Source organism: Halovenus anhuiensis (genome assembly GCF_037080055.1).
GTDB lineage: Archaea > Halobacteriota > Halobacteria > Halobacteriales > Haloarculaceae > Halovenus.
The window spans coordinates 443457-501127 of sequence record NZ_JBAOJI010000002.1; the positions used below are offsets into that span (position 1 = coordinate 443457).

Sequence of the window (57671 nt, forward strand, 5' to 3'; positions counted from 1 at the left end):
GAGATCCGAGGAGTTCTCGATCAGCGCTTGGTATCGCTTTTGCACCGAGCGCCGGTCGGTGACATCCCGGATCAACAAGAGCCGCCCGATCAGGTGGTCGTCGTCGTACAGCGACGAGACAGTCGCGACGAAAAACCGGCGCTGCCCGTCGATGTCGAGTTCGAGTTCTGACTCGGTCTGTGTCCCGTGGTCGTGGTCCGCGACGAGGTCGGCACACGCTGGCAGAGCGCCCTCGATTTTCGTTCCGATGGCCTTCTGGTCGGGTGACAGCGCCTGGTGTGCTGCGCTGTTGAGATCGACAATCCGGTTCTCCTCGTCGAGGACGATATAGCCCTCTCGCATGCTCTCGATGACGGTGTCTCGGGCGACCGGGACGAGATCGAGCATCTGATACCGGAAGATGGCGTAGCCGTAACAGAGTGCAGTCACGGTGAATCCCACCGGCGTGAGATCGACGAAGTCCGGAATTCCGGGAGTCACTCGTACTACGTACGCAATTCCCAAGACGACGGGCGTTACCGACCCAACGACGAACGCGAGGGTCTGTCGCCAGTAGATCTTTGGCGACCCGACTGCCGTCCGGACCAGCGCCACGATCCCGCTGAACAGAAACCCGAGTACGTAGAGCAAATACAGATAAAAGAGCAGCTGAAACTCTCGATCGAGGACGTGCAGACCAGCGATGGTACTGAACTCCCCAGTCCACAACAGCGTGTGGTAGCCAGCCGCGTTGGTCGTCGCCAGCCCAAACGCTGCTGTTGCGGGTGCGACAACCAGTGCGATCCGCTGCCAGGAAAGCCACGTTTTCCGACCGGTAAACGCCATCGCGAAAAAGAACACTGAAAGCGTCGTTCCGCCGTACCCGACGTACAGAAGTGACTGCCACAGAAGAGTCAGCAGTTCGTCGGTGAACAGCCACTGCAAGGTGCGCGTGACGGTCCAGATCAGTGCCGAGACGACCAGCGCCACGAACGCTGCCGTCGTTCTGTTGAAACTCCGTTGCAACTGCAAGAGGCCGTAGCCGAGCACCGCGAGTAGCAACGACGCCGAGATAATAAACGGGATCATCAACGGTGCAAACTGAAACATTAGTTCCCCCCGTCTCGTGGTAATATCCGATACTCAACCTGTATGAATAATTATACCGGACGATTATTATATTTGATACGGACGGCGGACAGAAAGACGCGATGGACTGACACCTGTCGAATACGAACGTCTCCGATCTGTCAGTGACGAACCTGTCCCATCACTTAGCTCCGCATCGATCCGCCATCGACCGGGAGTGCAGTCCCGGTGACGTAACTGGCCCGCTCGCTGGAGAGGAAGGCGACGACGTCGCCGAGTTCGCCCGGTTCGCCGATCCGATCCAGCGGCACGTCGGCCGCCCAGTCCTCGTAGCCCACCTCGTAGCTGTCGAACTCGCCGCGCTCGACGGCCGCGTCGATCAGGTTCTCGATTCGGCTGGTTTCGTGGGCGCCCGGCAGGACGGCGTTGACCCGAACCTCGGGCGCGAACTCCCGCGAGAGGGTCTTGACGAGGCCGATCACCGCCCGCCGAACGGAGTTCGAGAGTACGAGGTCGTCGATCACTTCACGGACTGAGCGGGAGGTGATTGCGACGGCTGTCCCTGCCTCGCTCTCTTCCAAGTAGGGTCGACTCTCCCGAAGCGTCCAGACGGCGCTCATCACGAGCAGGTCGTAGGCGTCGTACCAGTCCGAATCCCCGATGTCGGCGAAGGGGCCGCTCGGCGGACCGCCGGCGCTGGTGACGACGTGGTCGATGCCCCCGAGTTCGTCGGCAGTCTCTTCGACCAGGGCGCTGACGTGATCGGGGTCGGTGATGTCTGCCTCGACTGTGAGTACGTCGCCGTCGCCCGCTGCCTGTATCTGCTCTTTGGCTTCGTCGAGGTGAGCGGTCGTCCGACCGCAGATCGCAACGTCTGCCCCCTCGCTCGCCAGTGCCGTTGCGCTCGCGAGGCCGAGTCCGCTACTTGCTGCTGTACACAGTGCCGTGTTGCCGTCGATCCCGAGATCCATACACGGACTGTCGGCCGACACCCACTAAGAACTGTCTGTCCCGCCGGTTCTGCCGGCCCGCAGAAAGAATTTTACCCCTGGCGACTACCAGCAAGGGACGCATTGTCGGCCAGCGCCGACAGGCTGTGATATCATGGCAGCGACACCACTCAACGGCGATATCGAACAGCAGGGGGAACTGATACTGTCCAGTCCGGAGTTCGACGACAGCGAGGGCATGCCCGACTTTGTCGGCTACGTCAACGACGACGAGAATCCGGAACTCCACATCGAGAGCGTTCCCGAGGAAGCAGAATCGCTCGTCCTGATCGTCGACGACCCAGATGCCGAACCGGCCGCCGGCCACGTCTGGAACCACTGGGCCGTCTGGGATATCGATCCGGACATCGGGATGATTCCGCGTGGCTGGGACGGCGACGCCATCGAGGGGTACAACGACTTCGTCGAACAGGGCTACAGCGGGCCGTCGCCGCCGGACGGCGCGCACGGCTACCGGTTCAAACTACTCGCGCTGGATAGCGAACTCGACATGCCGCCAGAGACCCGAAAGAGTCGGCTGGGATCGGCGATCACGCTGAACGCAGAGGTGCTGGCCGCGACACAGATTGTCGGCGAGTACCATCCCGACCAGGGGACGGCCTTCTGACGAGGATAAGCGCTTGTTTCGGTAGCCGTAGCAAAGGATTACCTGGGCTTTTGGCTAGCCGAAAAGAAAGAGATATACGCGCTGGGTTAGCACCGTTCGAGTATGGAAGCAGTCGTGCTTGCCGGCGGGTACGCGACGCGATTGTGGCCGATCACCCGACACCGGCCAAAGATGTTGCTCCCTGTTGGCGAGCAGACAGTAATCGATCGGATCCTCGCCGAACTGGAGGGAGACGACCGTATCGACGGTGTCTATCTCAGTACAAACGAGCGGTTCGCGGACACCTTCGCCGAGCATCTCGACGGATCGCCGTTCGAGAAACCCCAACTCAGCGTCGAGGAAACCATCGACGAAGACGAGAAGTTCGGCGTAATCGGTGCGCTCGCACAACTCGTCGAGCGTGAGGGAATCGAGGGCGAGGATCTGCTCGTCATCGCGGGTGACAATCTCATCAGCTTCGATATCTCCGCGTTTCTGGACTTCTACGAAGAAGAGCAAACGTCGACGCTCGCCGCCTACGATGTCGGCGCGCCGGCCGACGCCAGCGCCTACGGTGTCATCGACGTCGACGGTGACCGAGTCCAGTCCTTCGAGGAGAAACCTGACGATCCGCCGAGTTCACTCGTCTCGATTGCCTGTTATGCCTTCCCGGGGGAAGACGTGCGCTTCGACGAGTATCTCGCGGGGGACAACAACCCCGACGAACCCGGCTGGTTCATCCAGTGGCTCCAGGACCACCGCCCGGTCCGGGCGTTTACCTTCGACGGCGCGTGGTACGACATCGGCACGCCAGAGGGGTATCTCGACGCCGTCGCGTGGGCGCTGGACGGCGAGAATGTCATCGAACCCGGTGCTACCGTCGAGAACACTGATCTCGGGACGAACGTCCACATCATGGACGGCGCGCAGGTCACGGATTCGACGCTGGATCGGACACTCGTCTTCAAGGATGCGATCATCTCGGAGTCGACGTTTCGGGAGTCGATCATCGACTGTGAATCGGAGGTTCACGGACTGGATCTCGCCGGGGCGCTCATCGGCGCTCACAGTGAACTCTCGTAGCGGCGGAAACACAGTGTTTTAGCCAGCGTAGACGAACACACCGCATGGATCTCAATCAGGATATCTTCGTCCGCCTGCTGATCGGCGCCTTCGCGCTCACGCTCGTCGCCTTCGTGATCCGCGGGCTGAGCCTCGCCTTCTTCGGCTCGAACACCGCCGCGACGCTTTCGACGCCGGTGTTCATTCTCGCGATTCTCTGTGCCTTTGCTGGCTTCGTGCTCGCGGTCATCATCAAAGTCCAGTCGCTTCTCGGCGACGGCACTCACTCCTCGACCAGATAATCGTCCTGTACGTCGAGCACGTCGGCCGAATCCGCACAGTCGGCGTACCGCCGGAGCGGTTCGGCGTTGAGATCCAGAAAGGTTTGACCCCACCGGAATTTCGAGAGGATCTGCTCGGCCTGGTCGGCCTCGCCGAGGATCCACAGCGCGCCCGCGAACGCCTCGACGGTGTTCAACTGGAACGGTGTCCCGTAGTTGACCGGATTTCCGGCGACGAGAAAGGGCAGCGAGCGCTGCCGGCCCGCAAGATCGAACGCCTCTTCTTTTGCTGTCTCCCAGGAGCAATCCAGCGCGACCAGTCGGTCTGCGTCCGCATCGGCCGGTGAGAGTGCCTGTTCGGCGAAGGGGTTGAGGACGATTCCCGGCGGCGTCGCCCGCGTCGAGTGATGTAGCTCCGCGAGATCGAATCGTGCGAGCTTTCGGGCCGTACATTTCTCCGGGTCGTCGTTGCCCTCGTAGCGGACGTGTAACTCCACACCGCTTCTACCGACTGGCTGGACAAAAACTGACCGCTCGACAGCCCACAGCGGCTCCTGACATCAGATGTCTGACTCGACCCGGCCGAGCAGATACAGGTCGACGAGACACAGCAGCATGATCGAGCCGGGGACGGCGACGTTCATCGGCGAGAGTTCGCCGCTGATGACACTCACCACGAACAGCTCCGAGAAGCTGAGCGGGTACGTGGACAGAAGCAGCGTACAGACGAACAGCAGCCCCCACACCAGCCCCCGACGGAACCGCCGCCTGTACAGATGCCCAAGGCCGGCGAACAGGACTGTCAGCCCGAGGCCAACCACCGTGTGTAGCTCGGCGATCGGTAGCCCCGTCTCTCTTTGTGTTTCCATAGGTACGAAACCTGTATGCAGTGTGTACTCTCTTGGTATTTAAAACTTTGTATGACAGCGTGTTCGTGGCCGCTATCACCGCGTCTCACTAGCGATGTCCGCCGCTCTGAGGCTACTTTTTGATTAGGACACTCGGGGTTGAAATATGGCGTTCGGTCGTCGTAATTCGCATCTCTCGCTCAGTCGGTGTACGTCTCGATCCGGTCGATCCGACCATCTGCAAGCGTAAAGAGATCGACGAAGCCAGTGATCGTCTCTCCGTCGGCGACGAGTCGTCCCTTCGCCGCCAGCTCCGTCTCCTCTCCCGCCCGATAGATCGTTTCGATGGGGTGGCTGGTGTCAGTTCTCGGTCGCTCGTCTCGCATGAACCTCACGAACTCTTGGCGGCCGGAGAGAGTCATCTCCGGTCGCTCGTGGACGAACGCCGCTGTGAGGTGCTCTTCGAGGCGGTCGTACGCGCCCTCGTCGAGGCTCTCGTAGTACGCTCGGACGACGTTCTCGCCGTCGGCTCTTCTTTCTCCGCTCATAGTGAATCCGGAACCCCATGATCGCCGGTCTCGTCGTCGATTGGTTTCTCGTCGTCGAGGGACTCGTCGTCCTCGTCTTCTCCCTCGGTTGGATCCGTCAGTTCGAGTTCGACCTCTTCGTCCGTCTCGGTTTCTTCTTCGTCGGCGTCGTCCCGGGTAATCCCGGGTTCGTCGGGGATGCCGTCGTCGTCTGGCTCCGGATCGGACAGTTCCGCCGCCTCGGTTTGCTCTTCGAGTTCGGCCGTGATCTCTTCGAGTTCTTCGTCGTCGATCTCCGTCGCTGTTTCAGTGTCGGCACTGTCCTCAGAGTCATTCTCGGAACCGGGGTCCGCTTGCTCTGTGGCGGCATCTCCGGCGTCAGGCTGACCGGCAGCGTCTGCCACTTGCTGGTCTGTTTGGTCGTTCGTTGGCGCTTCGGCCGTCTGCTCTGTGGCTTCGGTCACGGACTCCTCGTCTACTCGGGAGTCGTCCAATTCGTCGTCGATATCGGCATCGAGGGTGGGCGCTGGCTCGTCCTCGTCGGCCAGCGGGTGGATCGGTTCGTCTTCGTCGTCTTGTTCGGCAGGATCCTCCTCGGGCGGGAATCCGTCGGGCTCGGGCGGTTCGTGTAGCTCTCGGGCGGTCTCTAAGGGTGATTCTGCGTCCCTGCGAAGGGAGTCCCCTTTGGCGCCCTCGCCGCTGGCGAAGGCACTGGCAGATTCGGCCAGCCAGTCGGCCGCCCGCCACAGCGACTCGGACTTTTGCTCGGCCCGCTCGAAATACGTCCGGGTCTCCTCACGCTCGGCGAACCTGACCGCGGTGTTGAACTCCTCGCCGGCCTCGTCGAACTCCTCGCCAGCCTGTGTGAAATCCGTCTGGGCCATCATCCACTCCTGGCTCTCGTAGGCTTTCATCGCGCTCGTGAAGGCCCGCCGCCCCTCCATATAGTGGGCGTAACCCACGCGATACCGCGACTCTGCGGTCTCGTCGTCGCCGATTCCTTCGACGGCACTCCGAATTTCCTCGGCCCTCGGAACCCGTCCCGGGTTCTCGCTCGCCCACGTGTACTGGACGGTTTCAGTGTGATCGACGACGATCACCGCTCGCTTCGCGAGGTGACCTGCCTGCTCGTCGTCGACGGCTACCCCGTAGGCCGCTGCGACCGTCCCGTCGGTATCGGACAACAGCGGCATGTGCAGATCGTACTGGTCGGCGAAGGCCTGGTGACTGTAGACGCTATCGCCCGAAATCGCCAGCACCTGTACGTCTTTTTGCATGGTGAACAGATCGAGTTCGTCGAGACCGGTCTCCGTCCCCGAACAGGCGGGGTTGAAATCGCCAGGATAGAAGGCCAGAATGACGACCTCACTGCCGAGAAACGAATTGAGGTCGAGAGTCTCAATCTCGCCGTCCCGCACCGCAGGTAACGTAAATGACGGCGCGTCCTCTCCCGATTCAATCATTACCACCTCTTTCGAGCAATCGTACTTAATACTGTGGCCGCGGCTACTGACTGTGAAAACGGAAAGGAAAGCGCCCGCGCCAAAAACGCGCAGGCGCTTGCCGCCCTGAATTGGTCCCCGCTGACGCTTCGGCCCTCCAGACGAAGCGTCATGTGGAACAATTAGAGGCAGAGGCTTAAATGTAATGGCCGCGGTCGACTCTTCTTCGCCAGGTTACATGTGCTCTTCTTCGAGCACCCAGCCAATCGCCCGCTTGTAGTACGTGAACATTTGTCTCACGCCTTCGTGATCCATATCCTCGGATTCGAGTTCTTCGGTGAGAAATTCGTACTGCTCGCGGATTTCCTCTTCATCTCGCATACTCCTGTGTACGACTGAATACATCAAAACGTTTCGTTCAGCGGCACGATTCGTTGACCGGTCGTGGACGACCGGATATGTCAACCGCCTCAGGGTCAAGTGGCTCGAGACGCCAAGTCATCTCGTCATCACGAGAGAGTAAAGCTCTCTCGTACGACCCCGTGGCTTGTTAGTGGACTCCCACTCTATCCGAGCAACTCGGAAGGCCGGAATTGGCCGTTCGCGTTCACAGCCCCTGACTTGAGGGCCAGTTGACTGGTGGCCCGTCCAGCACCAGACTTGAGCCAGTGCTGGACAAGACGCCACCCGATGTTCCGAGCGGCGTTATAATCGGCGTGCAGTTCCTTCCCGCAGTTCAGACACTCAAACTCATCCCCGTCACGGTTGTCCTCGTGGGTGAATCCGCACTCGCCGTGACTGCACCGCTGTGACGTGTAGGCAGGTGCAACATCGTCCACGTTGATGCCGTACTCTTCTGCCTTGTATTCGACGTGGCGTTGCAGTTCACGGAACGCCCACTGCTGGAACTTACTGGCGTTCGAGATGCGCTTGCGGATGTGCGTCAGGTTCTCGAATGCAATCGCTGTGCAGTCGTTCTCCACGGCCTCCTGAACGATTTTCTTCGACACGCGATGGAGGTAGTCCGCGCTCCACCGAGCGAACCGTGACCCGATGCTCTTGATGGTGAGATGGGCGGAACGAGTGCCCGTCTGTTGCAGGTTGCCGCGCCGACGCTCGTACTCGTCGCGTTTGTGGTTGAGGTAGTCTGCATTACCGAGGAACGCTCCCGTACTGGTAACAGCGAGGTATCCGTCCACGTTCAGGTCAACGCCGAGAACCACTCCGTTCTCGGTCTGCCCATCGCTAAAATCAGCAGGGCCGACTTCTTTCTTCACGGCGACGTGGAGGTAGTACGTGCTGTCCCGCTTGTGGAGCGTGGCTTCCTTACGTTCCCAGTCATCCGTCCAATACTCTGCGAACGGAGTGCCGTCTTCGTCGTTGGGTGTGACGAACTCGGCTGTCACGCGGTCCTCCACGGTGGCAAGGGTAACGTGGTCGTCGTTGTACGTGATGGTTCGACCGTTGTACACGACAACGTTCCCGCGAAACTCGGGCTTGCTGGCTTTCTTGCCGTCGTCGAGGATGCGGTCTTTGCAGTTGGCGAGTGCGTCTGCGGCGAGGTTGCGGGCAGACTGGACGAGGCTGGCTTGCAGACTGGTCTGCTCCCGAACAGTAGTGTAGGTCTGTTCATGGAGCGTGTTCTTCGTGTCCTCGATTTCCGTGGGGTCGTCATTCCATCCAGCGTCAGCGACGTGTTGGGCCGCTTGGCGGAATTGCTCGAACGTTGCATCGAGAACGCTGTGAGCGTCCTTGGGAACGTCGAGCTTCAGCTGGATGTTCCTGACGACCTCCATACTTCATTAGTATAGTTAAAAATACTTGAAATTATTTATTTAGGTGTGGGGGAGTCGGCCCTACCATCGCGTGTGGTTTGTGTCATCGAGTGTCGACTTCCTCCCCGACCTCAAGGGTCGGGTATCCGCCTCGCAATCTCTATGAATCCGGGCCGGCAACTACTGGTATGGATATCCGCGGCAACCGAAAATGTACGGCCTGTGGGGCCCGGTGGTCGTACTACGAGACTGGCGAAATCGCCTGCCCGGAGTGTGGGTCGCTGAAAAGCGTCGGCGTCGACGAGCGCAAGCCCCACACGGCCGGGACGGCCGAACTGGACCTGACTGGGGTGATGGCCGACATCGAAACGGCTCCGACACGGGAACTCGCCGAGCGCGCGGCCGAGGAGGCGGCGAGTTACATCCGAACCGTCGGATTCATCGACGCCGGTTCGCTCCAACCACTCTCTGAGACGTACGTCGGAGCCTGCGAACTCCGCCGAGTCGGGCGGACGCTCGGTCGTCTGCTGGAGATCAGCACCGACGAGGAACTGTACTTCCTCTCGCTGCTCCGCGGGGTCGCCGAGGGTGAACGGCCTCCTGCCGCGGAGGTGCCCGATGCCTTCCGTCCCGAACGGGGGCTGGCTGCGACGGCCGCTGTCGACGCCTATCTGACCGACCTCCGGCGGAGCTACGACGAGCGCGAACAGGCCGTCGACGAAGTACTCTCGTGGATCACCACACAGCGAAAGCGCATCGATGCCCTCGACGGCGACGTGGATCCGGTCGAGGCCGACCGACTCGTACGCACCGTCCAGGATCTGGGGACTTACCTCCGCACGGATGACGAATCCGCGCTCGCTCGGGCGATGGACAGCATCGACGCCGAGGTCCGGTGAGCGGCGACGACACACGTCGTGGCTGACCCAATCATTATACTTCCCGACAAAAGACGTACACTGAAACGCCTGCTTTGCTGACAGCCAGTGATCGCTGGCGACTGTCGAATGGGGGGAGATTGATATGACAACCGAACAGCCGCGAACCGAGGCGTTGTACGAGATTTCGCTCGCCATCCGCCAGCGTGAGCGTCTCGCTGATACTGCCCGGGAAGCACTGTTGGCGTACGTCGAGCAACTCGAGTGTTCGGTGGCCGCAGTGTTTGCACAGTCGACTCGCGAGGGCGACTCGTTCACCCTGACCGCAGCAGTTCCCACCGACGCGAGCGAGCAGTCAGTCTCCGAACACGCCCGTGAGCATCTCCAGGACAGACAGCGCCGTCCGGCCGGGGAGCGGGACTCGTTTCCTCTCTCGGGCCAGGCCGAGGATGGTACCGACTACTGGCTGTTGGAGTTACCCGAGTTCGGTGTCTTACTGCTCGCCGGCGGTCTCGATAGACAGACGGCGCTTGCACTCGAGGCGGTCAACGAACAACTCGCGGCCGCCTGCCGGAACGCCCGTGAGTCGGATCGCCTCCGGGCGGAACGCGACCGGTTCGAGGCCATCTTCGACGCGATTCAGGAACCGATTGTTACCGCCGTCTACGACCAGGGGGAACCGATCGTTCGCCGGGTCAACGACACCTTTCTGGAGGTGTTCGGGTTCGAGGAGGCCGAGGTGGTCGGTGCGAGTGTCAACGATCTCATCGTTCCCGACAGCGACATCCAGCGAACAGAGGCCGGGGGAATCGACGCACAACTCGCCCACGGTGTGCCGGTGGTCCGGGAGATTACCCGGGAGGCGGCGGACGGCACGCGCGATTTCCTGTTGCGGGCCGTCCCCGTCAACACCGACGCCTCGAACGAATACGTCGGGATCTTCGTCGACATTACCGACAACAAGGCCCGGCAGCGACGGTTCGAGTGGCTCTACGACGAGAGCCGAGCCATCCTCGGAAGCACAGATACCGAGACGATCTGTGACCACGCGCTCGACGCCGGCCGTGAACTCCTCGACTTTTCGCGAGCGGCCGTCTACCGCTACGACCGAGCGACAGAAGCGCTCGTTCCCACCGTGACCGTTGATTCCGGGACTGACACCTCCGGCAACTGGGAGCAATACACAGAAGAGGGTAGCGTCGCGTGGGAAGTGTTCCGATCTGGCCCGCGCTGGTTCGAGGATCTCGCGAACTGCGAACTGAGCGTTCCCTGCGGAGAGAAACACGGCAGCGCGCTCTTCTTGCCGCTGGGTGAACACGGCGTGATGATGATGGCGACCGAACAGCCGGGTGCATTCGACGAGACGGATTTTCAGGTCGCCAAACTGCTGTCGGTCGTCGTCGAGGTGGCTCTAGACCGAGCACTGCGTGAGCGGGGCCTCGCTGAGATTCAGTCGATCACTCGTCGCGTCCTCGATGCCGACGATCACGAGGAGGCTGCTCGGGCCGTCCTCGACCAACTGCCGGCGGCGCTGGATATGCCGATGTCGGCGATCTGGCGGTACGACGCGGCGAGCGATGCGCTCGATCCCATTGCGACGACCGAGGCGGCGCTCGATCTGGTCGAGGAGATCCCCACGTTCTCCGGCGACGATAGCATCGCCTGGCGAGCGTTCGATCAGGGTGAGACGAAACTCGTCGGGGATGTCTCGGCTCACGAGAACGTATACAACGAGGGCACACCATTCAAGTCAGAGATCCTTATGCCACTGGGGGATTTCGGGGTCCTCGCGACTGCCTCGACACGCCAGGGGAGTTTCACCGAGTCCGAGCGCCGCCTGCTCGAAACGCTGGCGGCGAACGTCGAGACGGCGATGCGGTTGGTCAGCCACCGCCACGAGCGGGATCTGCTCGATCAGGTGATCGCTAGAGTGCTCCGGCACAACCTGCGCAACGATCTCAACGTCATCCAGGGGCACGCGGTGGCGCTGACCGACTATCCCGAGGTCACCGAGCACGCCGAGGCGATTATCGAACACTGCGAGGATCTCCAGAATACGGCACAGAACGCCCGCAAGATGCGCGAAATAGTCGATTCGAGCGGCGAGACGACGACGCTCTCGCTCCCTGCGGTCGTCGACCACGCGCTCGGCCGGATCACCGAGAAATTCCCCGACACCGAGATCACCGTCGAGGTTGACTCCGTGCCTCACGTTATCGCCCATCCTGCCCTTCCGACGGCTATCGAACAACTGCTCGAAAACAGTATCGAACACGCCGAGATCCCTGCCAGTGCGGTCTCGGTCGCGCTCACCATCTCCAAGACAGAGGGAGCGGCCGTCGTCGAAATCGCCGACAACGGGCCGGGGGTGCCGCAGGAAGAACTCGAAATTCTCGATCAACACGGCGAGTCCGCGCTCGAACACGGCAGCGGGGCGGGGCTGTGGATGGTCGACCGTGTCGTCGAGTACTCGAACGCCACAATCGAGTTCAACACCGACGACGGCACGACTGTGCAGCTCCGATTCGATCCCGCCTGACCCCCGCCGTTCATTACAGATACTCACACAGATACAGTGTGACGGCTACCGCTGAATTCACACTGCCGCCGACGGGGTTCCCGCTCGGGCGGATCTTCGAGGAGTATCCGACCGTCCGGTTGCGACTCGACTGTGTCGTTCCGACACACGATATGATGTTGCCGTACTTCTGGCTGGACGCGCCCAACGGGAAGGTGGCCGACATTCTGCGTTCGTTCGAGACGTACGAGGAGATTCAGTCCGTCGAGTTACTCGACAACGCCGACGGGCGGGCGCTCTTTCAGACCGAGTGGGATCCGAACTACTTCGGACTCATGGAAGTTCTCGCTCGGACTGAGGTGACGGTTCTGTCCGCGAGCGGTTCGACGCACGGCTGGCTGTTCGAGCTCCGGGCGACCGACCGCTCTGCGTTTACCTCGTTCCAGCAGAAATGCCAGCGCCGGGACATTCCCGTCTCGCTGGCGCAGATCTCCTCACTCTCAGAACTGAGCGTCGGCACGGTTCACTGTCTGACTCCCGAACAGCGCGCCGCGCTTGAACTCGCCTATCTCGAAGGCTACTACGACGACCCTCGTGAGACGAATCTCGAATCGCTCGCCGAACAGATCGATATCTCCCGACAGGCGCTGGCCGCTCGACTCCGCCGGGGCTACCGCGCGCTCATCGAACAGAGCATCCTCTATCACGACAGTAAACACAGCTGACCCGACTTAATAGGGTTTCCTATGCAACACGTGAATTGAGTGTAATGACTCGTGTAACTACATAGGATGTCAGAGGACGATTTGAGCGGACAATCTGTATCGGTCTATGAACTTGCTACCGATGAGTCTCCAAGCCAACAAGTCATCGAACTGGTCGGCGAGAAATCTGAGACGGCGCTCGTTCCCGACGCCAATACCGGTCCAGAGCAGACACTCCCACCACTACATTCTGTCGTCGATCCGGATGCCCTCGATGCGCTCGTCGGGTCGGGTGCAGACAGTCCGACGGGGACACGCGTCGAATTCTTCTATCACGGCTACACCGTGACAGTCTGTACCGACCGGCCGACGCCGATCATCCGGCTGCAACCACAGTCCCGGCCGACGGAGCCCTGTCGGTCAGCCAGTGCCAGCGACTAGGGCAGTTCGACGTCGATAGCTTCCTGTAGACTCGTCGCCTTGACCGTGTTGTACAGAAGCATCGCTCGGGTCATCGGACCGACACCGCCCGGCACGGGGGTGATCGCACTCGCTTTCTCTTTGGCGCTCTCGAAGTCCACGTCACCGACGAGTTCGTACCCCTTCTCGGTGTCCGCGTCGACGCGGTTGATCCCGACATCGATCACGACGACACCGTCGGAGAGCATCGACCCGTCGATAAACTCCGCGATGCCCGTCGCGGCGACGAGGATGTCCGCTCCGCGGGTCTTCTCGGCCAGGTCCTCGGTCCGGGAGTGACAGACTGTCGTCGTCGCGTTCCCGCCAGGGGCTTTCTGGATGAAGAGATTCGCCATCGGCTTGCCGACGATTCGCGACCGTCCGACGACGACTGCGTCTTTCCCCTCGGTATCGACGCCCTCGGCCTCCAACAGTTTCTGGATGCCGTGTGGGGTACAGGGTTTGTATCGCGGATAGCCGGCGACGAGGCGGCCGACGTTCTCGGGGTGGAAGCCGTCGACGTCTTTCATCGGATCGATCCGTTCGAGTACCTCGCGGTAATCGACGTGCTCTGGCACGGGCGACTGGACGAGAATCCCGTCGACATCGTCGTCGGCGTTCAGGTCGTCGATGACGTCGAACAGTTCCGAGGCGGGTTCGTCGATATCGAGTTCGATATCGCGGGCGTTGATCCCGAGTTCCTCGCAGTCGTTCTGTTTCATCGAGACGTACGTCTCGCTCGCTGGATCCGGACTCATCAACACCGTCGCGAGAGTCGGCCGGTGGCCGCTGTCGGCCAGCGTGTCGACAGCCGACTGTAACTCCTCGCGGATGTCTGCGGCGATTGCCTCACCGTCGATTAGTTCGGTCATGTCGAATACAGGGCGGCCGCGAGTCTTGAACGTCCCGGATTCCATCTCGTGGTGATAATTACAACTTTATGTAGCTGCGGGGCATAGTGATATCCCAGTAACAAGGTTCACCAGCGGGTGAACGGAAGGGGTGTCCACCGAATGCACGCATCGACGGAGGCGGCGACAGTTGTTTATGTTACAGCGACGCAACCGGAGGCCGAACTCGATCTGGACACGACGACGGTTTCACTGCCGGCAGAACCCGACCAACTTCCCGAGCGACTCTCGGACGAAGTCTCGTGCGTTCTCATCGGAGCGGGTGTTCCCGACGAGCAGACGCTCGCGACGATTCGAGCGATCAGGCGTGCTCGCTCGACACTCCCGGTAATCGCCTTTTCCGGCGGGCGCGACAGCCAGTTCGCCGACCGTCTCTTTCAGGCCGGCGCGACGGATGTGCTCCAGTCGACGGGCGAGGAGACACCGACGACGCTGCTCCGACGACGGATCGAGGCGGCGACCGATGGCGAGGCTTTCGCCCAGCAGCGGCAGTCGTTGCTCGAACGGTACGAAACCTTGCTCGATACCGCCGGCGATGCGATCTATCAGGTCGATCTGGACGGCTACATGGTCGAAGCAAACGAGGCCTCCGCCGAACTGCTCGGCTACGACCGCGAGGAGATCATCGGGACACACATCTCCGAGTTCCTCGACGAGGAGTCGCTGCGGCGGGGCGAACAGCTCGGCCGCCAGCAACTGGCCGGCGAGGTCGAGGACGTGACGACGATCGACCTCCAGTTCGACCCCCGCGAGGGGCCGACGATTCCGTGCCGAGCGCGGATCTCTACGATCCGTGAGAACGACACCGTTGTTGGCTGGGTCGGCGTCTCCCGGGACGTTCGGGACCGCCGCGAGCGCGAGGCCGAACTCGAGCGCACGCGGGAACTGCTCACGAACGCCGAACGGCTCGGGGATGTCGGCGTCTGGGAGACCGATCCCGACGCGGACACGCTGTTCTGGTCCGACGGTGCGCGGCGGATCCGCGGCGCGAGCGAGGACCTCGAACCGACCCGGGAGAACGTCCTCGAATTCTATCACTCCGACGACCGCGAGCGCATCTCGGAACTCGTCAACAAGTGTGAGGAGACCGGCGAACCGTTCAGCACGGAGGCACGGGTCATCACCGCTGGCGGGGAGGAACGCTGGGTTCACCTGCAGGCAGAGGCCATCGACACCGGCGGCGACTCCTACAACGTCCGCGGATACATTCAGGACATCACCGAACGGGTCGAGCGCGAACAGGCTCTGCAATCCGAACGTGATCTCATCGAGCAGATTCTCGAAATCAGTCCCGTCGGCATCGTCTCGATTAACACCGACGGCCACATCGTCCGGGCCAACGAGCAGGCCTCGCGGATCTTCGGCGCACCCGAGCCCTCCCTCGAAGGCGCCCACTTCACCCGTGAAGAGATCCGCCTGTTCACGCCCGACGGAACGGAACTCGACCCCGAGGAGTATCCGATCACCCGGATTCTCGAAGACGGCGAGGAAGTACTCGACGAGCGGCTGGTCATCGAACGACCTGACGGCGAACGCCGGACCATCGCGCTGGACGGCGTCCCCCTCTGTGAAGACGGCGAGGTCAGACAGGCGATTCTCACCTTCGACGACGTGACCGAAGACGTCGAGCGGGAGACGCGCCTGACCGAGCAGCGCAACGAACTCGCTCAACTCGATCACATCAACCGGATCATCCGCGGCGTCGATCAGGCACTGCTCGGTGCCGAGAGTCGCGACGAGATCGTGGAGGCGGTCTGTGAACACCTCTCCTCCTCGAACCGGTATCGCTTCGCCATCGCCGTCGATCTGATCGACGGCCGGCTGGAGCCGGAGGCGTGGGCTGGCCCCGCCGACGAGTACGTCGAGACAATCACGCCGACCGACGCCGAAACTGTCGAGACCTGTCCGGCGACCAGCGCAATCGAGGATCGATCTGTCTATGCGATGCAACACATCGCCGATCCCGGCGAGTTCGGCGAGGCAGCGTGGCAAAAGGCCGCGCTCGAAAGCGGCGTTCGCTCGACCGTCGCGATTCCGATCGTCTACGAGGACCAATCCTACGGCGCGATCACCGTCTACGCGCCCTTCGAGAACGCCTTCACCGACCGGGAACTCGACGTTCTGGAGGAGCTCGGCGAGACGGTTGGCTACGCCATCGCTGCGGTCAAACGCCGCGAGCGCGAGGAAATTCTCACCTCGCTGTACGAGACGACACAGGATCTGCTCGCCGCCGAGACCGAACAGGAAGTCACGGACGCCGTCGTCGACGCCGCCAGCGAGGTGCTCGAACCGCCAGGGATCGGGATCTTCCTGTTCGACGACGACCGCAACATCCTCGCGCCCGCCTCGACGACCGACGAACTACTGAGTTACTACGGCGAGGTGACGGAATTCGGGCCGGGCCAGCCCGACGCGACCACCTGGCAGGCCTACGCGACCGGCGAAACGCAGTTCTATCACGATATCCGGGAATCCGAGCACATCGCCTATCCGGAGACGGATGCCCGGAGTACGCTGTTGATCCCGCTTGGCGAACACGGCGTCTTTATCGTTTCCTCGCCGGAGCGGGGCGTCTTTGGCGAGGAGAAACGCCGGTTGATCGGCCTGCTCGCGACGACGACCGAGGCGGCGCTGGATCGGGTCGCGGGCCGGGCGGGCATCCGCGAACGTGACCGCGAACTGGCCGCTCGCGCCGAGCGGGTCGACCAACTCGAACACTCGCTTTCGTTGCTCCGCGGCACGGTCGGTCTGCTCGGTGAGGCGAGTACGCGGGCCGAACTCGAACGGCGGGCCTGCGAACAGATCGCTGGTGCCGACGGGACCGTCTTCGCGTGGATCGGTCGCGTCCCGCCGGACGACGCCGTCGTCGAACCGTCGACGTGGGCTGGCGATATCGACGGCTATCTCGATGCGGTCGCACTGGAGTTCGGCAACGGCGACCCGGCGGTGGTGGCGGCACGGACCGGCGATATCGTCACCGTCGAAGACGTGACCGACCGTCTCCAGGCCTACGACTGGGCGCGACAGGCCGCCGACCGGGGCGTCCAGTCGGCCGCCGCGGTGCCGCTGGTCCACGGTGAGACGACTTACGGCGTCCTCGCGGTCTACGCCAGTGAACCGGGGGCCTTCGAGGAGCCAGTCCAGTCGGTGCTCGAACAGCTCGCACGCACCGTCGCTTATGCCATCAACGCCGTCGAGACGAGCCAAGGCGTGCTGGCCGAACAGCTCACCGAACTGGAACTGGCTATCGAGACGCCCGGCACTTTCCTGAACGCCGTCGCGACGGTTGCTGGCCAGCCGGTCACGTACCGCGAGATCACGCCTGAACCCGGCGGTAGCGCCCGCGTCCTCTTTGCGCTGGACGATCCGCCCGTCGAGGAGATCATGGCGCTTGAGACGGACTTCGTCACTGTCGAATCGCTGACCCACATCGAGCGCGGCGGCGAACAACTGTTCCGCGCGACGCTGTCCGGCCAGACTGTCGCCGCGACACTGCTCGACTGTGGTGCGATCCCCAGAAACGTCGTCGCCGAGGCCGGCGAGACCCGCGCGCTCGTTCGCCTCTCCCGTGAAATCGACGTGCGGGTGTTTCTCGACCGCGTCCGCCAGCAGTACCCCGAAACTGAACTGCTCTCCCGGAAGGATGTCGAGCGCACGCAGGCCGAGGGGGCCGCGATGGCGACTGCGCTGGAGGAACGACTCACCGACCGCCAGCGCGAGGTGCTGCTGACGGCCTACGAGAGTGGCTTTTTCGAGTCACCGCGGGAGACGACCGGCGAGCAACTCGCCGACCTGCTGGATCTCTCCCAGCCGACCGTCACTCACCACCTGCGAGAGGCACAGCGAAGGCTCTACGCAGCGATGCTCGACGAAGACTGAGCCGGTGTGCCTGACGCGGCTGATCCGCCCTTTCTAGATGTTTAGCCCCCTTCGGCGACTGGCTCTTACATCTTAGCGAACATTTCTATAGTTGATACCCGCATACGATATGATGGCGGTGGTGGTGACGGCCGATCAGTATCCAACCCCCCGGATCACGGCCAAACCAACTCAGAGGTGCACACCGGCTCCCGTGTGGCGGGTCAACTCATGTGGACATCCCCCCCTTCCCCCCACACTCTTTCCGCCTGCGGGAGCTGTCCGGCGCGGGCATCACTCCCCCCCGGTGCCTGCCCGGAACAGTATCACCTTGCCCCACCGTTAACGGATCCCCACCCCCCTCTCTTTCCCCCTCTTAATTTCCCCCTTTCCCCCACTTTCACTGACTCCAGAGAGCCACCGCCCGGTGTGGGCGTCCGACTGTCTCCGAGGCCACGTTGCTGAACGAGAAACCTGTCTGGCGTATTTATTCCTCAGTTGTACGTGTCTGCAAACACAGAGCACTGATCGAGATCATCATGTCTGCCACAGCCGTGATCGTTCGCCTGCGTCAGGCTGCCGTCGGCCTGTATCTCTGCTGGCTCGTAGCGGTCGTTCTCTCGATGCTCGGCCGGTTTACTCCGTTTCCGACGCTCAGGCCGGCACGGCTGGGAATGATCGTCGGTACCGCCATCTTCGCCGTGATCGGCGCGGGAATGGTGCTCCGGGACCTCGGCGACCGTTTCAAAAAGGGACCGTGAATCAGTCGTACAGCGTGAACTCGTCGGTGAGTTCGTCGACGCGGTCGCTGACCTCACTCTTGACATCCTCGTCGTCGTAGTCGTCGACGACGCGGGCGATCAGATCCGCGACCTCGCGGCAGGCTTCTTCGTCGAAGCCACGGGTCGTGAGCGCGGGCGTGCCCGCACGGATGCCCGAGGGATTGAATGCAGAGCGCGTCTCGCCCGGCACCGTGTTCGCGTTCAGGACGATACCGACTTCTTCGAGGGCCTCTTCGGCCTCTTTTCCTGTGGTATCGGGGTGGGAGTCACGCAGATCCACCAGGACGAGGTGGTTGTCCGTGCCGCCGGAGACCAGCGAGAAGCCGTGTTCCTGCAGTTGGTCGCCCAGCGCTTTCGCGTTGTCGACGACCTGTTCGGCGTACTCCTGGAACTCGGGTTCGAGTGCCTCCTTGAAGCCGACGGCCTTGCCGGCGACGTTGTGCATCAGCGGGCCGCCCTGTCCGCCGGGGAACACCGCGGGGTCGATGTCGTCGGCGAATTCCTCGGTGGTCATGATGATGCCACCGCGGCCCGAGCGGATCGTCTTGTGCGTGCTGCCGGTGACGAAGTCGGCGACGCCCACTGGTGAGGAGTGGACGCCCGCCGCCACGAGCCCGGTCGTGTGAGCGATGTCGGCGAGGTGGTAGGCGTCGACGTTGTCGGCGACGCGCTGGATCTCCTCGAACTCGATATCTCGCGGGTATGCGGAGTAGCCCGAGACGATGATGTCGGGATCGAACTCCTCGGCAGTCTCCTCCAGTCCCTCGTAGTCGATGTAGCCCGTCTCGGCGTCGACCTGGTACTGTTCGACTTCGTAGGTCTGGCCGGTGAAATTCGCCGGATGACCGTGTGAAAGGTGACCGCCGTGTTCGAGTTCCATCGAGAGAATCTTGTCGCCAGGGTCGAGGACGGCGAGATAGACGCCCATGTTCGCCTGCGTCCCCGAATGCGGCTGGACGTTGACGTGCTCTGCGCCCCACAGTTCCTTGGCGCGTTCGATGGCCAACTCTTCGACGGTGTCGGCGTGCTCACAGCCCGCGTAGTAGCGTTCGCCCGGATAGCCCTCGGCGTACTTGTTGGTGAGTTCCGAACTCTGGGCCTCCATCACCGCCTCGCTGACGTGATTCTCGCTCGCGATCATCGCCAGCGTGTCGTTCTGGCGCTCGCGCTCTGCGGTCAGTGCATCGGCAACGGCCGGGTCCACGTCCCGTACCGTATCGTAGCTCATACGTCTAGTCAGGAACCGGAGGGTAATAATCTACCTTTTCCGCGGGGGTGTGGTATCTAGGTACATACGTATACAGGCCACAAGACATACCCCTCGGAACTCCTCAGCCTGTTGCGTGAGGAAGAAACTGCTCGTCCTCGGCGTTGTCGCCCTGATCGCCCTCGCTGGCTGTTCCGGCCTTGGCGGCGACCAACCCGACGTGGAAGAGAACAGTGACGATCAACCCGAAGAGAGCGACGAACCCGATCCCTCCTCGACTGCTGACGAAGGCGTCGATACCGATAACAGCACGACTGCCGCCGAGAACGTCTCCTACGCGGTCGGAATCGAAGTCAACGAGTCGGTCGCGGGTCAGGAACTCGACGCAATCGGCGCGACCTATCCCCGCGAGAACTTCACCGTCGAAGCGGCCCAGCACGACGAGATTCTCCTCGGTATCGACACCGACGACGACGGGGAAATCGACCGCGGCTTCGAGGAAGGCGTGGTCAGCGGCGTCAACAACAACGCCTACTCCTTCGACGTGACGATGGATGCCAACTACACCCTCCAGACCGGCGACGTGGTCATGATCGAATATCCCGACGTGAACAACCCGGACGAACCCGGCGAGTACACCGTCGAAACGCGATTGAACGATCAGCAGATGGCTGATGCCACTGTGCTGATCGAGTAGTAAAAATCGGTCCCCGACCGACAGGCAGTCCGTTACTCCTTTTCTCCTGCACCGACAGCGGCCTCGCCGACTGGATCGTGGCCTTCGATGACCTCCTGGCCGCCCATATACGGCTGCAATGGCTCGGGAATCGTCACAGTGCCGTCGTCGTTCTGGTAGTATTCGAGTAGCGCGACCATCACGCGGGGCAGGGCCAGTCCCGACGCGTTCAGGGTGTGCAGATACTCCGCCGACTCGTGTCGCTCCGGTCGGTAGCGCAGGCCGATGCGGCGGGCCTGGAACTCCTCGAAATTCGAGGCACTTGAGACTTCCAGCCAGCGGCCGCCGCGGTCGGGGCCGTGGTCCATGTCGTCGGCCGGGGCCCACACCTCGATATCGTAGGTGCGCGCAGAGGCGAAGGTCAGATCGCCGCCACAGAGCAGGACGACGCGGTAGGGTAGTCCGAGTCGTTTCAGCACTTCCTCGGCCTCGGTGACAAGGTCGTCCAGTCGCTCGTCGCTCTCTTCCGGTTCGACGAAGTTGACGAGTTCGACCTTGTTGAACTGGTGGACGCGAGCCAGTCCGCGCGTCTCGGTACCGTGTTCGCCGGCTTCCCGGCGGAAGTTCGGCGTGTAGGCCTGGTGTTTGATCGGCAGGTCGTCGGCCATCATGATCTCGTCGCGGTACATGTTGGTGACCGGCACCTCCGCGGTCGGACAGAGCCAGAGGTCGTCGTCGTCGTACTCGGCCTCGTTGCGGTCGCCGATCCGGTAGGCGTCCTCCGAGAACTTGGGGAGTTGGCTCGTCCCGGTCATCGACTCGCTGCTGACCGGAATCGGCGGGAACACTTCCTGGTAGCCCTGCTCGCGGTGGATGTCGCGCATGAACTGGATCAGCGCGTGTTCGAGACGGGCGGCATCGCCTTTCAGGAAATAGAACCCACCGCCGCTGACCTTCGCGCCGCGCTCGAAGTCCAGAATGTTCAGATCCTCACCCAGATCGTAGTGCGGGCTGACCTCTTCCGGTAGTTCCCGTAACTCGTCGAAGCCGTGTCGACGGACTTCCTCGTTGTCGCTCTCGTCCTCGCCCGGCGGGACATCGTCCTGCGGGACGTTCGGGAGTTCGAGCAGGCGCTGATCGAGTTCGTCTTTCAGTTCGGCGGCCTCGTCTTCGATCTCTTCGAGTTCGTCTTTCAGTTCCTGTGAGCGCTCGATGGCCTCCTGGGCCTCTTCCTCTTTGCCCTCCTGTTTGAGTTCGCCGATGGTGCTACTGACCTGGTTGCGTTCGTGACGCAGGTCGTCACCGCGGGATTTCAGTTCCCGCCAGCGCTCGTCGATATCCAGAATCTCGTCCAGTTCCGTCTCGTCGTCGCCCCGCAGTCTGAGACCCTCTCGGACTTCCTCGGGGTTCTCGCGGACGAACTGCCTGCTTAACATATCTGTTCGTTTGCCGCGACGTTGCAAAACCGTTACCGTTCGCCGCCAGCGTTCGCTCCCCCTGGACCCCGACGGATCTATATAGTACTTCTAGGTGGACAATAGTTTTATTTTGCGTGCTCGAAGTTCACACACATTCAATCTGTCCCGGTCTATCATCCCAAATAACTCTTTTATGCCTACATCTCTAAGGATTAACTACAATGAGAGTAAGCAATTACGAACTGACTGACTCGGTCGCAGGCTTCGAGGAAGGCGACGTACTGGACGTGACGGCACGGTTCGGTGACTGGCACACCTACAGCCTGAAACTGGAACTGTCGCCGTCCTCGCCCGCCTCGCGGACCGTCGTCGTGACTGAGAGCGAGGCCGGCTTCAGCGAACGAGAGATTCTCGACGAGACGGCTCGGATCGGCGACTGGCACGAGTACGATCTGAAATTCGATCCAGAGGAACGGACGGAGTCTGACTCCGGCCGAGTCGTCCTCTCGATGGACGAATTCGAAGCAGTCGCAGAACCGGCCGACGCGAGCGCCTGAGCCCCCTACTCCGGCCGCTCGTCGTCGAAGCGCACCGACGACGTGACGAACCCACCCTCGTGCAGTGTAATAACAACCGCTGACGACCCCTCCTCCGGAATCGGTGTTTTGTGGGTGTCCTGCAGTCTTTCTTCGCCGTCGACAGTGACCGTTACCGAGAGTGTTCCGGGATCGGTGACTCGTCGGACGCCCCAGATTTCGCCGGGCTTGATCCGCCACGGGCCGTGTGTCATCCCCTCGCCGTCGACAGCGTATTCGATTCCCACCTCGTGAGCGTCGGCCCGTTCGTTGCGGACTTCGATCAGGTGCGCTGGGTCGGGGCCGATCAGTGGAAGCCGTTTGATCACGCCGAATTTGAGGGCTGCCAGCAGCGTCGTGACCGCAGCGAGGACACCGCCAGCAACGAGTCCTGCGACGAGATATTTCCGATCTACACCGGCGAGATACCGTCGAACCATGGCTGTGTGTACTCACATCGCCCGTATGTACGTTTGGTCCTCGGGTGGCCAGTACCAGTACAGTTTTGGGCGTTGCTCTCCTCCGTTCTCAACATGGATTACGAGGAAGTTCAGGGTGCCCGTGAGTACGTGGCACGCCTCGACCACGGCAAGGACTGGCGCGGACAGATCGAGGACTTCGCCGAGAGCGAAGGAATCGATGCCGCCTTCTTTTTCGGTCTCGGTGCGGTGCAGGATGCGACGCTTCTGTTCTACGATCAGGACACACAGGAGTACGAACCGATCGAGTTCGACGAACCCTTCGAGGTTGCCCCGGCGGTGGGGAACATCTCGTGGCTGGAGGACGAACGCTTCGCACACACCCACGTCGCGCTCTCGCGCGAAGACGGGAGCACCGTCGCGGGCCATCTCGACACCGCGACGACCTTCGCCGGCGAACTCTGGGTCCGAGAATTCGACACCACGCTCGAACGGGAACACGACGAGGTAACTGATCTGGACCTCTGGGGTCTGTAGAGGGATGCGGCCGGCAGACGAACGGTACTTCGACGAACTGGAGACGGAACTCGACGAAGCGATGGCTGTCGCCAACGAGGCCCGCGAGCGCGGCGGCGACCCCACTCCCGAGGTCGAGATTCCGACCGCGCGGGACATGGCCGACCGCGTCGAGAATATTCTCGGTATCGACGGCGTCGCCGAGCGCGTCCGCGAACTCGAAGGCGAGTTCTCCCGCGAGGAGGCCGCGCTGGAACTCGTCGAGGACTTCGTCGAGGGATCCGTCGGCGACTACGACTCCCGCGAGGGTAAAATCGAGGGCGCGGTTCGGACGGCGGTTGCCCTCCTCACAGAGGGTGTCGTTGCCGCCCCAATCGAGGGGATAGACCGCGTCGAACTGCTCGAAAACGACGACGGATCGGAGTTCATCAACATCTACTACGCCGGCCCGATCCGCTCCGCCGGTGGGACCGCCCAGGCACTCTCTGTGCTCGTCGCCGACTACGCTCGAACACTGCTCGATATCGACGAGTACAAGCCCAGAGACGACGAGATCAACCGCTACGCTGAGGAGGTCGCTTTATACGACAGCGAGACCGGCCTCCAGTACGCGCCCAAGGAGAAGGAGGCCAAGTTCATCGCCGGAAACATGCCGATCATGCTCGACGGCGAGGCGACCGGCGACGAGGAGGTCTCCGGCTTCCGGGATCTCGACCGCGTCGACACCAACTCCGCCCGCGGCGGCATGTGTCTGGTCTTCGGGGAGGGAATCGCGCTCAAGGCCCCGAAGATCCAGCGGTACACTCGCAGTCTCGACGAGGTCGAGTGGCCGTGGCTGCAGGATCTCATCGACGGCAACTACGATCCCGACGGTGGCGACAGCGAGGAGGCCGACGACGAAGCGAGCGAGGACGACGACGCCGATGGTGACGCTGAGGACGAGGCCCCCGACGAGGAGGAAGAAGCCAACGGCCCGCCGCGCGCGGAGAAATCCAAGAAGTACCTCCAGGATCTGATCGCCGGCCGACCGGTCTTCTCTCACCCCAGCGAAACGGGCGGATTCAGGCTTCGCTACGGCCGCGCGCGCAACCACGGACACGCGACCGCCGGTATCCACCCCGCGACGATGCACCTCGTCGACGACTTCCTCGCGACGGGGACCCAGGCCAAGACCGAGCGACCGGGCAAGGCCGCCGGTATCGTGCCCGTCGACTCTATCGAAGGCCCCACCGTGCGACTGGCAAACGGCGACGTGCGCCAGATCAACGACGCGGACGAGGCACTCGAAATCCGCAACGGCGTCGAGAAGATTCTCGATCTCGGCGAGTATCTCGTCAACTACGGCGAGTTCGTCGAGAACAACCACCCGCTCGCGCCCGCCGGCTACGTCTACGAGTGGTGGGTCCAGGAGTTCGAGGACGCGGGTGCGCCGGTGCAGGCGATGGAAGACGACGTGGCGGTCGATCTAGAACACCCGAGTCCCGAGCAGGCACTCGCCTGGACCGAGGAGTACGACGTGGCGATCCACCCCGAGTACACCTATCTCTACCACGACGTGAGCGTCGACCAACTCGACCACCTGGCGGAGGCCATCGCCGACGGCGAAATCGCCGCCACCGACGGCGCGGCCCGCCAGCCCACGGCCGACTCGCCGGACGGTGAAGAGTCTCTGGTTGTCGAGAACACTGCCGAGATTCGAGCGATCCTCGAATCCCTGCTGGTCGAACACTCCCAGCAGGCCGAGACCATCGAGATTCCCGTCTGGCGACCGCTCGCTCGTACGCTCGGGTTCGACGAGACACTGCAGCGGACGTGGCAACTCGCGGATCTTAGCGCCGAGGCTCGGGAGTACGCCGACGGCGACAACGCCATCGAGGCGGTCAACGAAATCGCACCCTTCGCGGTCCGGGAGCGCGCGCCGACGCGCATCGGCAACCGGATGGGTCGCCCGGAGAAATCCGAGGAGCGCGAACTCTCGCCGGCGGTCCACACCCTCTATCCCATCGGCGAAGCCGGCGGCAGTCAGCGCTCCGTCGGCGACGCAGCGACACACGGCGACTCCGTCGAGGGCACGCAGGGCGACGTAGAGGTCGAGGTTGGTCGCCGGAAGTGCGTCGACTGCGGGACAGAGACGCATCGCCCGCGCTGTCCTGACTGCGGCGGTATCGCCGAGGCAGTCTACATCTGTCCGGACTGCGACAGCCGAATCGAACCCGACGAGTCCGGCCGCGCGGAGTGTGACCACTGCGAGACGCTGGCCTCACCCACGCAGTCGAAGACGCTCGACATCCACGAGGAACTACGCGACGCGCTGGAGTCGGTCGGCGAGCGCCCCTCCGCGTACGACAAACTCAAAGCGGTCAAGGGACTCTCCTCGAAGGAGAAAACACCCGAACCGCTCGAAAAAGGTATTTTGCGGGCGAAACACGACGTGTCGGCGTTCAAAGACGGGACGGTTCGATACGACATGACCGACCTGCCCGTCACGTCGGTCCGGCCGGCGGAACTGGACGTGACCGTCGAGGACCTGCAGGAGTTGGGCTACACCGAGGATATCCGCGGTGACCCGCTCCGGCACGAAGACCAACTGATCGAACTCAAAGTGCAGGACGTAGTGCTCTCCGACGGCGCGGCCGAACACATGCTCAACACCGCCGACTTCGTCGACGACCTGCTGGAGCAGTACTACGGACTGGGCCCGTACTACGAGTTCGAGCAGCGCCAGGATCTGGTCGGCGAACTCGTCTTCGGGATGGCACCGCACACGAGTGCGGCAACTGTCGGGAGAGTGATTGGTTTCACATCGGCCGCCGTCGGATACGCGCATCCGTACTTTCACGCCGCGAAGCGCCGGAATTGTTTCCACCCGGAGACGGAAATCCGGTATGTTGATGACGGTGACATCCGGGAACTCAGTATTGAGGCGTTCGTTGAGCGGCGACTCAATGATCCAGAGGAAGACGACTTCGGGGTACTTATTGAAGAGTTAGACGGCACCGAACACGTCCGAACGCTGACTGACGACGGGCGGTGGACGACCAAACCGGTTGAGGCGGTGTCGAAACACCCTGCACCGGATCACCTCGTGCGCGTTAAGACTGAATCTGGCCACACGCTCACAGTCACCCCTGACCACGAACTCTGTCGGTGGCGAGAGGGTGCGGAGTCCATCGAAGCACACCGAATTGCGGTTGGGGATCGGATACCCCGAGCGAACAACTTGGGGCTATTACAGGCCGAAGCAGGGGTAGCAGCATCTGTTGACGGTGGAAAGCCGGAACTCGATACCGTGTCAGAGATAGAGTTCATTCGGCCGGATATCGAGCATACGTACTGCCTCACTGTCGCTGACACCAATCGGGTCGTTGTAAACGGCCTTGCGTCCGCCCAGTGCGACGGTGACGAAGATTGTGTTATGCTCCTCTTAGACGGCTTGTTGAACTTTTCTGAGAGTTTCTTACCCGACCAGCGCGGGGGTCGGATGGACGCGCCGCTGGTGATGTCCTCCCGTATCGATCCCTCGGAAATCGACGACGAGGCGCACAACATCGACATCATGCGCACGTACCCGCGGGAGTTCTACGAGGCGACCCGGGAGATGGCCGAGACCGGCGAGGTCGAAGAGATCATGACCATCGCCGAGGAGACGCTGGGGACCGATCAGGAGTACACGGGCTTCGATCACACCCACGACACCACAGATCTCGCCGCCGGACCCGACCTCTCGGCGTACAAGACGCTGGGGTCGATGCAGGAGAAGATGGACGCTCAACTGGCGCTGTCGCGGAAACTCCGCGCAGTCGACGAATCCGACGTGGCCGAGCGGATCATCGAGTTCCACTTCCTGCCGGATCTGCTGGGTAATCTGAAGGCCTTCTCCAGTCAGGAGTTCCGCTGTCTCGATTGCGGCGAGAAGTACCGCCGCGCGCCGCTGACCGGCGACTGCCGGGAGTGTGGCGGCGACATCAACCTCACCGTCCACGAGGGATCGGTCAACAAGTACATGGACACCGCCATCCACGTCGCCGAGGAGTTCGGCGCGGACGATTACACGAAACAGCGCCTCCAGATCCTCGAAAAGCGGATCGAACGCATCTTCGAGAACGACAACAACAAACAGTCCGGCATCGCCGACTTCATGTAGTGTCGCCTGCGGCATCCAGCAGACTCGTCGGACACAGACCCTCGCTACAGCCAGTCTGCTGGTAGAGCCGAGCTGACCGCGTTGCCCGGTACGAAACAGTGAGTCCCGTTTTTTTGTGTTGCCGACGAATCGCCCACTAATATGGTTGCAGCACAGTCTGGAGCGATTGTCGAAGCGACAGAGCTACGCCGGACCTACCATCTGGGAGAACCAGTTCACGCCTTGGACGGCGTTTCGCTCTCGCTTCCGCGAGGATCGTTCACGGCCGTGATGGGTCCGAGTGGCTCCGGTAAGAGTACACTGATGAATCTGCTGGGGTGTCTCGATACACCTGACGACGGTGAGGTGACCGTCGGCGGACAGACGATATCGGGGCTTTCGGATGCCAAACGGGCCAAACTCCGGGGGACCGAGATCGGGTTCGTCTTCCAGACGTTCAACCTCATGCCACGGTTGACCGCCGCAGAGAACGTGACACTCCCGCTCGTGTTCAACGACGATGTCGATGTTGGCCGTCGCGAGCGTGCCGAGACCCTGCTCGAACGGGTCGGTCTCGGGGACCGACTGGACCACGCTCCGAACGAACTCTCCGGGGGACAGCGTCAGCGTGTCGCCATCGCGAGAGCACTGGTCAACGAGCCATCGCTCGTACTCGCCGACGAACCCACCGGTAACCTCGACACCGAAACTGGCGACGAGATCATGGACCTGTTCGGTGAACTCAACAACAGCGGACGAACGATCCTGATGGTGACCCACGAACGGCACGTCGCCGAGCGCGCCGATCGAATCGTCCACCTCGTCGATGGGCAGATCCAGGAGGTCGAACAGCTATGAATCCAATCGAGAGCCTTCGGATTAGCTGGCGAGCGATCACCAGCCACAAACTCCGGTCGACACTGACGACGCTGGGCATCATCATCGGCGTTGGTTCTGTGATCGTATTCATGGTTCTCGGGGGTGCGTTCGAGGCAAATATCCTCCAAGACATCGAGGAAGATGAGGACCCATCTGTGGTCGTTCGGACCCAGGTCAGTCCGGAGGGCGGGTTCGGAGTCCAGTTCTCTCGGACGCCGGTCTACACGCAACATGACGTCGACAACGTGGCTGAAATCGACGGCGTCGAGTACGTCTCACCGACTGCGACAATCCCGGCGACACAACTGTCATACGGTGAAACCCGGGTCGCTGGTGGCTCGGGTGGCGGCTTCAGCGTGAGCGCGTCGACTCCGGAGTCCTTCCAAGACGGTCCGTTCGAGATAACCGAAGGGGTGGCCTATGAGTCTGGAACGAACCAGACGGTGGTAAACGAACCCCTCGTCGAGGCGGTAGACGGCGAGATTGGCCCTGGCGACGAGATGACCATCCGATTCCAGGACGGACGTGAACAGACGTTCACCGTCGCCGGCGTCGCTGACGACGATACAGGTGGGATCAACCCGCCGACGATCCACGTTCCAATCGATCCCCACTACCGGGCAATTGTGGAGACGCCACGTGGGACCGAAGAGCCGGCGTTCGCGGAGTTCAGCGTCCGTGCGGAAAGTGCTGAGGATGTCGACGATGTCAAAGCAGAGATTCAGTCGTACTTCGACTCCGAGGAGGCTGACGCACCTGAACTCACGTCTGAGGAGCAAACGATCGTCGTCCAGACGAATGAGGACGTTGTCGAGCAAGTCACGGATATCATCGACCAACTCGCCGTCTTCCTCGGTGGGATCGCCGCTATCTCGCTGGTCGTTGGCTCGATCGGGATCGCGAATATCATGATCGTCAGCGTCACCGAGCGGACGCGGGAAATCGGGATCATGAAAGCTGTCGGTGCCCGTCGGCGTGATATCGTCCAGTTGTTCCTGGTCGAGTCACTCGTTCTCGGTCTCGTCGGTGCCGTTTTCGGCGTGATCGCCGGCCTTGGCTTTGGCTTCCTCGGCGTTCAACTGACGGGATGGCCGATGGCGTATCCACTCGACTGGATCGCTATCGCTGTCGGTGTCGGGATCTTCGTCGGTGTGTTCTCGGGGCTGTATCCCGCCTGGCGGGCCGCTCGTGTCGACCCGATCGAGGCACTCCGTCGAGAATAGCGCCCTCCGACCAACTCCGTCCCAATCGTCTTCTCAGCCGAGTGGTGGCGGCCATCGAGGTAGCTCGGACGGCCATAGCGCTTGCCGGCCCTGCGACATGCCGAGGGACGGATCGAGAGTGGTGAGCGGACGCAGCCACGACACCGCCGGAAACTCATGGAGACGGCTCACCGACGCGATCTGTGTCCCTAGGTAGTTTCTCGCTCAGAAACTCGTCGCTGTACTTAAAGCGACCTATGTCGTTCAAAGCCACGTATGCCACTACAAACCGCCGCTGTGCTTCGCCAGCGGTTCTCGGTGTCAAGTGTGGTGATGTGGGTGCTCACCATCGCCGTCGTCTATGTACTGACTGAAAACGTCGCGGTCGTGCTCGGTATCTTCGCTGCGTATCTCTTCACCAGCGGGATGGATCTCCTCCGGGATGTCCCGGCGGTAGACGAACGCTGGGTAAAAAGCGCGTCCGGGATCCTCGCGGGCGCGGCCAGTACGGCGTGGCTCTGGCTCGAACTGTTTCCCCGGGGGACCGTCGGGGAGGTTTGGCCCCCGTTGCTGGCCATTGCCGCGTGCGTCTGGCTGCTTCTCGACGCCCGCGCTGACTTCGTCCAAGACCGTCACATCGCTCGCTCCGGGAACGCCGACGACCTGAGTAGCGCCGAAGCGATGCTCGTCATGCAACATGCCCGTCTCGTCGCCGACGAACTGGAGGCGGGCCCGAAAACGGCGGCCGAACTCGCCGAGGCCTGTGACCTGACCGTCTCCCGCGTCGAAGACGTGATCGACATCGCCGGTCAGGACGCGACAATCTACGCGGTCGATTCCAACGCCGACGAGCCACGGTACGCCCTCGACGAGCGGAAGATGGGGCTGAGCGGCTTCGGTCGAACGGCGGCGAGCGGCCTGACTGGCCTGCTCAACCGACTCGCGAGACCGTTCGTCGAGGGATTTTGATCGGACCTGGTATCGTCTCGTCACCGTCTATCGTGACGAATGATAACTTTTCGTATGCGTGGCGGAAAGCCTATTATCCAGTATTGCGACAGTTAACATGATGTCTACGAAAGTAAAACTCGCCGTTGCATTGGTCGCTATCGCCCTCGTCTACAAGCTCGTCAGCAGCGAGTAACTCCGAGGCTCGTACCGTCTGCAAACCACTTCTTCTCGAATCCCTTAGGGGGCTTCACCCCAATTACCGGGTATGTACGGAATCGTCACGCGAAACGAAGAGGAGGTGACCTGGGAAGAGTTCGACCGCACCTTTTTCGAGATGAAAGACGTGACCGGCCGGGCGACCGAACCGGTGGGGGGCGCGGTCAACATGATCTCCGCCTTCGGCGACAACGCCGCCGTCGAAGGCGATCCGACGCTCGCCCCGATCGACGAGTTCGGGACGCCCGCGACCCGCGAACGGCCGTATTTCGACTGGGATTACGTCTGCCCCTCGAAAGACACCTATCGCGAGGGGATTCTGGAGATGGTCGAAGACGCCGCCGCGGTCAACGAAGATGTCCGACTCGACGACGTGGGGTTTCCCCGCGAGGAGTACTGCCACTGCGAGCACTGCAACGCTCGATTCGCCGACAGCGAGTACGATGACCGCCAGGCCTGGCGGCGCAGCGTCATCACCGAATTCGTTGCCGAAGTCCGCGACCGTGTCCCCGGCGACCTCTATCTGACGTTGTATCCCGACCCCTACCCCGGCCATCTCGACGAACGGAGTGGGCTGGACCTCGACGCGCTCTCGGAGTACGTCGACGAGTTCGTCGTCCCGATCTACGATATGGCGTACGAGACGACCTACTGGGTCGAGGTCATCGCAAAGGGATTCCAGGACCGTCTCGACACCCCCTTCAGCATCGAACTGTACGCGATCAACATCGACGTGGATAATCTCATCAAGGTGATGGATGTCGCGGACGAGTACGCCGAATCTGTCCTCTTTGGCTACGAGGCCGGCAACGCTCGCGCTGCGATCCGGCGCAAACGCGCCGACCAGCGCGAGGGCGTCGACCACGACCCACAGACAGAGTAGCTACGCCTCGAATCGCCGCTCGCGCCAGCGCCGTAACTGCTCGCGGTCGCGGGTGTCCGGCGGCAACTCCTCGAACCACTCTGCGGCCGAAATTTCGTCGTCCGGGTCGTTGACAGATGGCTCTGCCTCGTCGTTCCGCACTTCACCCTCGAAAATCGGCAGGATGCCCCACGTCGAGTACTCCTCACAGTGAAAGGTGACTCGCCCGAGCAGCGCCAGTCCGCGAAACCGCACGTCCACACCAGCCTCCTCTTCGAGTTCTCGGCGCGCCGCCTCACGAAACTCCTCGCCGCCGTCGGCCTGCCCGCCCGGCAGCACCCACAGGTCGACACCCTCGTGCCGGACCAGCAGTAACTCGCCGTCGCCGCGGTAAGTGAGGGTGTGTGCGCCGTAAGGCGCGCCGTTGTTCTTGATCCGACGGGCGACGGTCTCGAAGCGGTGCCGTCGGACCTGCTTTGTCGTCTCGAACTCCCGGCAGTCGTAGCGCTCGCAGAGCTGGTGGTAGGTCTGTTCGGCCTGCTGTTCTGCCTCGTCGGCGAGATACCACAGGTCGTCGACGACAGTCATCGCCACCGAACTGTCGGAGGGCGGTCAGCAATCCACGCGTGAATCGTATTCATACATTCCCGTACTCCCGTCAGTCTGATAAGCCTTTGATCCGGCCCGTCAGCACGGCAGCGCGTCTGCCGAGTCCTCCTCACTGGAATCTAACATTTTTATCCGAGGACGCGTGTATCGCCTCGCATGGACGAACTCTTCGACGTGTTGGATCTGGTCGTGGATGTCGGCGAACTGGCCGGATGGCTGTTTCGCATCCTCGGGGTCGTCGCCATCCTCGCTGGAATCGGTCTCTGGCTGTTTACCGACGTTACCCTCCTCGTACCCGCTGTGCTCGTCGTTCTCGGGCTCGTACTGCTGGTCGTTCCCGAGATTCTCCTCGCGTTTGCCGAACTCGCCTGATCGCTACCCGAGCAGCCACTTGAACGGCCGCAGCGGGAGGAAGACGTACTCCTCGTGGGGGTCGTAGTTGATGAACGCGAGGCTGTTCGACATCACCGAGACGCTGGAGGCCGCCATCGCCAACCCAGCGAGCGCCGGGTTCAACAGGCCGAGCGACGCGATCGGCACCAGCGTCGCGTTGTAGCCCAGCGCCCAGAAGAGGTTCTGGTAGACTTTCCTGATCGTCGCGTCGGCGACGTGCAACACTTTCAGCACGTCGGCGGGGTCGTCGCGCATCAGCGTCACGTCTGCGCTCTCGATGGCCACGTCGGTCCCGCTGCCGATGGCGATACCGATTACCGCGTTCGTCAGCGCAGGCGCGTCGTTGACGCCGTCGCCGACCATCATCGCCCGTGTGCCGTCGGACTGAATGTCGTCGATGGTGTCGGCCTTGTCTTCCGGGAGCACGCCAGCGCGGACGTTCTCGGGGCTGATCCCGAGTTCCTCGGCGACGGCGTGGGCCGTCCGCTCGTTGTCCCCGGTGAGCATCATCACCGAGATGCCTTTCTCCTGCAGCGCCGTGACGGTCGATTTCGCACTCTCGCGGACCCGGTCGGCCATCGCGACGACGCCGCCGAGTTCGCCATCGACGGCGACGAGAATCGCCGTCTTGCCCTCCCGTTCTAGCTGTTCCAGCGTCTCGCTGGCTGGGTCGGGATCGACGCCCTCGTCGCGGAGCAGTTTCCGGTTGCCGACCAGCACGTCGTGGCCGTCGACGGTGACGCGGATGCCGTGACCCGGAACGTTCTCGAAGGAGTCCGGCTCCGCTGGATCGAGGCCGCGCTCGCGTGCACCCTCGACGATTGCCTCGCCGAGCGGGTGTTCGCTGCCGCGCTCGGCACTGGCGGCGAGTTCGAGGATTTCGTCGGGATCCTGTTCGGGGGTGACGAGCGCCCCGCCGTCAGAACGCGGTTCTGACGAGGCTCGCGGACCGTCGGTCCCCTCACCACCGTCGGAGCGAGGCTCACCACCGTCAGCCCGGGTGAACTCCGCTGCGGGGACGAAATCGGTCATCTCCATCTCGCCGTGAGTCAGGGTCCCGGTCTTGTCGAAGACGACGGTGTCGATGCCGCGGGCACGTTCGAGCACGTCGCCGCCCTTGAAGAGGACGCCGTTGCGGGCGCTGATCGTCGACCCGACCATCGTCGCCGCCGGCGTCGCCAGTCCGAGCGCACAGGGACAGGCGATCAGCAGTGCCGACGCGAGGACGATCATCGAGAACTCGATGATCGGCACACCCGGGCCGCCGACCGCGGCGACTTCGGGACCACCGCCGACCGGCGCCCACAGCGGCAGCCACTCGACGAAGCCGGCCAGTTGCGTTGGGAACAGTCCCCAGATGAGCGCCCAGAAGACCGCGTTGGCGATCACTGCGGGGACGAAATACGCCGAGACGGTGTCGACCAGCCGCTGGACATCGGGCTGACGCGCCTGGGCCTCCTTCACGCGGTTGACGATCTGCTGGATCGCCGTCTCGTCGCCGACGCTGGTGGCCTCGACCGTGAGGACGCCGTTCTCGTTGATCGTCGAGCCGACGACCTCGTCACCTTCGCCTTTCTCGACGGGGACGGACTCCCCGGTGATCATCGACTCGTCGACGGCGCTCTGTCCGTCGACGACCACACCGTCAGTCGGGATGCGCTCGCCGGGACGGACCTTCATCACGTCGCCGACCTCCACCTCTTCGAGTGGAACGACGACTTCCTCACCGTCTCTGATGAGGGTGGCCTCCTCGGCTTCCATCTCCAGCAGTTCCCGTAGCGCGTTGCCAGCGCGGGCCTTCGAGCGGACTTCGAGCCAGTTGCCCACCGTGATGAACCAGAGAATGAAGGCAACTGCCTCGAAGTAGAGCCCGCCGTCGGGGATGATCCCCAGGACGACGATGGTACTGTAGATGTAGCCTGTCGAGGTGCCGACGGCGACGAGCGTGTCCATGTTCGCCTGCCGGTTGTTGACCAGCGCGCGGTAGGCGCCCTCGATGAACTCACGGCCGAGCGTGGCCATCAGAATCGTCGCCAGCCCGAACTCCACCCAACCGAAGTCGATACCGAAGATCGTGTGGGGAAGTAGGCTCACGTCGACAAAGGGCAGCATCTCGAACATCATCATGATAAACGGTGCGGTCAGCACCGCGCCGCCGAGGACGAGACGACGCTGTCTGTCGAGTTCTCGTTCGACAGCCCGCTCGCGCTCTTCGGTCATATCGCCGCCCTCGTCGCGAACCGGGTCGTAGCCCGCGTTCTCGATGGCGTCGTAGACTGCATCCATCTCGATATCTGCGGGATTGTACGTCAGCAGCACTTCGTCGCTGGCGAAATTGGCATCTGAATCGAGGACGCCCGGTGTATCAGCGAGTGCATCCTCGATGGTCTCCGCACAGGTCGCACAGGACATTCCCGTGACGGGAATCGACGTATTCGCCTGTTCGGGCGTGTAGCCTGCGCCCTCGATCGCCTCGTAAATCTCCGCGAGGCTCACCTGCTCGGGATCGTAGGCGACGACACCCTCGTCGGAAGCGAAATTCGCCGACACCTCCGAAACCCCGTCGAGGTCGCCGACTGCCTCCTCGATGTTCCCGGAACAGGTCGCACACGACATTCCCGAGATCTCCAGTTGTGTTCGTCGCTGGCTCATGTCTCTTCCTAGGGGGTCTACGTTTATGCGGTTTCTCACTAGGAAATGAAGATCAATCTGGGGCCGCTGTTTGGATTCGAAACCACTGGATCGGAAAATCTCACATTCTAGCGTCGGCTCCGCTGGTTCGTCCCGTTCACTATCCGGTTAATTTTCTCCGAGACTCCCAGTCTGTGAAACCAAAGAACGGGGTTAAATACATTGAGAACCAATTTATGGCATGGGCTTACTCGTGCTGGCAGGGGTAGCGCTCGCGATCTTCGCCATCGGGTTCGTTTGTGCCCCGCTACTCCGCAGTGAGGACGAAATCCAGCCGCTGTACCGGTCCCGGCCAGGCGTCCGCCACCTGTACGGACCGACTGGAGACGAAGGCTCCGACGTGGATTACGGGCCGCTCCTCGAGGACGGACGGATTCGCTGTCAGGACTGCGGAACGGTCAATGACGCCACCTACGACTACTGCGAGGAGTGTCTCGGACCGCTGACGTGACGCTTCTGGCGTGAGACTGGTTAGAGAACGGCCCGGGCGTCTCCCGTCGCGTCTGGGAACACTCAGTTGCCCTGGATCTGCTCGAACTGATCGAGGAGTTCCTCTGTCGACTCACCGCCGTCGTACTCGATTTCTCCACGATACTCGTGACGTTCGTCGTCGAAACTGGCGTCGACTTCGCTGTTTTTCCGTTCCCGACGTTCGTGTTCCTCGTCGTCGTATGCTCCCATCGACATTGTGTGACATTCTCAAGGTACGGTGGTATCTAATATCAATGTAACGGCTGTCATGACACAACATGACATTCACCCAGAAATGCGAGACAACGGTTCGAAACTCGTTCGGACTCACCGTCTGGAGTCGTTCAAATGCGTGTCGCGTGGCCAATTGCGGTCGAACGTTATCCGAATCCTTCTGATTCGATGCACAGATCCGGGACGCCGAGTCGTTCGACTTCGGTGATCAGCGGGCGGTCATCGTCGTCAGTTCCATCTATGATAATTACTGACACGGTTTTATATAAGACGAATACCGTGTCTCGTTCGTGGACAGAGATACGTATTCGCCGAACCGACGGGAGTTTATCGCCGGGACAGTCGGGGTCGGTGCGGCAGGGTTGGGGGTCGAGTCGGCCGCCGGCAAGACGTGGGCCGAGTATCCGGAGACCGAAGATGCGTCCGGCACGGTCGACGTGGTCGTCCGGTTCGAGCCAGCAGACGGGTCCGGGACGGCGACACTGCAGCAGCACGCACGCGTGACTCAGCGTCCCTTCGAACAGTTTGCCGCCGAACAGCCGGGTGTCAGTATCGAGCGACAGTTCTGGGCTGCAAACGCCGCGCTTGTCTCCGTCGACATCGGGAGCGTCAGTCGGAGTACAATCCTGGCCGTCGAGAGCGTAACCACAGTACATCCGAACTACGCCGTCGCGGAACACAGCGTCGCCGACGAGACTGAAGCAGTGGCGACTGACGCGAGCAGCCAGCCCGAAGAAACAGGCGTTGCATACCACTTGGAAGAAATGGATGTCCCACAGGCGTGGGAGGTACACAACACCCGAGGTGAAGGCGTCGATGTCGCAGTTATCGACACCGGGATCGATACGTCCGGACACGAGGAACTGGCGGCCTCCTTAGAGCGTGGGGGATGGGCGGAGTTCGACGAGGATGGCAACCGAGTCGACTCGGAACCGAACGCCCAGACAGCGTTTCCGCAGGCCGGCCACGGAACGGCCGTCAGCGGGGCCATTGCGGGCGGCGCCACCGACGACGGGGATCGGTACGGCGTCGCACCCGGGGTGAACCTCTACATGGCGAAGAGTGTCAGTCAGCCACCTGAGGGAATTCGAACCCTGTCGGTGTTCGGAGCCATCGAGTGGGCCATCGAACAGGACGTCGATATCCTCTCGATGAGCCTCGGTCTCCCACAGTACAATCAGGCATACGTAGAGCCGATCCGCAACGCCATCGAGAGCGGTCTTCTTGTCGTCAACAGCATCGGGAACGCGGGTCGGTACACGAGCGTGTCGGCGGGAAATATTCCAGGGGTGCTCTCGGTCGGCGGTATCGACGACGACCGGGAGTTGTACGAAAATAGCAGCGGCGAGCGCATCGACACCGAGCGGTACTGGGGCGAGACTGCGCTCGATTCGTGGCCGCAGGAGTACACTGTTCCCGACGTAACTGCCCCCGCCGTCGACACGCTGGGCCCGGTACTCGACGGGCAGTTCGAGCGGAACAGCGGCACGAGTTTTGCAGCACCCTGCGTCGCCGGTGTCGCTGCGCTCGCGATTGCTGCGACCAACGCCGACAACGACGCGATCCGAAACGCCATCATCGAAACAGCCCGCCATCCGGCCGCCAACGACGAGTTCGATGTCGATCCCGGACACGACGACCGATTTGGCCGGGGCATCGTCTCCGCACTCGCGGCGATCAGTCGACTCGAAGCCAGTGAAACACTGACCGGAACAGTCACGGATGCCTCCGGCAACCCGCTCGACGGTGTGACGGTCGCGTCGGAAGCTGGTTCCACGACCGAGACGGACGCTCAGGGCAGGTACGAACTGACAGTCCCGCCGGGCACCCAGCCCATCGGCGCCACAGGCCTCAGCTTCGACACAACGGTCGCGCGTATCGACCCGGCCGACACCGACACCCGTGAGTTCCAACTCGCTCGGACGGACGACCTCGGTGTCGAGATGGCCGACCGGATGTCGACACGGATCGACCCGGGAGCGGAGGCGACAGCGATGTTCGACGTTGCGAACGCCGAAACAGTCGTCGTCGAGATAGCAGCCGAGGGGCTGTTCGATCCGGCGGAGTTGGAACTCAGTGTCGCCGGGACTGCGGCGGCGTTCGGAGAACCGGTTAGTATCGACCCGGACCAGACACAGATCACGGTCGCCGTCGGCGTCCCTGAATCGGTCCTGATCGGCCAGTTCCGACTCTCCTACGAGTTCACGGACGGCGGTGAGTCAGTCACCGGCGAGGGCCATCTCGTACACGCACACCCCGATCCCTTGGTCTTCCCCCCGGCTGACCCACCGACACTGCAGGCCCCGATCGATCTGGCGGCACCCCGGACGACGATAGAACTCATGGACGGACAGGGAGCGGCAGTCGCCGCGGCAGACGACAGCGCGGGACTCGTCATCGACAAACCACTGACGCTGACGGCCGCCGATGAAGCCACACCAACCGTTCAGTTCTCCAACGACGGGGCCGAGAATCCTGCAGTTGCGTTGGTTACGGCCAACGACGTGACCATCTCGGGCCTCGTCGTCGACGGGACGGATGCCGAAACGGGGATCCAGGTCGCCCGCGAAGGCGCCACCCCAAAGGCGTTGCCACAACCGTCCGGTGTGACAGTCCGCGACCTCGCCATCTCCGGGGCAGAGACGGCCGTTCTCGCGGGTCAATCTCCGGCGCTACGGATCGTCGACAACGAGTTGACCGCGAACACGACCGGTATCAGTGTCGGCCGTCAGGTGCCGTTCCGGGATTCGACCACCGTGACTGGCCGGACGAAGACGACGGTTCGGGACAATTCGGTCACCGACGCTGAGACAGGTATCGACGTGGCCGGTCAGGTCGCGGCTATCGAAGGAAATTCCCTCTCGAACATCGGTACCGCGGGAATCCGTCTCGGAACGCCGCGCTTTTTGAGCCGCCACTGGGGACTGGATATTGGCCCCATTCGGTCGAATAACATTACGGGTGCGAATCGCGGTATCGTCGTTTCGGGCGTCCTGACTCTCCCCATCGAAGAGAACACCCTGTCCGACATCACCGAGACAGCATTCGTCGTCGACGGGGCCGTTCTCGCCCCGATTCGGGCCAACAGTGTCGACGGCGCGCAGACGGGACTCACCGTTGGTGACGATGCAGAGGTGGCGACGCTGGCCGACAACGAGTTTGCGAATATTCAGCAACCAGGCGACGAGGAAGAGTTGGGAGAGACAGACGAGACTGGGATGAGTGACGAGGACAGCACAGACGACGACACGCCATCCGACGGAGGTTCCGAATCGACGGCCGACCCGGACGACGACGCAGCGGACACCAGCGACTCGGACTCGGATGGGTCCGGTCCCGGGTTTGGCATCGGGAGCGCGCTCGTCAGTCTCGGAGGCGCAGGCTACCTCCTGCAACGGCGACTGTCAGACGACGACGCAGCATCCGAGTAGTACAACCGACCTCCGTTTCGGCCTCGCACGTCTCGCACAGCGAATCAACGCGGGACCCAGTCGACCGACAGCGTTTTTCGGTCCGCGGCCGTGGCTCGTTTCGTGAACATCCGCGGCGTCGTCACCGAGGTCGAACAGCCACGCACCGTCAACACGCAGTACGGCGAATCGGAACTCTGTGAGCTGACGGTCCGGCCAGACCGTGGCGCTGGCCAGCCGACGACCGTGACGCTGTGGGGCAAGTGGACCGAGACAGCCGAGTATCTTGAAGTCGGGATGGAACTGGCCGTCTACGACGCCGACGAACGCGAATACCGCGGGGAGACGCAGTACTCCACCGGCGAGGGAACGATGGTCGTGGTCGAACCGCAGTTTCTCGTCGACGTGACCGACATCCGCGGGTGGGTGCAGTGCCCACGGATGTACTACCTGAACAAACTCGGCGGCACCGAACTCGCCGAACCCGTCGTCAAGGGAACGATCATCCACGAAGTATTCGGCGACCTGCTGCGGGGCATCGACATCGAGAAATCCGTCGAGCGCCGCGTCGAGGAGGCTGGACTGGATCTCGGTTTGCTGGGGGCTGATCCCGAGGCAATGCGCGAGACTGCTCGCCAGCACGCCGAGGCCATCGAGGGCTGGCTGCAGCAAGGGACGCTGACCGAACGCGACGAGTGGCGCTCCGAGCAACTGCTCGTCTCCGAACGCTACGGACTCAAGGGACGGGCCGACGCCGTCCGCCGCGGCGCGCCGGTCGAACTCAAGACGGGCAAGAACACCAACCGCGACCCACGATTTCAGGACAAGGTGCAGGCCGCCTGCTACGCGCTCGTTCTCGGCGAGAAACGCGGCGGTGAATTTCCCGACACCGGAACTCTCCTGTACACGAAAAACGCCGCCGTCGACCGCAACGAGGAGTCGGGTGATCTCTCCCCGGCGAAGGATTTCTCGATCAGTCAGGGCTTCCTGCAGTTCGTCGTCCGGGCGCGCAACGAACTCGCGGCGATGGAGCACGACATCGACGTGCCGACTGGCTACGAGGCCGACGCCAAGTGCGAGTACTGCTTCGAGCAGGACAGTTGCATGGCCATCGCGGGCCGCCTCGGCCAGGAATCGAAAGCAGGCCAGGTCGGCACCGCGGTGCCCGAGGAAGAACAGGAATACTTCGAGCGCTTCTACGAGGCAATCGAGACCGAGCGCCGAGCGATCCATCGGGAGTACGCCAAGTTGTGGGAGCAAAGTCCGGAGGAACGGGCCGACGACGACCGCGCGCTGGTCGGCCTCGAACCCACGGAGACGACCGAACTCGACGACGGCCGGTGGGAACTCCGCGCCGAGGGCACCGGCGCAGTCTCGAAGATCCGTGTCGGTGACCTCGTCCTCGCCAGCGACGGCGACCCAGTGGGAGGCAACGCCGAACTCGCCCGCGTCGAACGACTCGGCGGCGGTAGCGACGAAATCGTCGTCACCGCGGACGAACCCGTCGAGTTGCGCCGCCTCGACATCTACCCCTCCGAAATCTCCACCGACCGCCTGCTGACGGCGCTGCATGACGGGATCCTCACCCAGCCGCCGGACTGGAAAGATCCCCTGTTCGAGCGCCGCGATCCCGAATTCGAGGCCGTCGAGGAGACAATCATCGACAACAACGCTGCCCAAGACGAGGCGATCCGGAAGGCGGTTGGCGCCGAAGACTTCGCGCTCATTCACGGCCCGCCCGGAACCGGCAAGACCTACACGCTGGCGACGCTCGTCGAGGAACTGGTCGACCGCGGCGAACGGGTGCTCGTCTCCGCGTTCACGAATCGCGCGGTCGACAACGCACTCGAAGCGCTCGAAGAGCAGGGCCTGACTGGGATGGTTCGCGTCGGGACCGAGAGTGGTGTGCGCGAAGATATGCAGTCCTATCGGCTCGATCAATCGGGTGATCCGGAGGCCTGTGCCGAGAAACTGGAAGCCGCCGATATCGTCGCGGCGACGACGGCGACCTGTGGCTCCCGAGCGCTCCGCACCCAGTCTTTCGACGCGGCGGTCGTCGACGAAGCGGGACAACTCACCGAACCCGGGACGCTGGCCGCGGTTGCGCTGGCCGAGAAGTTCGTCCTCGTGGGGGATCACCACCAGCTCCCGCCGGTCGTCCAATCCGAGGCCGATCTGCACGAATCGCTCTTTCAGCGCCTGGTCGAGAGCTACCCGGAGGCGGCGACGTTGCTCGACCAGCAGTACCGGATGGCACAGGCGATTCAGGCCTTCCCCTCACAGGAGTTCTACGACGGACAGTTGCGGCCAGCGACGGGCGAAGTCGCGGCCCAGCGAGTTGAGGATCTACCCGGCGTCTCGCTGTCTGATCTCCCGGAACACCTGCGAGAGTCAGTCTCCTTCGTCGACCCCGACGGCACACAGCGAGGGAACACGAACCCCGAGGAGGCCAAAGCCGTCGTGGAGACGGTCGGGGCCTTCCGCCAGGCCGGCGTTCCGGCCGAGGAAATCGGCGTCATCGCGCCCTTCCGGGCACAGGTCGCCGAAATCGGCCAGCGACTGCCGCCCGGTGTCACGGTCGATACGGTCGACCGCTTCCAGGGGTCGAGCAAGGAGGTCATCATCGTTTCCTTCGTCGCGACTGGATCACTCGACGGGCCGATTTTCGAGGACTACCGGCGGATGAACGTCGCGCTGACGCGGGCGAAGAAGTCGCTCGTCCTTGTCGGCGATGGCGCTGCGCTGTCGACCGATGACACCTACGGGCGGATGGTCGAGTGGGCGCGGTAATTCTCCGCTCCCGTTCAGAAAGAGTCGATGACCGGAATCCCGACTGTGCCGAAGTCGGTCATCGCCTCGAGTTTCTCGTTGACATCGTCGAGTTCGATGGTCCCGGAGACGACTTCCTCCGGCCGGAGTTTGCCGCCTGCGACCATCCGGAAAATCTCGTCGTAGCGGTTCGGCGGCATTCCGAGCGAGCCGATGAACTCGATTTCTTTCATCACCATCGCGTCGGTCGGTAGTCCGACCACCCCCTCCTCTTCCTGTGTCGTGAGCCCGATCTGGATGTGCTGGCCGTGGGTGCCGAGGCTCAGCACCGAATTACGACAGGTTTCGGCGATACCCAGCGCGTCGACGGAGACGTCCGCGCCGCCGTCGGTGACCGCGTGGACTGCCTCGGGCACCTCGTCGGTTTCGCTGGCGTTGACGGTTTCGGCCGCGCCCAGTGACTCGGCTTTGGCGAGTTTCTCGTCGGAGAGGTCGACAGCGACGACGTTCGCGCCCAGCGCGTCGCCGATGTGGACGGCCGAGAGGCCGACGCCGCCGCAGCCGTGGACGGCCAGCCAGTCTCCAGCCTCGACGTCAGCGCGGTGTGCGAGTGCGTGAAACGAGGTCATGAACCGACAGCCCAGTCCGGCCATATCGACCGATCCGACACCGTCGGGTAGTTCGACCAGGTTGTGGTCGGCGACCGGAACGTGTAGCTCCTCGGCGAACGCACCGGGCAGGTCTTCGACGAACCCCAGCGGAGCGCCGTTTTCGCAGGTGTTCGCGTGTCCGTTCCGGCAGAAGTGGCAGTTCCCGTCGCTGATGTTGAACGGTACTGCGACGTGATCACCCTCGCTGACCCCCTCGACGTCGTCGCCAACCTCGACGACGTGACCCGCCGGCTCGTGGCCGAGAATTTGACCGGGCTGGGCCTGGATTCCGAGCCAGTCCCAGTCCCCCTGCCAGGCGTGCCAGTCCGACCGACAGACGCCGCAGGCTTCGAGTTCGACGACCGCTCCGTCCGGTGTTGCCTCCGGTCTGTCGACTTCTGTAATTGAAAGCGGTTCACCGTGTGCTTCGAGGACTGCTGCGCGCATGTCAAAGTATGATGAAGTCAATGGATAAAAATGTGGGTCATGTTTACACTCATCAACAACTCTACTTCTCGGGGGCTGCTGTGGGGGGACCTCGCGCTGGGTCCGTCCGCGATGGTTTGGTTCCAGGGCGCTCGAAAGCAGAGGTATATTTTTTATGCTGGGCGGCCGAGAACCAGGTATGACACGCGTCTTGTTGTCCATCGACGAAGATGAATCCCGAGCAAAATCACAGGCAGAGACGGTTCTCGATCTCTTCGGTACCGACGACCTCTCGGTCGACTTACTCCACGTCTTCGAGGAGAATCCGGAGGGCGCAACAGCCCAGCAACTCGGCTCCGTCCGCCGCGCACGCGAAATCCTCCAAGAGGCGGGTGTTGACGTAACGATCCAGGGCGAAGGCGGCGACCCTGCCCAACTGATCGTCGATCACGCCGATGATATCGATGCCGATGCGATCGCTATCGCCGGCCGCAAACGCTCACCGACAGGCAAGGTTGTCTTCGGGAGCGTCACGCAGGATGTCATTCTTAACACCGAGCGCTCCGTTCTCGTCTGCAGCCCGCACGAGGACATGTAGGCCGGGGTTTTACTCCGGACCGTCGTCGACCGCACCGCACGCGGTGCATTTCGGCGCGCCGGCTTCGGGGTCGTACTCCAGGTTGCCCTCGCCGCACTCCGGACAGGGCAAGTAGTTGACGGAATCGCCGTACTGAGCGACCTCCGTCGGGTTCATTTCGGCGTTGCTCTTGCCCGTCCGAAAGCGGCCCCGCAGGTAGTTCAACAACTTCGAGAGCATTCACACACATCTGAGGGATCTGTCGCAGTAAAGCTGTCGCGGGCCTACGGCTCTGCCTCGGTCGTCCCCTCGATTTCCTCCAGCACGCGCTGGTGGAATTCCTGCAGGACCTCCGACTCGTCCTCGGCGAGCACCACGTCCGAGGCCATCAGCGTCGCCAGCCCAAAGGCCTTCGGCGACGGTGACTCGACGCGGGTCGTCTCCACACTGACCGCGCCGGCCTGAATATCCGACAGCACCGACTCGATGCCCGCGATGTTGAGTTTGTCTTCCAATATCTCCCGATAGGTCTCGTCGATGACCGCGAAGTCCTCAAGATCCTCAGCGAAACCCAACAGCATCTCGCTTGAAACCTGCTGCTCACTGGCTGACTTCTCGTAGCCCTTGTACCGCTTGAGGATCATCAGCGCCCGCGTCGCGTTGATCCGGAAATAGCGCTGGAGCAGGTCCGTCCCGTCGAGACTCGCTCGCAGATCCGCCCGGGCTTCCGCCGGATCCAGCCCTTCGACGATGCCCGTGATATCGACCTTGCGGTTCAACGGCAAAGAGACCGTAAATCCGTGATCCGCGACTGCCACCTTGACGTTGGCGTTGGCTTCCTGCGCACAGTGGTAGGCAAGTAATCGAGAGAAGCCGTCGTTGAACCGCCGCCCGTAGTTCGAGTGGACGTAGTAGTGGCGTTCGTACTCGTTGTGATCTAACTCCTCTTCGATTACCAGCCGCCCGTCGGTGCTCACGCTCTTCGTCCCCGTGTAGCGGATCTGTTCGTCGAACATCCGCGTGATGGCCTGCACGCTGTGCTCGTCCAGCGGGAACTGCCGCAACCAGACCCTCACTTCTGATTTTCCGCCGTCGAGCAGCCGGTCGCACAACTCGCCCTGGAAGGCAAGAATTTCTTGGCCGAGATCGTAGGAGAGTGGAAGTCGTTCCGAGAACCACGAGGGCACGGTCGGGCGGGCGCTCGTCCGGTCGACGTAGACTTTCGACCCGCGGCGGTAGCTGTACTCGAAGTTCTGGCCGCCGAGGACGAACACGTCGCCGGATTCGAGCGTGTCGAGATACGACTCGTCGAGTTGCCCGACCCACTCGTCGCCCGAGCGGGTGAACACGTCGCACGTGAAGGAGTCGGGAATCGTCCCGATGTTGGTCATGTAGATGACCCGAGCGAGACGGCCACGTTTGCCGATCAGTGGCTCCCCGACATCGAACTCGTCGTAGTGAAATTCGCCGTCCGGTGGATCGTTTTCGTCCCGCCAGATCTTCGCGTAGACGTTCTTGTCCTCCATGCCGTCGTAGGAGGCGGTGAGATACCGGCAGAGTTGTTCCCACTCGTCGTCGCCGTAATTGCGGTACGGATAAGCGCGTTCGAGGATCTCTCGAATCTCGGCTTCAGGGCGGGGACCGTTGATCGCCATGCCGTAGACGTGCTGGGTGGCCACGTCTTGGGCGTTCTCGGGGACGAACACGCGGTCGACGAATCCCTCTTCGGCCTTCTTGAGCATGACCGCGCACTCGATCAGTTCGTCTCGGTCCAGCGCGAACACCCGGCCGGTGACGATCTCGCCGAGTTGGTGGCCTGCTCGTCCCACTCGCTGGAGCAAGGCGGCGACGGATTTCGGCGAGCCGACTTGCACGACCAGATCGAGTTCGGGCATGTCGATACCCAGTTCGAGGGATGTCGAGGTCGTCACCACGTCGAGTTCGCCGGCCTTGAGTTTGGATTCGATCTCCTGGCGGCGCTCTTTCGAGAGGCTGCCGTGGTGACAGCCGGAGTTGTCCTCGTCGTAGCCATCGAAACGCTCGCGGAGGTTGTGCAGGACGCGCTCCGCCCCTGAGCGCGTGTTTGTGAAGACGAGCGTGTTGGTGTGGTCTTTGATGAGTTCGTCCAACTCCTTGTAGAAGCGGTCGTTGACGACCCCCGCCGACGTGTTGATGAGGTCGTCGGTCGGACAGCGCAACTCCATGTCGAAATCCCGGACGAAGCGCGTGTCGACGATTTCGTACTCGCGGGGCTGGCGGTCTTCTGGATCGGCCTCATCCTCGTCAGTTCTGTCAGACTCGTAGCCGACCAGAAACTCGGCGATGGTATCCAGCGGTTCGACCGTCGCCGAACAGCCGATCCGCGTGGGTGAGTTGTTCGCGAGCGCTTCGAGTCGCTCCAGCGAGACGGACAGATGTGTCCCGCGTTTGTTCTCCGCGAGACTGTGAATCTCGTCGACGATGACGTACTCGACCGTTCGGAGTTTCTCTCTGAATTTCGGTGAGTTGAGCAATATCGCGAGCGTTTCGGGGGTGGTGTTGAGAATATGCGGCGTCGTTTCGAGCATCGCCTGTCGCTCGCTGTCGCTCGTGTCGCCGTGGCGAATCGCGTGGCGAATCTCCACGTCTTCGCCGCGCTCGTCCAGTTTCTCGGTGATGCCGTCGAGGGGCACTTCGAGATTCCGGTGGATGTCGTTTGCCAGCGATTTCAGCGGAGAAATATACAGACAGTAGACGCTGTTTTCCAGTCCTTCGGACTGATCACGGCGGAACAGTTCGTTGATGATGCTACAGAAAGATGACAAAGTTTTGCCGCTGCCCGTCGGCGAGCAGACCAGCGTGTTCGTCCCCTCGTGGATCAGTGGGATCGCTTCCTTCTGTGGTGGGGTGAAGAAGCCGCCGTTCTCGGGGACGAACTCGCCGAACTCCTCGATCCACCACTCCTGGACGACCGGTTCGAGCGAATCGAGCACGTGCTCGTCGTCGACCGGCACGGCCTCGGGGTCGAACGGCACATCGTCGGCGAGACGATCGATCGCTCCCATCCTATCTGGGTGTAGGACCGCACCCTCTTGTCGGTTGCGCGGACGAATCATCTCCGGACTCGCTCCTAACGGGTTGTTCAAGACAATCCACCCACAACTGCGACCATGGAAACGGTCACATCTGCGGACGGAACGACCATCGCCTACGACCGCACCAGCGACGGACCGCCGGTTATCGGATTGCACGGCACCGGCGTTCGCCGGACGATGTGGTCGCTGCTCGCTGGACAGTTCGACGACGGAACGCTGCTCGCGCCCGACCGGCGCGGCCGCGGCGACAGCGGCGACACCGCACCCTACGACTTCCAGCGGGAAGTCGAGGACGTGCAAGCGCTCGTCGAAGCCTGCGAGCGCGAACCAGTCCTGTTCGGGAGTTCCTTCGGCGGCCTGCTCTCGATGGAAGCCGCGCCGTCTGTCGACATCGCCGGCCTCGCGCTGTACGAACCACCGCTGCCGCAGGCGACAATCGACGAGCGGGATACGCCACAGCGGAGCCTCGCCGATCAGACCGCCGAGTTGATCGACGCTGGCGATCCGGAGGAAGCCGCTCGGACGTTTTTCACCCAGGCGACCGGAGCGGAGTCGGTCGAACACTGGCCGATCTGGCCGGAGTGTGTCGAGTTCGCGCAGACGATTCCCCGGGAATGCCGGATCGTCGAAGCGTTCGAGTTGTCGACTGTGCCGACCGAATACCCGACGCTTCTCTTTACTGGGTCGGAGAGCCCTGAGTATCTGCAGGCGGGTATCGACGAACTGGCCGAGCGGATTCCAGACAGTACCGTCGTAACACTCGACGGCGCCGGCCACGCTGGCGTCGCGACCGCTCCGGGACAGGTCGCCGAGCATCTGGCTTCGTTCGTGCAGCAGATCTGACGTGCCCCAGTCTGTCGCCAGAGAAGCTGAATATATATGCCGATTCACACCGTACGCAGTGACGTGTTCCGAGACCGCCGCGCAGTCTCGCCCGTAATTTCGGTCATTCTCATGGTCGCCGTCGTTGTTGTGCTCGCAGCAACCACTTCTGTCTTCGTCCTAGGACTGGGCGAGAGTGTCAATGACCCGGGCCCGACCGTGGCACAGTCGAGCGGGGAGTTTGCCCCTCAGGATGGGTTCGACGGTGGCATCGTGAACATCACTCACCAGGCGGGTGACACTGTCTCGACCTCGGCACTCGAAATCGCGGTCACTGCTGAATGCGAGGGTGGGCAAAAACGAGGGCGACTGGTGGACCTCCCTGTAACCAGCGGCAACGCCATCAGTGATGATCAGATCGAGGGCGCGAATATTCTCGATCAGTTGTCACTGAACCGCTATGGCGGCGGGGCACTACTGGACTCCGAGTACAGCGCCGGTGAGACGCTTCTCTTTCGCATTCCGAAGAGTAAATGCGAACTCACGTCTGGCAGCGAGGTCACCGTTCGCGTCGTCCATACCCCCTCAGAAGGCGTTATCATCGACCGAACGCTAACTGCGTAGCAACCATCGACAAGGGAGAGGCTACATATCCCGGGAGTGCGTAGGGCCTGCTAATGGAGACAGCCCTCGACGCATTGCCCGGCCGGCCGATGTCAGCCGAGGATATCGCGGCGCTGAACAACGCCGCCACAGTGCGCGTGATCCCCTACACATGGCTCGGCGAACAGGTCATCGCCGCGCTGCTTCTGTACGACGAACGCCGCGCCGAGGACGACCGAGCGGTCGGTGCCGACGCTCGCGTCACCGACACTGAACCCGAGGACGACGAGGACGAGAATCCCTTCGGCGGCCGTGACGACAGCATCGGGACTGTCGAGGTGATCGGCGACGAAAGCGGCGGCTCGCAATCGCAGCAACCGGCGACCGAACGCGTCGACGAGGATGCGGACGACGACCTGCGTGTCTACGCAGTCGGCTACGACGACGACGAAGCGTCGTGGGTTGTCATCGCCGAAATCGACCCGGACTCGGAGTTCACCGACGCCGAACCGCCGATCCGCGAGTGGGCCCGCGAATCGTATCACGAGGCGATTTTCGAGCGACTGGCGATCGGTCCCTCGGAGTACGAACTCACCGAGTGAGCGTCTCTATCCGTCGCTGCCCGTGACCGACACCGTCGCTCCGTCGTAGACCTCTGTCTCGTTGACCGTCACCGCCTCTCCGCCGATTTCGTACTCGCCGGGATAGGCGACGCGGATGATTGCCGTACCGTCGTCGTTGGCCATTGCCGTTCGTTCGTACTCGAACTGCTCGCCTGCCGTCTCGACCGAGGTTCGCGCTGTGACGTTTGCTCCGGGTTCATTCTGGGTCTGGATGACCGCGCCGGCGACGAGAGAGAAGGCCCGCACGTCCTCGTTGGAGTAGATGAGTTGGTAGTGAGCGACGCTGTCGTTGCCCGCGCCGAACTCCTCGTAGAGTTTCGTCTGTGTGGACTTTCTGGGTGCGTCGACATCGGTCAGGACGACGTATCCGACCCGATTGTTGAACTGCTTGAACTGCTCGTCCGGGTCAGTGGCCGAGATGAATTCCTCGAAATTCGACCGTGCATAACTGTAACCCTGAGACTCACCGCTGACGAAGTAGTTGTACATCCGGTTGTCGCCCCACTGGCTGAGGACAAAGTTTTCGGGGAACGCTTCGTCGTGCTCTGTCGCATGCTCGTCGATGGTCTCCATGGCTGCGACCTGCCCCTCAGAATACTGCGTTTGTGCGAGCAGTGAGGGGACGAAAATCAGGTTCAGCAGGAGGACGAGCGCAATCGCGCCGACGAGATATGCACCAATCGAGGTTGTCTCCGGCAGTTCGAGTGCGGGACCCTCCGGTCCATCTCTGTCGAACAGTGAGACGGGCCGTGCCAGATCGACCGCGCTGAGGAGATACACGAGTCCCACGGCACCGAAGGCGGCACAGAGAATGCTGAACTGGGCGGCGAACCGCACCTGCACGGCTGCGATAACGAGATAGAACCACGTAAAGGAGACGGCGGCGAGCCAGCCCGGCTCGTAGTTACGGGCGACGTAGTAGGTCACGAGCGCGAGCGGAACGAGCGCGAAATAGAAGCCGAGCCCGATCTGGGTGAGCGGGCCGAAGATGAACGCCTGCTCGGGATTGAACAACGAGGCTGTTTCTGTGGCTGTCTCTCGATTGAAGAAGGCATCTGAACGCTCCTGCAATCGGGCAACATCCTCCGGGCGAAGCTGCCAGAAGAGCACCGTCGCGACGACGCCGACGGCTCCCTCCGCACCGAGCAGTCCCGCCGCTGGAAGGTCGGCGCGCAGCCACAGGTGTGCGAGGACGGCCACGGCGATCCCGCCGAGCGCGACGCCAACGGGGATCGTCACGGCGATGGACTCGTGCCAGCCCCAGCGGAGGTGTGCCACGAGTGCGAGCAGGCTTCCGACGCTGATTCCGGCGAGTGCGGGCGCGTTCGCGAACAGCGGGTCGATCTCTTCGCGGCAGTCCGCGACGACGCGGAAGCCGAGATAGATTGCGACCGGGACGAAGGAGAGCGGCGAGCCACCCCACGTGTGCGATAAGGCGGCGACGGAGATGGTGAGGAGCCCCGCGACAGCCCAGGCCCGTGGGTCGCGGGCGTGTGCCAGTGCTGGTTCGACTGCGTCGGCGCGATGGCGGTCCAGTACGTCGACGGCGAGCCAGCCGAGCGAGTAGGCCATCAGCCCGATCCAGAGATACTGGTACGGTCGGTGTTCGAGAAAGCCCAGTTGCGTGTAGACGACGTGGACGGGTGTCAGCGCAAGCAGAACGACGGAAGTGAGGGCGATCCGGTGATCCGCGGTGAGTGTGTGGGTGAGTCCGTAGACGAGGAGTGCGAGGAGGATGCTCGCGACGATCGGTGTGAACGCGGCGACGAGGTCGGGTGCGCCGAAGAGGTCGGCAAACCACCAGTTCAGTGCGTGCGTGAGTGGGCGGATGCGCGTGAGTTCGCCGATGGTCGCGGCCATGCCGAAGTCGAACGCACCGCCGGATTCTGCGAGGAGTTGTGACTGCCAATAACGGTAGAAGTACGGGTCGTTGGCCGGGGAGATGATTCGCCCATCTCTGAACAGCGAGCGGAAGAACAGCGAACGGGCGGCGACGACGAGTGCGAGTGCGCCGAGTAGCCCCGCGAGTACGCGGCGGTCCACTGTGGGAAGTGTGATGTCTACGTCGAAATCTGTGGTCTGTGCGGTGTCTTGGTTGGAGGCGTCGTCGGCGAGGGCTGTTTCGACTGCATCGTGATCGGTGAAGCGATAATTACCGTCGTCCGTTTCTTGCACGAACGGGCGGGAGACGAGTTCGCCGAACGTGCCGGAGTCGACCGGCGCGTCGTCAAACTCCCAAGATCCGTGCTCGTCTTCGTGTTGGAGGAGTGCTTCGAGTGTCTCCTTGTGGTCGGGATGGTCGCCGAGAAACGAGCGCGTCGCTTGCTCGACACGCTCGGGGTCTGTCATTGGTCTGTCGGTGGACCAGCGCGGATTTAGTGGTTTCGCTCCACTTTCTGCTCTGTGTCTCGGACGAGCTACTCTTCTGCACCGCCGCGTGACTCGCTCAACTTCTCCCAGATCTCCACACAGCCAGCCCCGTCCTCGATTTCAGCAAGGTGTTCTGACTCAGATTTGTTTCGTCCCATAGTTACTCAGTTTCTTAGTAAATCAGTTGTACTGTGCCTACTTAAAATTTCCCACTAGCTAAGCGTTAGCCTGACTGGTGTTTAAGAGAGGACAGACCCTTAAGCGAGTCATGAACGATACGTCGGATGCTGACCAGCTATTCGACCATCTCGGACTCGGAGAGTACGAAACCACGGCACTCAAAGGACTGCTCACGCACGGACGATCAACGGCTCCAAATCTCGCTGAAGCAACAGACATTCCGAACGCGCGAATTTATGCTGTTCTCGACGAACTTGCGGATCGGGGGTTCATCAAGGTAATTCCCGGAAGGCCCAAAGAATTCCAACCAAAGGCCCCTGACGAGATCCTTGATCGCGCGGTCGAGAACCGCCACCAGGAGTTTGAGTCGTTTCGTGCGGAACTCGACGACCTTCGAGATGTGTTCCTCGATACGTTCGAACCCCGATACCAGCGGGCGAGTGAGGATCCCTCACCGACTGAAGAACTGTTTCACGTCGTCGATGTTGGAGAGCCCAGCGAGTCCGAAACCCGCTCGATCTATCGGAATGCGGACCACACGCTCCATGTCATGACAAAGAGTCTTGAATATTTCGAGAGCATCCGGCCCGCTCTCACCGCGGCAGTCGAACGCGATATCGATATCGACATTCTGTTCCTCCACCCAGAACATCTTTCCGAGCACAATGGCGCGATTCAACGGGAAGTCGTCGGTGAACTCACGACAGAATTCCCATCCGTTGGAATCCGGTTTAGCAAAGAGCCGCTGCCGTGGCGTGGCACGCTCGCAGATCCGAGTATGGATTACGACACCGGTATTGCCATCGTTCTCGTTGAGGAGAAAGATGTCCCACTACACATGCGACAGGCTGCTGTGACTGAAAATGGTTCGTTTGTGGCCGGACTTAAGCGGTACTTCGATCTCATCTGGGAACACGAAAGCGTTCCAGCGGGCGAGATTGCTGGCCTGTAGTCTGGATGTTCCTGCGTCGTTCTTACCCGCCGCTACGCGCCCGGATAAGCTCTCGAATCGTTTCTTCGACGGTGTGTGCCGGTTCCCAGCCTAACTCCGATCTGGTTCTGCTGGTGTCGACAGTAAACTGGTCGACAAGTGTCTCTCCACTCCGGGGGTTTTCGACGAGGCTAACGTCGGTGTCGATACTTGCCTCCTCGCTGGCAATTGTCTGGACGAGTTCTGCGACGGTCTGCACGCTTGGATCTTCTTCGCTAGCGATTTCGTACGCTCGTGCTCCTGTCTCTCCCTGATTGCGTTGCTTGATCAACTGTTCGGCGCTTCTGATGTATGCGTCTGCAACATCCTTCACGTGGATGTAGTTCCGCGACTGGGTGCCGGGTTCGTACACAGTCAGCGGTTCGTCAGAGAAGACTCGATCAATAAAGAAGTTGATGACTGTCCCTTTGGTCACTCGCTGGCCCTCGACTGTGTGTTCGCCGTAGAGATTCGAGATGAGGAATAGATGTGCTGGGAACGAATCCTCAGCGTATGTTCGAATCGATTGTTCGCTGAGGAGTTTCGTTCGCCCGTACCAGTTCATCGGATCCCGTGGGAGATCGACGGTGATCGGAAACTCAGCCGGATCTCCCAACACGGCCATGCTGAACGGGAACGCGAGCGCTGCTCCAGTCTTTCGGCAGAACCAAGCCACGTTCTCTGTTCCCTGGACGTTGACTTCGTAGGCGAGATCCGGTTGTTGCTCACAGTCGTCGACGCCGCTGATTGCAGCTAAGTGCATAACGATATCTGCGCCGTCGAGGGTCTGTTCTAATCTCTCCCGGTTGCGGATGTCGACGTGCTGGACAGTCACATCTCCGATCTCTCGAATTGTTCCAAGATAGAAGTTGTCGAGTGCGATAATCTCCCACTCTGGATGCTCCTGTTGGATCTTGTGGACGACACGACTGCCGATGTAGCCTGCAGCACCTGTGACTGCGACCGTCGGTGGTGAGTCTTCTGTGGTCATGTGTTCTCTGTGAGATCTCCGCTGGTAAATGCTGTTGCAAGTTCTCGGACACCCTCGCGGAGCGTATACTCTGGTTCGTAGCCAGTCGTTTCGACGCGGTCGAAATTGACGTGATAGGATGGCCCGGGATGTTCGTCTTCGAGATACGTGATGTCGACACCAGTGCCCACCTCGTCGTGGACGATCTCGGCGATTTCGCTGATTCGGTAGTTTTCGCTGTTCGCGCCGACGTTGTAGATCGACTCGGGCCACGATTCTGGCTCGAGTGTCGCCTGGGTAAACGCGCGCGCTGCGTCCTCGACATGCATGAACGGCCGCCAGTTTGATCCGTCGCCATAGACGGTCAACGGCCGGTTCGTGAGTGCGCGAAACACGAACGTGTTCACAACGAGATTGAACCGGATGCCTCGGGCGTATCCGTAATTCGTGCTGAGTCGCAGCGCTGTGGCGTTGCCGTCGAACTCAGCGAGCAACTCTTCGGACTGAAGTTTCGATTCAGCATAGGGATTGATCGGATGCGGTTCTGTTGTCTCGTCGACGTTCTCGTGCGGCGCCCGGCCGTAATTATTGCAGGACGATGCAAAGGTCACCGTCTCGACGCCGAGTTTCTCGGCCGCATTCAGGACGTTTCTCGTCCCCTCAAGATTGACGGCGAACGTTTCCTCGCGACGGTCGTGTGTGCTCGCAGCACCCGTGATCGCAGCAAGGTGGATCACCGAATCGACACCACGCATCGCGCTCTCGACTTCACCGTAGTTTCGCACATCTCCTTGCCTGAACTCCAGTCCATTGCCGACATCCGCATCCATGAGATTCGCCGGTGAGCCACCAGTCAGCGAATCGAACACGACGACGCTTTGAGTCTCCTCAGCGTCCTGCAGTTGCGGCACGAGCGCGCTCCCGATGTACCCACAGCCACCTGTGACCAGGACGTTTCGGTCGTCCATTGTTGTTGCCATGGGGTTAATCTTCGAGGACGCCCGGAAGGAAGCGATCCTCGTGGGCCTTTACGCGGCTCTCGTACCGGAGCAACGTCTCGAAGATATCTGAGACAGCATTCTCAAAGGACTGTGACTGGCCGCCGATCAACTCGGCGTAACGGTCGTTTTCGATCTCCATTTTGTGTTCCTCGTCTTCGTCTCGGGGGTTCTCGAAGTGTTCGACCGCCACATCAAGGTCGTGTGCGTCACCGACATTAGCGATCGTGTTTGCGATCTCGACGATGCTGATCGCGCGAGTGACCTGATTGTAGACGACGTGGTCGTCGGGGCGCTCGTCGGGATCCGTGAGTGCGAGTTGTGCGAGGCCTTCGACGGCATCTTCGAGCGAGACGAACGGTTTGCGCTGTTCGCCCTTGCCGTAGACCGTCACGGGGTAGCCCGCGACTGCCTGCGCGCAGAATCGGTGTGTGACCGTTCCGAAGTAGTAATCGAAGTCGAAGCGAGTGTTCAGGCGCTCGTCTGCGCGCGTTTCCTCGGTTTCCGTACCATAGACGATTGCCGTCCGCACGTCGCTGATCGGGATGTCGAACTGCTGGTTGGCCAGTCGCATGTTCGCCGCATCGTGGCTTTTCGTGAGGTGATACCACGACCCCGCCATCGCCGGGAACGGCACCTCGTCGCGCTCGCCGTCGTTCTCCATCGTCGCGCCGCCCTCTGGAATGGGGAACTCCGGCGCGCCGTAGACGCCCGTCGTTGTGGTTTCGACGAAGTGGGTATCGTTCAGGTCGTTTTCGTGGAGGCCAAAGAGGAGGTTCCGTGTCGCCTGGAGGTTGTTGTGCTGGGTGTAATTCGCCCGCTCGCCGTTGATCTGTGAGTACGGCGCAGAGGGCTGGGCCGCCGTGTGGATGACTGTGTCGGGTTCGTGGACCTGTAGGAGTTTGTCCACCTCGGCGCGGTCGGTGAGGTCTGCCTCGACGAACGAGAGATTATTAAGATCGTGGACCTCTTCGGCGGCTTCGAGGCGGTCGTCGATGTCTGCGATTGGCGTTGCACTGACGCTGCCGACTTCTTCGACCCACTCGCGGCGCGCGAAGTTGTCGACGAGGACGACGCGGTCGTTGGTTCGTGTGGCGATTCTAAGTGCGGTCGGCCACCCGAGGTAGCCGTCGCCGCCTGTGACGAGGATGCTCATGGTTACTCAGAATGTGAGTAAGCACATAGGTCTTTTTGTGTAGTCTGGCTGTGGTGACCTTCGACTGTGTCCCGTTACTCTATTGCTTTCAGATTGTGCTGTACATCGAGCCAGTCGATGACGGCAGCAGTGGGTTCGATTGCGCTCGCGATTTGGCTCGCAGATTTGTACGCCATCGGTGCCTCATCGAGCACCGATTCGTCGATTGATTCGGAGTAGATGCCATCCATCGCTTCCTCGAACTCTCCGACAGAAATTGTCTCCGCGGCTTCACGACGGCTCATCGTCCGGCCAGCGCCGTGTGGCGCGGTCCGGTTGTACGACTCGCTGCCCTTCCCGCGTGCGAGGACCGAGCCATCGGCCATGTTGAACGGGATTACGAGTCGCTGGTTGTCTCGTGCTGGCGTTGCGCCTTTTCTGATCGTCAAATCGCGAAAGTCGATGTAGTTGTGGATCGACTGGAACCGTTCGCGGAGCTCGATATCGAGTGCTGCACAGATTGCGTCGCTCATCAACTCGCGGTTCCAACGGGCGTACTGCTGGGCAAACAGCATATCCACGTAGTAGCCGTGTGCCTCACGACCCTCCAGCCAGTCTAAATCGGTGTTGCGATCCTCGATTGTTTTGCGTGGCCGAGAGAGTGCCTGAAAGACCTCGTCGACTTCCGCTTCGTCGAAGTCGGTCCGAATTGCGTCTTTCCGGAGGTGGGATTCACCTTTGCCGCCGGTCACCCACGCGAACAACTCCTCGTCGCTGACGGTCGTCGGATCGAACTTGAGATAGTCGTGATACTCCGTGGGAAGGGACTGCCGGATCGCATCTGCCTCACGATATTCGGTGGCTTTGGCCTGCCAGTACTCGGCGACGGATTTGCCGAGATACCGCGAGCCACTGTGGATGATCAGCCAGTAGGTGCCCTGATCGCGGGCCTGTGCGAACTCGACGAAGTGGTTGCCGCCACCCAAGGTCCCCGCGCTCTTGATGATGTGGCCCATCCCCTGACGCTGCTCGGCGAGGACGCGTCGGCAGAGTGATTTGAAATACGCGCCGTCGTAGCCGTCGAACTCGAAGTCTATTGGGTTGATCGACTGGCCAAACCGCTCACGATAGGCCGTCTCGAACTGCTCGAAGACGGTGTTTGCTCGCTCGAAGGGAAACTCGTTGACGAGGTGTGGTGCGTCATCGTACGCGTGAGTCTGCTGGCCCATCGGCACGGCAGTACGGACTCGCTGCTCGCGGGTCGTGTGGTCGAGCGGGAGGCTGTCTCCGAGATTGGTTGCGGCCATGCCACAGCCAACGTCGACGCCGACGATGTTTGGGACGACCCGGTCCGGCAGCGGCATGGTGAACCCGACCGGCGCGCCCGCGCCGACGTGTGCATCCGGCATCGCTCTGACCGGTTCTGTAAAGGCTGGATGGTCGATCAGCGTCTGGATCTGTTCGAGACAGTTCTCCTCGATGAGCGACTCGTCGTCGACCATCACTCGGGCGTCGGTGTATTCGCCGGTCAGTTCGATGGGCATCGGTTCGTCTTTCGATTGATGGGAGCGAGGTTTGAGTCTGGTGCTGGTGTGATGGCATTTGCCACACACCTATACAGATCATTTTATGCGCTCGAATCCTTCGAGTTTGCCGTGGGTGAACGTCACCTGATATCTCACAACCGGATCCACGCTCTCGAATGAGTGCGTGATCTGGAAGCGACCGTGATACGAATCTCGTTCGGTCCAGCCGTCATGAACGCGCTCCATCATGCCCACGTAATAACGGAAATCGTCTTCGTCAACATCCTCGTTGTCAGCGTATGGTCGCTCCTCTGGTGGAACGGATTTTCCATGCCACTCTTTTTTGAGCAACTGGCCGTCTGCGGTGATCCGAAATGTGGACATACTGGGGCGGTCGATACCTTTGGTTTGCCAGCT

The 57671-nt window shown here is 61.9% G+C and carries 51 protein-coding genes (2 of these 51 cut by a window edge); 26 read left to right on the top strand and 25 right to left on the bottom strand.

All coding sequences use genetic code 11. From position 1 onward, the window contains the following. Together V8P86_RS08085 and V8P86_RS08090 are read right to left on the bottom strand one after the other, a co-directional pair. Nucleotides 1-1089: the 5' portion of a histidine kinase N-terminal 7TM domain-containing protein gene (locus V8P86_RS08085; RefSeq protein WP_336326744.1), read on the bottom strand. 978 nt of this gene lie to the left of the window's left edge; the window shows 1089 of its 2067 coding nt (coding positions 1-1089); the start codon lies at nt 1087-1089; its stop codon lies off the left edge, out of view. A 164-nt stretch (nt 1090-1253) separates the two neighbouring features. Continuing rightward, the gene (locus tag V8P86_RS08090) at nt 1254-2039 is read right to left on the bottom strand and encodes an SDR family oxidoreductase (protein WP_336326745.1); all 786 of its coding nucleotides are present in this window, start codon (nt 2037-2039) and stop codon (nt 1254-1256) included. Between the two features lie 133 nt (nt 2040-2172). Here V8P86_RS08090 and V8P86_RS08095 point away from each other — a divergent pair, with 133 nt between their 5' ends. From V8P86_RS08095 to V8P86_RS08105, 3 genes are all read left to right on the top strand, one after another. After that, entirely contained in the window at nt 2173-2685 is a 513-nt protein-coding gene (locus V8P86_RS08095; protein WP_336326746.1) for a YbhB/YbcL family Raf kinase inhibitor-like protein, read from the top strand. Nucleotides 2686-2787: 102 nt separating this feature from the next. Continuing rightward, entirely contained in the window at nt 2788-3747 is a 960-nt protein-coding gene (locus tag V8P86_RS08100) for a nucleotidyltransferase family protein (protein WP_336326747.1), read from the top strand. Nucleotides 3748-3791: 44 nt separating this feature from the next. After that, the gene (locus V8P86_RS08105) at nt 3792-4028 is read left to right on the top strand and encodes a hypothetical protein (protein WP_336326748.1); all 237 of its coding nucleotides are present in this window, start codon (nt 3792-3794) and stop codon (nt 4026-4028) included. Here the strand turns inward: V8P86_RS08105 and V8P86_RS08110 are convergent. The 6 genes from V8P86_RS08110 to V8P86_RS08135 form a co-directional block, all read right to left on the bottom strand. Further along, the gene (locus tag V8P86_RS08110) at nt 4010-4504 is read right to left on the bottom strand and encodes a DUF367 family protein (RefSeq protein ID WP_336326749.1); all 495 of its coding nucleotides are present in this window, start codon (nt 4502-4504) and stop codon (nt 4010-4012) included. The two genes, V8P86_RS08105 and V8P86_RS08110, sit on opposite strands and share 19 nt — an antisense overlap. Nucleotides 4505-4567: 63 nt before the next feature. After that, complete coding sequence (locus V8P86_RS08115; protein ID WP_336326750.1) at nt 4568-4876, bottom strand: hypothetical protein; 309 nt, start codon at nt 4874-4876, stop codon at nt 4568-4570. Between the two features lie 179 nt (nt 4877-5055). Further along, nucleotides 5056-5403 (bottom strand): nuclear transport factor 2 family protein, encoded by a 348-nt coding sequence (locus V8P86_RS08120; protein ID WP_336326751.1) that lies wholly within the window; start codon nt 5401-5403, stop codon nt 5056-5058. Next, on the bottom strand, nt 5400-6845 hold the full coding sequence (locus V8P86_RS08125; RefSeq protein ID WP_336326752.1) for a redoxin domain-containing protein: 1446 nt from the start codon (nt 6843-6845) through the stop codon (nt 5400-5402). The genes V8P86_RS08120 and V8P86_RS08125 overlap by 4 nt, the downstream gene beginning before the upstream one ends. A 213-nt stretch (nt 6846-7058) precedes the next feature. Then, nucleotides 7059-7205, bottom strand: a complete 147-nt coding sequence (locus tag V8P86_RS08130; protein WP_336326753.1) for a DUF8555 family protein — start codon at nt 7203-7205, stop codon at nt 7059-7061. Between the two features lie 185 nt (nt 7206-7390). Beyond that, the gene (locus V8P86_RS08135) at nt 7391-8620 is read right to left on the bottom strand and encodes an RNA-guided endonuclease InsQ/TnpB family protein (RefSeq protein WP_336326754.1); all 1230 of its coding nucleotides are present in this window, start codon (nt 8618-8620) and stop codon (nt 7391-7393) included. 167 nt (nt 8621-8787) lie between these two features. Here V8P86_RS08135 and V8P86_RS08140 point away from each other — a divergent pair, with 167 nt between their 5' ends. From V8P86_RS08140 to V8P86_RS08155, 4 genes are all read left to right on the top strand, one after another. Further along, nucleotides 8788-9498, top strand: coding sequence for a TFIIB-type zinc ribbon-containing protein (locus V8P86_RS08140; protein WP_336326755.1), 711 nt, complete (start codon nt 8788-8790; stop codon nt 9496-9498). A gap of 124 nt (nt 9499-9622) precedes the next feature. After that, nucleotides 9623-12016 (top strand): GAF domain-containing protein, encoded by a 2394-nt coding sequence (locus V8P86_RS08145; RefSeq protein ID WP_336326756.1) that lies wholly within the window; start codon nt 9623-9625, stop codon nt 12014-12016. A 38-nt stretch (nt 12017-12054) separates the two neighbouring features. Next, nucleotides 12055-12720 carry a helix-turn-helix domain-containing protein gene (locus V8P86_RS08150; protein ID WP_336326757.1) on the top strand — a complete coding sequence of 222 codons (666 nt, stop codon included), beginning with the start codon at nt 12055-12057 and terminating at the stop codon, nt 12718-12720. Between the two features lie 66 nt (nt 12721-12786). Next, entirely contained in the window at nt 12787-13140 is a 354-nt protein-coding gene (locus V8P86_RS08155; RefSeq protein ID WP_336326758.1) for a HalOD1 output domain-containing protein, read from the top strand. Here the strand turns inward: V8P86_RS08155 and V8P86_RS08160 are convergent. After that, nucleotides 13137-14030, bottom strand: a complete 894-nt coding sequence (locus V8P86_RS08160; protein ID WP_336326759.1) for a tetrahydrofolate dehydrogenase/cyclohydrolase catalytic domain-containing protein — start codon at nt 14028-14030, stop codon at nt 13137-13139. The genes V8P86_RS08155 and V8P86_RS08160 overlap by 4 nt on opposite strands. A gap of 141 nt (nt 14031-14171) precedes the next feature. Here V8P86_RS08160 and V8P86_RS08165 point away from each other — a divergent pair, with 141 nt between their 5' ends. Further along, on the top strand, nt 14172-17948 hold the full coding sequence (locus V8P86_RS08165; RefSeq protein ID WP_336326760.1) for a GAF domain-containing protein: 3777 nt from the start codon (nt 14172-14174) through the stop codon (nt 17946-17948). A 518-nt stretch (nt 17949-18466) separates the two neighbouring features. Beyond that, the gene (locus V8P86_RS08170; RefSeq protein ID WP_336326761.1) at nt 18467-18688 is read left to right on the top strand and encodes a hypothetical protein; all 222 of its coding nucleotides are present in this window, start codon (nt 18467-18469) and stop codon (nt 18686-18688) included. A gap of 1 nt (nt 18689) precedes the next feature. On the opposite strand, the gene glyA is transcribed toward V8P86_RS08170, so the two are convergent. Continuing rightward, the gene (glyA, locus tag V8P86_RS08175; protein WP_336326762.1) at nt 18690-19937 is read right to left on the bottom strand and encodes a serine hydroxymethyltransferase; all 1248 of its coding nucleotides are present in this window, start codon (nt 19935-19937) and stop codon (nt 18690-18692) included. Nucleotides 19938-20052: 115 nt separating this feature from the next. On the opposite strand from glyA, the gene V8P86_RS08180 reads away from it, so the two are divergent. Then, nucleotides 20053-20613 (top strand): hypothetical protein, encoded by a 561-nt coding sequence (locus V8P86_RS08180; protein WP_336326763.1) that lies wholly within the window; start codon nt 20053-20055, stop codon nt 20611-20613. A 32-nt stretch (nt 20614-20645) separates the two neighbouring features. On the opposite strand, the gene serS is transcribed toward V8P86_RS08180, so the two are convergent. Then, nucleotides 20646-22028, bottom strand: a complete 1383-nt coding sequence (gene serS, locus V8P86_RS08185) for a serine--tRNA ligase (protein WP_336326764.1) — start codon at nt 22026-22028, stop codon at nt 20646-20648. 203 nt (nt 22029-22231) lie between these two features. Here serS and V8P86_RS08190 point away from each other — a divergent pair, with 203 nt between their 5' ends. Beyond that, nucleotides 22232-22567, top strand: coding sequence for a hypothetical protein (locus tag V8P86_RS08190; RefSeq protein WP_336326765.1), 336 nt, complete (start codon nt 22232-22234; stop codon nt 22565-22567). Between the two features lie 5 nt (nt 22568-22572). Here the strand turns inward: V8P86_RS08190 and V8P86_RS08195 are convergent, their stop codons facing one another. Next, nucleotides 22573-23025, bottom strand: coding sequence for a hypothetical protein (locus tag V8P86_RS08195; protein WP_336326766.1), 453 nt, complete (start codon nt 23023-23025; stop codon nt 22573-22575). Between the two features lie 93 nt (nt 23026-23118). Between V8P86_RS08195 and V8P86_RS08200 the strand changes: the two genes are divergently transcribed. The 6 genes from V8P86_RS08200 to V8P86_RS08225 all read left to right on the top strand — a co-directional run bounded on the left by V8P86_RS08200 (nt 23119) and on the right by V8P86_RS08225 (nt 31774). Further along, nucleotides 23119-23541 carry a PPC domain-containing DNA-binding protein gene (locus V8P86_RS08200; protein ID WP_336326767.1) on the top strand — a complete coding sequence of 141 codons (423 nt, stop codon included), beginning with the start codon at nt 23119-23121 and terminating at the stop codon, nt 23539-23541. A gap of 4 nt (nt 23542-23545) precedes the next feature. Beyond that, on the top strand, nt 23546-27664 hold the full coding sequence (locus V8P86_RS08205; RefSeq protein ID WP_336326768.1) for a DNA-directed DNA polymerase II large subunit: 4119 nt from the start codon (nt 23546-23548) through the stop codon (nt 27662-27664). 141 nt (nt 27665-27805) lie between these two features. Continuing rightward, nucleotides 27806-28501 (top strand): ABC transporter ATP-binding protein, encoded by a 696-nt coding sequence (locus tag V8P86_RS08210; RefSeq protein ID WP_336326769.1) that lies wholly within the window; start codon nt 27806-27808, stop codon nt 28499-28501. Beyond that, nucleotides 28498-29745 carry an ABC transporter permease gene (locus V8P86_RS08215; RefSeq protein ID WP_336326770.1) on the top strand — a complete coding sequence of 416 codons (1248 nt, stop codon included), beginning with the start codon at nt 28498-28500 and terminating at the stop codon, nt 29743-29745. The genes V8P86_RS08210 and V8P86_RS08215 overlap by 4 nt, the downstream gene beginning before the upstream one ends. Nucleotides 29746-30000: 255 nt before the next feature. Then, nucleotides 30001-30693 carry a hypothetical protein gene (locus V8P86_RS08220; protein WP_336326771.1) on the top strand — a complete coding sequence of 231 codons (693 nt, stop codon included), beginning with the start codon at nt 30001-30003 and terminating at the stop codon, nt 30691-30693. Between the two features lie 247 nt (nt 30694-30940). Continuing rightward, the gene (locus V8P86_RS08225; RefSeq protein ID WP_336326772.1) at nt 30941-31774 is read left to right on the top strand and encodes a hypothetical protein; all 834 of its coding nucleotides are present in this window, start codon (nt 30941-30943) and stop codon (nt 31772-31774) included. On the opposite strand, the gene V8P86_RS08230 is transcribed toward V8P86_RS08225, so the two are convergent. Next, a complete protein-coding gene (locus tag V8P86_RS08230; RefSeq protein WP_336326773.1) occupies nt 31775-32341 on the bottom strand; it encodes an NUDIX domain-containing protein in 567 nt (188 codons plus the stop codon). Between the two features lie 177 nt (nt 32342-32518). Between V8P86_RS08230 and V8P86_RS08235 the strand changes: the two genes are divergently transcribed. Then, a complete protein-coding gene (locus V8P86_RS08235; protein ID WP_336326774.1) occupies nt 32519-32734 on the top strand; it encodes a hypothetical protein in 216 nt (71 codons plus the stop codon). A 3-nt stretch (nt 32735-32737) separates the two neighbouring features. Here V8P86_RS08235 and V8P86_RS08240 read toward each other — a convergent pair whose 3' ends face one another. Then, nucleotides 32738-35407 (bottom strand): heavy metal translocating P-type ATPase, encoded by a 2670-nt coding sequence (locus V8P86_RS08240; protein ID WP_336326775.1) that lies wholly within the window; start codon nt 35405-35407, stop codon nt 32738-32740. Nucleotides 35408-35627: 220 nt separating this feature from the next. On the opposite strand from V8P86_RS08240, the gene V8P86_RS08245 reads away from it, so the two are divergent. Further along, the gene (locus tag V8P86_RS08245) at nt 35628-35897 is read left to right on the top strand and encodes a DUF7577 domain-containing protein (protein ID WP_336326776.1); all 270 of its coding nucleotides are present in this window, start codon (nt 35628-35630) and stop codon (nt 35895-35897) included. Between the two features lie 62 nt (nt 35898-35959). On the opposite strand, the gene V8P86_RS08250 is transcribed toward V8P86_RS08245, so the two are convergent. Next, nucleotides 35960-36133 carry a DUF5786 family protein gene (locus tag V8P86_RS08250; RefSeq protein ID WP_336326777.1) on the bottom strand — a complete coding sequence of 58 codons (174 nt, stop codon included), beginning with the start codon at nt 36131-36133 and terminating at the stop codon, nt 35960-35962. Nucleotides 36134-36441: 308 nt separating this feature from the next. Between V8P86_RS08250 and V8P86_RS08255 the strand changes: the two genes are divergently transcribed. Together V8P86_RS08255 and V8P86_RS08260 are read left to right on the top strand one after the other, a co-directional pair. After that, on the top strand, nt 36442-39582 hold the full coding sequence (locus V8P86_RS08255; RefSeq protein ID WP_336326778.1) for a S8 family serine peptidase: 3141 nt from the start codon (nt 36442-36444) through the stop codon (nt 39580-39582). Between the two features lie 102 nt (nt 39583-39684). Next, a complete protein-coding gene (locus tag V8P86_RS08260; protein ID WP_336326779.1) occupies nt 39685-42351 on the top strand; it encodes an AAA domain-containing protein in 2667 nt (888 codons plus the stop codon). A gap of 14 nt (nt 42352-42365) precedes the next feature. Here the strand turns inward: V8P86_RS08260 and V8P86_RS08265 are convergent, their stop codons facing one another. Continuing rightward, nucleotides 42366-43427, bottom strand: coding sequence for a zinc-dependent alcohol dehydrogenase family protein (locus V8P86_RS08265; RefSeq protein WP_336326780.1), 1062 nt, complete (start codon nt 43425-43427; stop codon nt 42366-42368). Between the two features lie 178 nt (nt 43428-43605). Here V8P86_RS08265 and V8P86_RS08270 point away from each other — a divergent pair, with 178 nt between their 5' ends. Continuing rightward, nucleotides 43606-44004, top strand: coding sequence for a universal stress protein (locus V8P86_RS08270; RefSeq protein ID WP_336326781.1), 399 nt, complete (start codon nt 43606-43608; stop codon nt 44002-44004). A 9-nt stretch (nt 44005-44013) separates the two neighbouring features. Here the strand turns inward: V8P86_RS08270 and V8P86_RS08275 are convergent, their stop codons facing one another. Together V8P86_RS08275 and V8P86_RS08280 are read right to left on the bottom strand one after the other, a co-directional pair. Then, a complete protein-coding gene (locus V8P86_RS08275) occupies nt 44014-44223 on the bottom strand; it encodes a hypothetical protein (RefSeq protein WP_336326782.1) in 210 nt (69 codons plus the stop codon). A gap of 44 nt (nt 44224-44267) precedes the next feature. After that, nucleotides 44268-47027 (bottom strand): ATP-dependent helicase, encoded by a 2760-nt coding sequence (locus V8P86_RS08280; RefSeq protein WP_336326783.1) that lies wholly within the window; start codon nt 47025-47027, stop codon nt 44268-44270. 105 nt (nt 47028-47132) lie between these two features. Here V8P86_RS08280 and V8P86_RS08285 point away from each other — a divergent pair, with 105 nt between their 5' ends. The 3 genes from V8P86_RS08285 to V8P86_RS08295 are packed head-to-tail and all read left to right on the top strand — an operon-like array spanning nt 47133 to nt 49084. Beyond that, complete coding sequence (locus tag V8P86_RS08285) at nt 47133-47900, top strand: alpha/beta fold hydrolase (RefSeq protein ID WP_336326784.1); 768 nt, start codon at nt 47133-47135, stop codon at nt 47898-47900. Nucleotides 47901-47936: 36 nt separating this feature from the next. Continuing rightward, nucleotides 47937-48503 carry an archaellin/type IV pilin N-terminal domain-containing protein gene (locus V8P86_RS08290; RefSeq protein WP_336326785.1) on the top strand — a complete coding sequence of 189 codons (567 nt, stop codon included), beginning with the start codon at nt 47937-47939 and terminating at the stop codon, nt 48501-48503. Between the two features lie 53 nt (nt 48504-48556). Beyond that, nucleotides 48557-49084, top strand: a complete 528-nt coding sequence (locus V8P86_RS08295) for a hypothetical protein (RefSeq protein WP_336326786.1) — start codon at nt 48557-48559, stop codon at nt 49082-49084. 6 nt (nt 49085-49090) lie between these two features. Here the strand turns inward: V8P86_RS08295 and V8P86_RS08300 are convergent, their stop codons facing one another. Continuing rightward, nucleotides 49091-51454, bottom strand: a complete 2364-nt coding sequence (locus tag V8P86_RS08300; RefSeq protein WP_336326787.1) for a hypothetical protein — start codon at nt 51452-51454, stop codon at nt 49091-49093. A 68-nt stretch (nt 51455-51522) separates the two neighbouring features. Beyond that, nucleotides 51523-51633 (bottom strand): DUF8595 family protein, encoded by a 111-nt coding sequence (locus V8P86_RS19090; RefSeq protein ID WP_503629728.1) that lies wholly within the window; start codon nt 51631-51633, stop codon nt 51523-51525. Nucleotides 51634-51743: 110 nt separating this feature from the next. On the opposite strand from V8P86_RS19090, the gene V8P86_RS08305 reads away from it, so the two are divergent. After that, complete coding sequence (locus V8P86_RS08305; protein ID WP_336326788.1) at nt 51744-52607, top strand: TrmB family transcriptional regulator; 864 nt, start codon at nt 51744-51746, stop codon at nt 52605-52607. A 22-nt stretch (nt 52608-52629) separates the two neighbouring features. On the opposite strand, the gene V8P86_RS08310 is transcribed toward V8P86_RS08305, so the two are convergent. From V8P86_RS08310 to V8P86_RS08330, 5 genes are all read right to left on the bottom strand, one after another. Next, nucleotides 52630-53616 (bottom strand): NAD-dependent epimerase/dehydratase family protein, encoded by a 987-nt coding sequence (locus tag V8P86_RS08310; RefSeq protein WP_336326789.1) that lies wholly within the window; start codon nt 53614-53616, stop codon nt 52630-52632. Next, a complete protein-coding gene (locus V8P86_RS08315) occupies nt 53613-54575 on the bottom strand; it encodes an NAD-dependent epimerase/dehydratase family protein (protein WP_336326790.1) in 963 nt (320 codons plus the stop codon). Before V8P86_RS08315 ends, V8P86_RS08310 begins: the two co-directional genes overlap by 4 nt. Nucleotides 54576-54579: 4 nt before the next feature. Continuing rightward, a complete protein-coding gene (locus V8P86_RS08320) occupies nt 54580-55749 on the bottom strand; it encodes an NAD-dependent epimerase/dehydratase family protein (RefSeq protein WP_336326791.1) in 1170 nt (389 codons plus the stop codon). A gap of 74 nt (nt 55750-55823) precedes the next feature. Beyond that, a complete protein-coding gene (locus V8P86_RS08325) occupies nt 55824-57272 on the bottom strand; it encodes an RtcB family protein (protein ID WP_336326792.1) in 1449 nt (482 codons plus the stop codon). Nucleotides 57273-57350: 78 nt separating this feature from the next. Then, on the bottom strand, nt 57351-57671 hold the 3' portion of the coding sequence (locus tag V8P86_RS08330; RefSeq protein ID WP_336326793.1) for a hypothetical protein. 84 nt of this gene lie beyond the right edge of the window; only the last 321 of its 405 coding nucleotides appear in the window; its start codon lies beyond the right edge, outside the window; its stop codon occupies nt 57351-57353.

Coding starts and splice junctions, on each gene's coding strand:
- V8P86_RS08170 (WP_336326761.1), top strand. CDS start 18,467: ATGTCTGCCACAGCCGTGATCGTTCGCCTGCGTCAGGCTGCCGTCGGC.
- V8P86_RS08280 (WP_336326783.1), bottom strand. CDS start 47,027: ATGGGAGCGATCGATCGTCTCGCCGACGATGTGCCGTTCGACCCCGAG.
- V8P86_RS08130 (WP_336326753.1), bottom strand. CDS start 7,205: ATGCGAGATGAAGAGGAAATCCGCGAGCAGTACGAATTTCTCACCGAA.
- V8P86_RS08115 (WP_336326750.1), bottom strand. CDS start 4,876: ATGGAAACACAAAGAGAGACGGGGCTACCGATCGCCGAGCTACACACG.
- V8P86_RS08310 (WP_336326789.1), bottom strand. CDS start 53,616: ATGACCACAGAAGACTCACCACCGACGGTCGCAGTCACAGGTGCTGCA.
- V8P86_RS08290 (WP_336326785.1), top strand. CDS start 47,937: ATGCCGATTCACACCGTACGCAGTGACGTGTTCCGAGACCGCCGCGCA.
- V8P86_RS08245 (WP_336326776.1), top strand. CDS start 35,628: ATGGGCTTACTCGTGCTGGCAGGGGTAGCGCTCGCGATCTTCGCCATC.
- V8P86_RS08325 (WP_336326792.1), bottom strand. CDS start 57,272: ATGCCCATCGAACTGACCGGCGAATACACCGACGCCCGAGTGATGGTC.
- V8P86_RS08265 (WP_336326780.1), bottom strand. CDS start 43,427: ATGCGCGCAGCAGTCCTCGAAGCACACGGTGAACCGCTTTCAATTACA.
- serS (WP_336326764.1), bottom strand. CDS start 22,028: ATGTTAAGCAGGCAGTTCGTCCGCGAGAACCCCGAGGAAGTCCGAGAG.
- V8P86_RS08200 (WP_336326767.1), top strand. CDS start 23,119: ATGGATTACGAGGAAGTTCAGGGTGCCCGTGAGTACGTGGCACGCCTC.
- V8P86_RS08125 (WP_336326752.1), bottom strand. CDS start 6,845: ATGATTGAATCGGGAGAGGACGCGCCGTCATTTACGTTACCTGCGGTG.
- V8P86_RS08315 (WP_336326790.1), bottom strand. CDS start 54,575: ATGGCAACAACAATGGACGACCGAAACGTCCTGGTCACAGGTGGCTGT.
- V8P86_RS08230 (WP_336326773.1), bottom strand. CDS start 32,341: ATGACTGTCGTCGACGACCTGTGGTATCTCGCCGACGAGGCAGAACAG.
- V8P86_RS08225 (WP_336326772.1), top strand. CDS start 30,941: ATGTACGGAATCGTCACGCGAAACGAAGAGGAGGTGACCTGGGAAGAG.
- V8P86_RS08100 (WP_336326747.1), top strand. CDS start 2,788: ATGGAAGCAGTCGTGCTTGCCGGCGGGTACGCGACGCGATTGTGGCCG.
- V8P86_RS08120 (WP_336326751.1), bottom strand. CDS start 5,403: ATGAGCGGAGAAAGAAGAGCCGACGGCGAGAACGTCGTCCGAGCGTAC.
- V8P86_RS08270 (WP_336326781.1), top strand. CDS start 43,606: ATGACACGCGTCTTGTTGTCCATCGACGAAGATGAATCCCGAGCAAAA.
- V8P86_RS08135 (WP_336326754.1), bottom strand. CDS start 8,620: ATGGAGGTCGTCAGGAACATCCAGCTGAAGCTCGACGTTCCCAAGGAC.
- V8P86_RS08145 (WP_336326756.1), top strand. CDS start 9,623: ATGACAACCGAACAGCCGCGAACCGAGGCGTTGTACGAGATTTCGCTC.
- V8P86_RS08205 (WP_336326768.1), top strand. CDS start 23,546: ATGCGGCCGGCAGACGAACGGTACTTCGACGAACTGGAGACGGAACTC.
- V8P86_RS08155 (WP_336326758.1), top strand. CDS start 12,787: ATGTCAGAGGACGATTTGAGCGGACAATCTGTATCGGTCTATGAACTT.
- V8P86_RS08095 (WP_336326746.1), top strand. CDS start 2,173: ATGGCAGCGACACCACTCAACGGCGATATCGAACAGCAGGGGGAACTG.
- V8P86_RS08210 (WP_336326769.1), top strand. CDS start 27,806: ATGGTTGCAGCACAGTCTGGAGCGATTGTCGAAGCGACAGAGCTACGC.
- V8P86_RS08275 (WP_336326782.1), bottom strand. CDS start 44,223: ATGCTCTCGAAGTTGTTGAACTACCTGCGGGGCCGCTTTCGGACGGGC.
- V8P86_RS08295 (WP_336326786.1), top strand. CDS start 48,557: ATGGAGACAGCCCTCGACGCATTGCCCGGCCGGCCGATGTCAGCCGAG.
- V8P86_RS19090 (WP_503629728.1), bottom strand. CDS start 51,633: ATGGGACGAAACAAATCTGAGTCAGAACACCTTGCTGAAATCGAGGAC.
- V8P86_RS08320 (WP_336326791.1), bottom strand. CDS start 55,749: ATGAGCATCCTCGTCACAGGCGGCGACGGCTACCTCGGGTGGCCGACC.
- glyA (WP_336326762.1), bottom strand. CDS start 19,937: ATGAGCTACGATACGGTACGGGACGTGGACCCGGCCGTTGCCGATGCA.
- V8P86_RS08140 (WP_336326755.1), top strand. CDS start 8,788: ATGGATATCCGCGGCAACCGAAAATGTACGGCCTGTGGGGCCCGGTGG.
- V8P86_RS08300 (WP_336326787.1), bottom strand. CDS start 51,454: ATGACAGACCCCGAGCGTGTCGAGCAAGCGACGCGCTCGTTTCTCGGC.
- V8P86_RS08285 (WP_336326784.1), top strand. CDS start 47,133: ATGGAAACGGTCACATCTGCGGACGGAACGACCATCGCCTACGACCGC.
- V8P86_RS08160 (WP_336326759.1), bottom strand. CDS start 14,030: ATGACCGAACTAATCGACGGTGAGGCAATCGCCGCAGACATCCGCGAG.
- V8P86_RS08190 (WP_336326765.1), top strand. CDS start 22,232: ATGAGAGTAAGCAATTACGAACTGACTGACTCGGTCGCAGGCTTCGAG.
- V8P86_RS08090 (WP_336326745.1), bottom strand. CDS start 2,039: ATGGATCTCGGGATCGACGGCAACACGGCACTGTGTACAGCAGCAAGT.
- V8P86_RS08195 (WP_336326766.1), bottom strand. CDS start 23,025: ATGGTTCGACGGTATCTCGCCGGTGTAGATCGGAAATATCTCGTCGCA.
- V8P86_RS08215 (WP_336326770.1), top strand. CDS start 28,498: ATGAATCCAATCGAGAGCCTTCGGATTAGCTGGCGAGCGATCACCAGC.
- V8P86_RS08235 (WP_336326774.1), top strand. CDS start 32,519: ATGGACGAACTCTTCGACGTGTTGGATCTGGTCGTGGATGTCGGCGAA.
- V8P86_RS08220 (WP_336326771.1), top strand. CDS start 30,001: ATGCCACTACAAACCGCCGCTGTGCTTCGCCAGCGGTTCTCGGTGTCA.
- V8P86_RS08240 (WP_336326775.1), bottom strand. CDS start 35,407: ATGAGCCAGCGACGAACACAACTGGAGATCTCGGGAATGTCGTGTGCG.
- V8P86_RS08305 (WP_336326788.1), top strand. CDS start 51,744: ATGAACGATACGTCGGATGCTGACCAGCTATTCGACCATCTCGGACTC.
- V8P86_RS08250 (WP_336326777.1), bottom strand. CDS start 36,133: ATGTCGATGGGAGCATACGACGACGAGGAACACGAACGTCGGGAACGG.
- V8P86_RS08165 (WP_336326760.1), top strand. CDS start 14,172: ATGCACGCATCGACGGAGGCGGCGACAGTTGTTTATGTTACAGCGACG.
- V8P86_RS08105 (WP_336326748.1), top strand. CDS start 3,792: ATGGATCTCAATCAGGATATCTTCGTCCGCCTGCTGATCGGCGCCTTC.